Origin of the sequence: Arthrobacter woluwensis, from assembly GCF_030816155.1 — a bacterium.
Classification (GTDB): Bacteria; Actinomycetota; Actinomycetes; order Actinomycetales; family Micrococcaceae; genus Arthrobacter_E; species Arthrobacter_E woluwensis_A.
Genome location: NZ_JAUSXR010000001.1, coordinates 1,717,975 through 1,775,645 on the forward strand (window position 1 = coordinate 1,717,975; position 57,671 = coordinate 1,775,645).

The 57,671-nt window shown below is 67.3% G+C and carries 49 protein-coding genes and 2 pseudogenes (2 of these 51 only partly in view); 24 read left to right on the forward strand and 27 right to left on the reverse strand.

All coding sequences use genetic code 11. The features are described from left to right. The 3 genes in view from QFZ52_RS07780 to QFZ52_RS07790 are tightly spaced (at most 16 nt apart) and all read right to left on the reverse strand, a layout consistent with a single transcriptional unit that may run on beyond the window. Nucleotides 1-339, reverse strand: partial view of a MaoC/PaaZ C-terminal domain-containing protein gene (locus QFZ52_RS07780; protein ID WP_307497046.1) — the 5' portion only. The gene continues 585 nt to the left of window position 1, outside the view; the window shows 339 of its 924 coding nt (coding positions 1-339); the start codon lies at nucleotides 337-339; the stop codon falls past the left edge of the window. Next, nucleotides 336-1,673, reverse strand: a complete 1,338-nt coding sequence (locus tag QFZ52_RS07785) for a 3-oxoacyl-ACP reductase (RefSeq protein WP_307497047.1) — start codon at nucleotides 1,671-1,673, stop codon at nucleotides 336-338. The genes QFZ52_RS07780 and QFZ52_RS07785 overlap by 4 nt, the downstream gene beginning before the upstream one ends. 16 nt (nucleotides 1,674-1,689) lie before the next feature. Next, complete coding sequence (locus QFZ52_RS07790) at nucleotides 1,690-2,991, reverse strand: acetyl-CoA C-acetyltransferase (protein ID WP_307497048.1); 1,302 nt, start codon at nucleotides 2,989-2,991, stop codon at nucleotides 1,690-1,692. Between the two features lie 100 nt (nucleotides 2,992-3,091). On the opposite strand from QFZ52_RS07790, the gene QFZ52_RS07795 reads away from it, so the two are divergent. Further along, nucleotides 3,092-3,895 (forward strand): TetR/AcrR family transcriptional regulator, encoded by an 804-nt coding sequence (locus QFZ52_RS07795; protein ID WP_307497049.1) that lies wholly within the window; start codon nucleotides 3,092-3,094, stop codon nucleotides 3,893-3,895. Beyond that, the gene (locus QFZ52_RS07800; protein ID WP_307497050.1) at nucleotides 3,888-5,963 is read left to right on the forward strand and encodes an acyl-CoA dehydrogenase family protein; all 2,076 of its coding nucleotides are present in this window, start codon (nucleotides 3,888-3,890) and stop codon (nucleotides 5,961-5,963) included. Before QFZ52_RS07795 ends, QFZ52_RS07800 begins: the two co-directional genes overlap by 8 nt. A gap of 55 nt (nucleotides 5,964-6,018) precedes the next feature. Here the strand turns inward: QFZ52_RS07800 and glgA are convergent, their stop codons facing one another. After that, nucleotides 6,019-7,233 (reverse strand): glycogen synthase, encoded by a 1,215-nt coding sequence (gene glgA / locus QFZ52_RS07805; RefSeq protein ID WP_307497051.1) that lies wholly within the window; start codon nucleotides 7,231-7,233, stop codon nucleotides 6,019-6,021. A 101-nt stretch (nucleotides 7,234-7,334) separates the two neighbouring features. On the opposite strand from glgA, the pseudogene glgC reads away from it, so the two are divergent. From glgC to pepN, 3 genes and pseudogenes are all read left to right on the forward strand, one after another. Continuing rightward, nucleotides 7,335-8,787 (forward strand): annotated as a pseudogene (gene glgC, locus QFZ52_RS07810) (glucose-1-phosphate adenylyltransferase). Nucleotides 8,788-8,886: 99 nt separating this feature from the next. Next, nucleotides 8,887-10,339: pseudogene (locus QFZ52_RS07815) on the forward strand (SDR family NAD(P)-dependent oxidoreductase). Nucleotides 10,340-10,426: 87 nt separating this feature from the next. Then, nucleotides 10,427-13,039, forward strand: a complete 2,613-nt coding sequence (gene pepN / locus QFZ52_RS07820) for an aminopeptidase N (RefSeq protein ID WP_307497052.1) — start codon at nucleotides 10,427-10,429, stop codon at nucleotides 13,037-13,039. Between the two features lie 70 nt (nucleotides 13,040-13,109). Here pepN and QFZ52_RS07825 read toward each other — a convergent pair whose 3' ends face one another. The 13 genes from QFZ52_RS07825 to QFZ52_RS07885 all read right to left on the reverse strand — a co-directional run bounded on the left by QFZ52_RS07825 (nucleotide 13,110) and on the right by QFZ52_RS07885 (nucleotide 27,314). Further along, nucleotides 13,110-13,490, reverse strand: coding sequence for a Type 1 glutamine amidotransferase-like domain-containing protein (locus tag QFZ52_RS07825; RefSeq protein WP_307497053.1), 381 nt, complete (start codon nucleotides 13,488-13,490; stop codon nucleotides 13,110-13,112). Then, nucleotides 13,424-13,801, reverse strand: coding sequence for a Type 1 glutamine amidotransferase-like domain-containing protein (locus tag QFZ52_RS07830; protein ID WP_307497055.1), 378 nt, complete (start codon nucleotides 13,799-13,801; stop codon nucleotides 13,424-13,426). The genes QFZ52_RS07825 and QFZ52_RS07830 overlap by 67 nt, the downstream gene beginning before the upstream one ends. Nucleotides 13,802-13,812: 11 nt before the next feature. Beyond that, nucleotides 13,813-14,871, reverse strand: a complete 1,059-nt coding sequence (locus QFZ52_RS07835) for a lipoate--protein ligase family protein (RefSeq protein WP_307497056.1) — start codon at nucleotides 14,869-14,871, stop codon at nucleotides 13,813-13,815. 121 nt (nucleotides 14,872-14,992) lie between these two features. Then, entirely contained in the window at nucleotides 14,993-15,247 is a 255-nt protein-coding gene (locus QFZ52_RS07840) for a type B 50S ribosomal protein L31 (protein ID WP_066213029.1), read from the reverse strand. A 115-nt stretch (nucleotides 15,248-15,362) separates the two neighbouring features. Beyond that, the gene (arr, locus tag QFZ52_RS07845; protein ID WP_307497057.1) at nucleotides 15,363-15,773 is read right to left on the reverse strand and encodes an NAD(+)--rifampin ADP-ribosyltransferase; all 411 of its coding nucleotides are present in this window, start codon (nucleotides 15,771-15,773) and stop codon (nucleotides 15,363-15,365) included. 97 nt (nucleotides 15,774-15,870) lie between these two features. Beyond that, nucleotides 15,871-16,311, reverse strand: a complete 441-nt coding sequence (locus QFZ52_RS07850) for a hypothetical protein (protein WP_307497058.1) — start codon at nucleotides 16,309-16,311, stop codon at nucleotides 15,871-15,873. Nucleotides 16,312-16,574: 263 nt separating this feature from the next. After that, nucleotides 16,575-19,511, reverse strand: coding sequence for a type I restriction endonuclease subunit R (locus QFZ52_RS07855; protein WP_307497059.1), 2,937 nt, complete (start codon nucleotides 19,509-19,511; stop codon nucleotides 16,575-16,577). Nucleotides 19,512-19,513: 2 nt separating this feature from the next. Further along, nucleotides 19,514-20,644 (reverse strand): restriction endonuclease subunit S, encoded by a 1,131-nt coding sequence (locus tag QFZ52_RS07860; RefSeq protein ID WP_307497060.1) that lies wholly within the window; start codon nucleotides 20,642-20,644, stop codon nucleotides 19,514-19,516. A gap of 212 nt (nucleotides 20,645-20,856) precedes the next feature. Further along, complete coding sequence (locus tag QFZ52_RS07865; RefSeq protein ID WP_307497061.1) at nucleotides 20,857-22,530, reverse strand: DUF262 domain-containing protein; 1,674 nt, start codon at nucleotides 22,528-22,530, stop codon at nucleotides 20,857-20,859. 189 nt (nucleotides 22,531-22,719) lie between these two features. Next, the gene (locus QFZ52_RS07870; protein WP_307497062.1) at nucleotides 22,720-24,693 is read right to left on the reverse strand and encodes a type I restriction-modification system subunit M; all 1,974 of its coding nucleotides are present in this window, start codon (nucleotides 24,691-24,693) and stop codon (nucleotides 22,720-22,722) included. A gap of 223 nt (nucleotides 24,694-24,916) precedes the next feature. Further along, the gene (locus tag QFZ52_RS07875) at nucleotides 24,917-25,723 is read right to left on the reverse strand and encodes a TrmH family RNA methyltransferase (RefSeq protein WP_307497063.1); all 807 of its coding nucleotides are present in this window, start codon (nucleotides 25,721-25,723) and stop codon (nucleotides 24,917-24,919) included. Between the two features lie 7 nt (nucleotides 25,724-25,730). Beyond that, entirely contained in the window at nucleotides 25,731-26,516 is a 786-nt protein-coding gene (locus QFZ52_RS07880; RefSeq protein WP_307497064.1) for a sulfite exporter TauE/SafE family protein, read from the reverse strand. 12 nt (nucleotides 26,517-26,528) lie between these two features. After that, complete coding sequence (locus QFZ52_RS07885) at nucleotides 26,529-27,314, reverse strand: ABC transporter ATP-binding protein (protein ID WP_307497066.1); 786 nt, start codon at nucleotides 27,312-27,314, stop codon at nucleotides 26,529-26,531. A 64-nt stretch (nucleotides 27,315-27,378) separates the two neighbouring features. On the opposite strand from QFZ52_RS07885, the gene serB reads away from it, so the two are divergent. Beyond that, nucleotides 27,379-28,299: a phosphoserine phosphatase SerB gene (gene serB / locus QFZ52_RS07890; protein ID WP_307497067.1), complete on the forward strand. Its 921-nt coding sequence runs from the start codon at nucleotides 27,379-27,381 to the stop codon at nucleotides 28,297-28,299. 78 nt (nucleotides 28,300-28,377) lie between these two features. Here the strand turns inward: serB and QFZ52_RS07895 are convergent, their stop codons facing one another. Then, entirely contained in the window at nucleotides 28,378-29,121 is a 744-nt protein-coding gene (locus QFZ52_RS07895; protein WP_307497069.1) for an SDR family oxidoreductase, read from the reverse strand. 65 nt (nucleotides 29,122-29,186) lie between these two features. Next, the gene (locus QFZ52_RS07900) at nucleotides 29,187-29,912 is read right to left on the reverse strand and encodes a beta-ketoacyl-ACP reductase (protein WP_107002614.1); all 726 of its coding nucleotides are present in this window, start codon (nucleotides 29,910-29,912) and stop codon (nucleotides 29,187-29,189) included. 149 nt (nucleotides 29,913-30,061) lie between these two features. On the opposite strand from QFZ52_RS07900, the gene QFZ52_RS07905 reads away from it, so the two are divergent. Genes QFZ52_RS07905 through QFZ52_RS07915 form a run of 3 tightly spaced genes read left to right on the forward strand, consistent with a single transcriptional unit; the run spans nucleotide 30,062 to nucleotide 31,818 of the window. Then, entirely contained in the window at nucleotides 30,062-30,541 is a 480-nt protein-coding gene (locus QFZ52_RS07905) for a DUF3099 domain-containing protein (RefSeq protein ID WP_307497071.1), read from the forward strand. Then, nucleotides 30,538-30,828, forward strand: coding sequence for a hypothetical protein (locus QFZ52_RS07910; protein ID WP_307497073.1), 291 nt, complete (start codon nucleotides 30,538-30,540; stop codon nucleotides 30,826-30,828). Before QFZ52_RS07905 ends, QFZ52_RS07910 begins: the two co-directional genes overlap by 4 nt. Beyond that, nucleotides 30,829-31,818 carry an SURF1 family cytochrome oxidase biogenesis protein gene (locus QFZ52_RS07915; protein ID WP_307497075.1) on the forward strand — a complete coding sequence of 330 codons (990 nt, stop codon included), beginning with the start codon at nucleotides 30,829-30,831 and terminating at the stop codon, nucleotides 31,816-31,818. Between the two features lie 118 nt (nucleotides 31,819-31,936). On the opposite strand, the gene QFZ52_RS07920 is transcribed toward QFZ52_RS07915, so the two are convergent. Next, entirely contained in the window at nucleotides 31,937-33,538 is a 1,602-nt protein-coding gene (locus QFZ52_RS07920) for an ABC-F family ATP-binding cassette domain-containing protein (RefSeq protein WP_307497076.1), read from the reverse strand. Nucleotides 33,539-33,771: 233 nt separating this feature from the next. Here QFZ52_RS07920 and QFZ52_RS07925 point away from each other — a divergent pair, with 233 nt between their 5' ends. The 5 genes from QFZ52_RS07925 (at nucleotide 33,772) to QFZ52_RS07945 (ending at nucleotide 37,762) form a co-directional block, all read left to right on the forward strand. Continuing rightward, nucleotides 33,772-34,449, forward strand: a complete 678-nt coding sequence (locus tag QFZ52_RS07925; protein ID WP_307497077.1) for a biotin transporter BioY — start codon at nucleotides 33,772-33,774, stop codon at nucleotides 34,447-34,449. A gap of 17 nt (nucleotides 34,450-34,466) precedes the next feature. Then, entirely contained in the window at nucleotides 34,467-35,174 is a 708-nt protein-coding gene (locus QFZ52_RS07930) for an energy-coupling factor ABC transporter ATP-binding protein (protein ID WP_307497078.1), read from the forward strand. Continuing rightward, on the forward strand, nucleotides 35,171-35,812 hold the full coding sequence (locus QFZ52_RS07935) for an energy-coupling factor transporter transmembrane component T family protein (protein WP_307497080.1): 642 nt from the start codon (nucleotides 35,171-35,173) through the stop codon (nucleotides 35,810-35,812). Before QFZ52_RS07930 ends, QFZ52_RS07935 begins: the two co-directional genes overlap by 4 nt. A gap of 85 nt (nucleotides 35,813-35,897) precedes the next feature. Further along, nucleotides 35,898-36,365 (forward strand): Lrp/AsnC family transcriptional regulator, encoded by a 468-nt coding sequence (locus tag QFZ52_RS07940; RefSeq protein WP_107002619.1) that lies wholly within the window; start codon nucleotides 35,898-35,900, stop codon nucleotides 36,363-36,365. Continuing rightward, nucleotides 36,362-37,762, forward strand: coding sequence for an aspartate aminotransferase family protein (locus tag QFZ52_RS07945; RefSeq protein ID WP_307497081.1), 1,401 nt, complete (start codon nucleotides 36,362-36,364; stop codon nucleotides 37,760-37,762). The genes QFZ52_RS07940 and QFZ52_RS07945 overlap by 4 nt, the downstream gene beginning before the upstream one ends. Nucleotides 37,763-37,857: 95 nt before the next feature. Here the strand turns inward: QFZ52_RS07945 and QFZ52_RS07950 are convergent, their stop codons facing one another. Then, a complete protein-coding gene (locus tag QFZ52_RS07950; protein ID WP_307497082.1) occupies nucleotides 37,858-39,357 on the reverse strand; it encodes a class I adenylate-forming enzyme family protein in 1,500 nt (499 codons plus the stop codon). A gap of 49 nt (nucleotides 39,358-39,406) precedes the next feature. Here QFZ52_RS07950 and ypfJ point away from each other — a divergent pair, with 49 nt between their 5' ends. From ypfJ to QFZ52_RS07965, 3 genes are all read left to right on the forward strand, one after another. Next, nucleotides 39,407-40,303 (forward strand): KPN_02809 family neutral zinc metallopeptidase, encoded by an 897-nt coding sequence (gene ypfJ / locus QFZ52_RS07955; protein ID WP_307497083.1) that lies wholly within the window; start codon nucleotides 39,407-39,409, stop codon nucleotides 40,301-40,303. A 189-nt stretch (nucleotides 40,304-40,492) separates the two neighbouring features. Further along, nucleotides 40,493-41,857: a hypothetical protein gene (locus QFZ52_RS07960; protein WP_307497084.1), complete on the forward strand. Its 1,365-nt coding sequence runs from the start codon at nucleotides 40,493-40,495 to the stop codon at nucleotides 41,855-41,857. Between the two features lie 98 nt (nucleotides 41,858-41,955). Next, entirely contained in the window at nucleotides 41,956-42,366 is a 411-nt protein-coding gene (locus QFZ52_RS07965; protein ID WP_307497085.1) for a hypothetical protein, read from the forward strand. Nucleotides 42,367-42,458: 92 nt separating this feature from the next. Here the strand turns inward: QFZ52_RS07965 and polA are convergent, their stop codons facing one another. The 5 genes from polA to QFZ52_RS07990 all read right to left on the reverse strand — a co-directional run bounded on the left by polA (nucleotide 42,459) and on the right by QFZ52_RS07990 (nucleotide 47,946). After that, nucleotides 42,459-45,113 (reverse strand): DNA polymerase I, encoded by a 2,655-nt coding sequence (gene polA, locus QFZ52_RS07970; protein WP_373425707.1) that lies wholly within the window; start codon nucleotides 45,111-45,113, stop codon nucleotides 42,459-42,461. A 234-nt stretch (nucleotides 45,114-45,347) separates the two neighbouring features. Beyond that, nucleotides 45,348-45,890 carry a dihydrofolate reductase family protein gene (locus QFZ52_RS07975; RefSeq protein WP_307497086.1) on the reverse strand — a complete coding sequence of 181 codons (543 nt, stop codon included), beginning with the start codon at nucleotides 45,888-45,890 and terminating at the stop codon, nucleotides 45,348-45,350. Between the two features lie 73 nt (nucleotides 45,891-45,963). Beyond that, nucleotides 45,964-46,185, reverse strand: coding sequence for a hypothetical protein (locus QFZ52_RS07980; RefSeq protein WP_307497087.1), 222 nt, complete (start codon nucleotides 46,183-46,185; stop codon nucleotides 45,964-45,966). After that, complete coding sequence (locus QFZ52_RS07985) at nucleotides 46,182-47,393, reverse strand: inorganic phosphate transporter (RefSeq protein WP_208188968.1); 1,212 nt, start codon at nucleotides 47,391-47,393, stop codon at nucleotides 46,182-46,184. The genes QFZ52_RS07980 and QFZ52_RS07985 overlap by 4 nt, the downstream gene beginning before the upstream one ends. A gap of 109 nt (nucleotides 47,394-47,502) precedes the next feature. Then, a complete protein-coding gene (locus QFZ52_RS07990) occupies nucleotides 47,503-47,946 on the reverse strand; it encodes a hypothetical protein (protein WP_307497088.1) in 444 nt (147 codons plus the stop codon). A 353-nt stretch (nucleotides 47,947-48,299) separates the two neighbouring features. Between QFZ52_RS07990 and QFZ52_RS07995 the strand changes: the two genes are divergently transcribed. The 4 genes from QFZ52_RS07995 (at nucleotide 48,300) to QFZ52_RS08010 (ending at nucleotide 53,819) form a co-directional block, all read left to right on the forward strand. Then, complete coding sequence (locus tag QFZ52_RS07995) at nucleotides 48,300-48,920, forward strand: L-threonylcarbamoyladenylate synthase (protein WP_307497089.1); 621 nt, start codon at nucleotides 48,300-48,302, stop codon at nucleotides 48,918-48,920. Nucleotides 48,921-49,066: 146 nt separating this feature from the next. After that, nucleotides 49,067-50,035, forward strand: a complete 969-nt coding sequence (locus tag QFZ52_RS08000; protein ID WP_307497091.1) for a helix-turn-helix domain-containing protein — start codon at nucleotides 49,067-49,069, stop codon at nucleotides 50,033-50,035. A 211-nt stretch (nucleotides 50,036-50,246) separates the two neighbouring features. After that, nucleotides 50,247-52,268: a primary-amine oxidase gene (locus QFZ52_RS08005; RefSeq protein WP_307497092.1), complete on the forward strand. Its 2,022-nt coding sequence runs from the start codon at nucleotides 50,247-50,249 to the stop codon at nucleotides 52,266-52,268. 153 nt (nucleotides 52,269-52,421) lie between these two features. Beyond that, entirely contained in the window at nucleotides 52,422-53,819 is a 1,398-nt protein-coding gene (locus QFZ52_RS08010; RefSeq protein WP_307497093.1) for an aldehyde dehydrogenase family protein, read from the forward strand. 132 nt (nucleotides 53,820-53,951) lie between these two features. Here QFZ52_RS08010 and QFZ52_RS08015 read toward each other — a convergent pair whose 3' ends face one another. Then, nucleotides 53,952-54,797, reverse strand: coding sequence for a molybdenum cofactor biosynthesis F family protein (locus QFZ52_RS08015; protein ID WP_307497094.1), 846 nt, complete (start codon nucleotides 54,795-54,797; stop codon nucleotides 53,952-53,954). Between the two features lie 276 nt (nucleotides 54,798-55,073). Between QFZ52_RS08015 and QFZ52_RS08020 the strand changes: the two genes are divergently transcribed. The 3 genes in view from QFZ52_RS08020 to QFZ52_RS08030 are tightly spaced (at most 55 nt apart) and all read left to right on the forward strand, a layout consistent with a single transcriptional unit that may run on beyond the window. After that, nucleotides 55,074-55,892 carry an SDR family NAD(P)-dependent oxidoreductase gene (locus tag QFZ52_RS08020; RefSeq protein WP_307497095.1) on the forward strand — a complete coding sequence of 273 codons (819 nt, stop codon included), beginning with the start codon at nucleotides 55,074-55,076 and terminating at the stop codon, nucleotides 55,890-55,892. Nucleotides 55,893-55,942: 50 nt separating this feature from the next. Then, nucleotides 55,943-56,770 carry an SDR family NAD(P)-dependent oxidoreductase gene (locus QFZ52_RS08025; RefSeq protein ID WP_307497096.1) on the forward strand — a complete coding sequence of 276 codons (828 nt, stop codon included), beginning with the start codon at nucleotides 55,943-55,945 and terminating at the stop codon, nucleotides 56,768-56,770. Nucleotides 56,771-56,825: 55 nt separating this feature from the next. Continuing rightward, nucleotides 56,826-57,671, forward strand: partial view of an APC family permease gene (locus QFZ52_RS08030; RefSeq protein WP_307497097.1) — the 5' portion only. Its footprint extends 657 nt past the window's final position; 846 of the gene's 1,503 nt are visible here — the first part of the coding sequence; its start codon is at nucleotides 56,826-56,828; its stop codon lies beyond the right edge, outside the window.

The following is a 57,671-nucleotide window of genomic DNA, read 5'->3' on the forward strand; positions in this document are numbered from 1 at the left end:
CGGGGCGTGGTGCTCCACCGTGTTCTCCAGGTGGACCAGGCCGAGCAGCGGCAGCGGGAAGTCGTCACGGGTCAGGACGCTCATCGCCACCGGGAACGCCAGCGTGTGCACATATGCGGACGGCAGCTCGGAGCGGACCGTCCCGTGGACCAGCCGCTGGAAAGCGGTGACGTGCTCGATGTCCACCGTCACCGATTGCACCTCGTGCACGGCACGCGGCACGACGACGGGCTGTTCCTTCTTCAGGAGCCGCTGCTTGGCGGCCGCCCCGGCCGCGTTGAGGTACAGCTTGGCCAGCGACGGCATCTCCTGCAGGATCACCGTCTGCTCGCCGCTCATGCCCCCACCAGGTTCTGGCCGCAGACCCGCAGCACCTCGCCGTTGACACCACCGGCGGCGTCGCTCGCGAGGAAGGCGATCGCCTCCGCCACGTCACCGGGCTGTCCGCCCTGCTGGAGGGAGTTCAGGCGGCGTGCCACCTCGCGGGTGGCGAAGGGGATGCGCGCCGTCATCTCGGTCTCGATGAAGCCGGGGGCCACGGCGTTGATGGTGCCGCCGAGCCGGGCCATACTCGCGGCGGTCGCCTGCACCATGCCGATCACGGCAGCCTTGGACGCGCCGTAGTTGGTCTGGCCACGGTTGCCGGCGATGCCCGAGGTGGAGGCCAGGCTCACGATGCGCGGACGGTCGCTGAACAGCTCCGAGGCGAGGAACGCCTCGTTCATGCGCAGCTGCGAGGCGATGTTGACGGCGACGACGCTGTCCCAGCGGGCGGGATCCATGTTGGCCAGGAGCTTGTCCCGGGTGATGCCCGCGTTGTGCACCACGATGTCCAGGCGGCCGAAGCGCTCCTCGGCCAGGGCCAGGATCTTCGCCGCGGCGTCCGGGGCGGTGATGTCCGCCTGCAGGGCGATGCCGCCCACGCGGTTCGCCACCTGCGCCAGCTGCTCCCCCGCCGCCGGGACGTCCACCAGGATGGTGCGCGCGCCGTCGCGGCTGAGGGTCGTGGCGATCGCGGCGCCGATGCCCCGCGCGGCGCCCGTGACGACGGCGACCCGTCCTTCCAGGGGACGTTCGCCTCCGTCCGGCACGGCCGGCGAGTCGGTGATCTCGAGGAACTGGCCGTCGACGAAGGCCGAGCGCGCCGAGAGGAAGAAGCGGAGCGCGCCGAGCGCTGCCGGGCTGTCCGCGGGGACGTCTTCTTCCAGCACCAGCCCGTTGGCCGTCGCCCCGGCCCGGAGCTCCTTGGCCAGGGACCGGACGAAGCCGTCCACGGCGCGGCGGGCCGCCGACGTCGCCGGGTCACTCGCCGTGCGAGGTTCCCGCGAGAGGGTGACCACGCGTGCCGAGGGGCGGAGCTGACGCAGCAGTTGACCCGCTTCCAGCACGGGCGCCGAGAGGTCTGACGGGTGGGTCAGGGCGTCGAGGACCAGGACGAGCGCGGCGAGCTTCTCCGATCCGCCCACGGAACGCCGGACGTCCAGGCCCCAGCCCAGCAATTCGGAAGCCACTCCGTCGGCGCCGGCGCCACGGCCGAGCACCACCACGGGTCCCTCAAGGAGAGGCTGCCCCGGGGTGTAGCGGCGAAGGACCGCCGGCTGGGGCAGCCCCAGCTTCCGGGCGAGGTCGCGGCCGAAGCCGCGGCTGACGAATTCGGTGTACTTGTCTGCCATATTCCGTTCCTGCCGCTCAGTATGCTTCGAGGATCGCGACGACGCCCTGACCGCCGGCCGCGCACACCGAGACCAGGCCACGAGCCGGACGGCCGTCCACCTGGCCCTTCTCGTGCAGGGCCTTGGCGAGGGTGGCGACGATGCGGCCGCCCGTGGCCGCGAAGGGGTGGCCCGCCGCCAGCGAGGAGCCGTTGACGTTGAGCTTGGCACGGTCGATCGCGCCGAGGGGCGCGTCCAGGCCGAGACGGTCACGGCAGAACTCCGGGTCCTCCCAGGCCGCGAGGGTGCTCAGGACTGTTCCGGCGAAGGCCTCGTGGATCTCGAAGAAGTCGATGTCATCGAAGGTCAGCCCCTGACGAGCGAGCATCCGCGGCACAGCGTACGCCGGGGCCATCAGGAGCCCCTCCTTGCCGTGCACGAAGTCGACGGCCGCGGCCTCCCCGTCCAGCACCGTGGCGAGCTTCGGCAGCTCGTGCTCATCGGCCCATTCTTCGGAGGCCAGGAGCACGGCGGAGGCGCCATCCGTGAGGGGCGTCGAGTTGCCGGCGGTCATGGTCGCCGGGGTGGGCAGGTTCTTGCCGAACACCGGCGAAAGCTTGGCGAGCTTCTCCAGCGAGGTGTCCGCCCGCAGGTTCGAGTCACGGCTGAGGCCGCGGTAGGCGGTGACGAGGTCCTCGAAGAAGCCACGATCGTAGGCGGCCGCCAGGTTCTTGTGGCTGGCCAGGGCGAGCTCGTCCTGCGCTTCGCGGGTGATGCCCCACTCCGCCGTCGTGATGGCCTGGTGTTCGCCCATGGACAGCCCCGTGCGCGGCTCGCCGGTGCCGGGAGCGTTGGGGGCGAGGTCCTTGGGGCGCAGCTTGGAGAGCGCCTTGAGCTTCTGCTGGGCGGTCTTGGCGCGGTTCAGTTCCAGCAGGATCCGGCGGAGGCCTTCGCTCACGGCGATCGGGGCGTCCGACGCCGAGTCGACGCCACCGGCGATGGCCGAGTCGATCTGTCCGAGCTTGATCTTGTTGGCGAGTCCCAGCACGGTCTCCAGTCCGGTGGCGCAGGCCTGCTGAAGATCGTAGGCCGGGGTGTCGGGAGCGAGAGCCGAACCCAGGACCGCTTCGCGGGTCAGATTGAAATCGCGCGAGTGCTTCAGCACGGCCCCGGCCGCCACCTCACCGACGCGCTCACCCTGCAGTCCGAACCGCGCCACGAGCCCGTCCAGAGCCGCGGTCAGCATGTCCTGATTGGAGGCGGTGGCATACGCGCCATTGGCGCGGGCGAAGGGGATGCGATTGCCGCCGACGACGACGGCCTTCCGTACGGTGGTCATGTTCCGCTCCGTTCTGCACGGGCGGCTTTCCGGCGCCCGTGCGGCAGGGTTTCCAATCGAAGAGTTACTGATACCCAGCGTACCTGATACGCTGGGTATCGTGAACCCCGTCACACAGCAGCGCGCCGCGTCCCGGCAGCCATTCCCGGCAGAACCCGAGGCGCCCGGCGACGACGAATCCCCCGCCAGCACGGACGGCCGCGCCGCCCGCTGGCAACACCATCGCCTTCAGCGCCGCGCGGAACTGATCCGCGCTGCCCGGCGAGCAGTGCACCGCCTCGGGCCGGAAGCGTCCATGGAGGACATCGCCTCCTCCGCCGGGACCTCCAAGTCCGTGTTCTACCGCTACTTCGGCGACAAGTCCGGCTTGCAGCAGGCCGTCGGAGAAGTGGTCCTGGACCGCATGCAGGCAAGGATCCGCGAAGCCGTCCAGGAAGCGACCTCCCCTGCTGAAGGTCTGTTCGCGATGGTGAACGCCTATCTGCAGATGGCCGAGACCTCGCCCAACGTCTACGCCTTCGTGACGCAGCGCGGCAGCGGTGAGAGTGATGGGCCCGGGCCTGCACAGGACGCCACGTTCGGCCACTTCCTCAACGCCGTGACGGACATGATCGCCCAGCCCATGGAAGAGCTCCTGGCCGAGCCCGGCGCACTGCTGGACTACTGGCCCCGCGCGGCCATCGGGCTCGTGCGGGCCGCGGGCGAACAGTGGCTCCTGAGCCCGACCGGCCCCCAGCGGCCCAGCCAGGCGGAGATGGCGACCACGCTCACCTCCTGGCTCGTCGACGGCGTGCGGCCCATGGTCGCGGCGCCCGTCACCACAGACCAACCCCTCGAATCCAGGCACGCGGGCTCCGCACCCGGGCCTGCCCCGACCACCGGAAAGGAAGAGCACCATGACTGAAGCACTCCAGAACGTGCGCCGCAGTGAGAAGCAGGACGCCGGTAAGGAACCCCGGGTGGACGTCGCGCTCCTGGGCGAGCGTCTCCTCGGCACCTGGGCGGAGGTCCGCCGCGAAGCGCGGGCCCTGGCCGGCAAGGAGGAGTTCCACAAGATCGAAGGCACCACCCACGTGGAGCACCGCGCACGGGTGTTCGAGCAGCTGAAGGGACTCGTGGATCACGGCGCCGTGCACCGCGCCTTCCCCTCGCGGTTCGGCGGCTCCGATGACCACGGCGGGAACATCGCCGGCTTCGAGGAACTGGTGACCGCCGATCCTTCGCTGCAGATCAAGGCCGGCGTCCAGTGGGGCTTGTTCGGCGCTGCGGTGCTGCACCTCGGCACCGAGAAGCACCACGAGAAGTGGCTGCCGTCCATCATGTCCCTGGAGACGCCCGGCGCCTTCGCCATGACCGAGATGGGCCACGGTTCGGACGTCGCGAGCATCGGCACCACCGCCACGTACGACCCGGCCACGGAAGAGTTCGTGATCAACACGCCGTTCAAGGCGGCCTGGAAGGACTACCTCGGAAACGCCGCCAAGGACGGCATCGCCGCCGTGGTCTTCGCCCAGTTGATCACTCAGGGCGTCAACCATGGGGTGCACGCCTTCTACGTCCCGATCCGTGACGCCGAGACCAAGGAGTTCCTGCCCGGCATCGGTGGCGAGGACGACGGCGTCAAGGGCGGCCTCAACGGCATCGACAACGGCCGGCTGCACTTCAGCCAGGTGCGGATCCCCCGCGAGAACCTGCTCAACCGCTACGGCGACGTCGCCGCCGACGGCACGTACACCTCCCCCATCGCGAGCCCGGGCCGCCGCTTCTTCACGATGCTCGGCACCCTGGTGCAGGGCCGTGTCTCCCTGGACGGCGCGAGCGTGGCCGCCAGTAAGATCGCACTGGCGTCGGCCATCCGCTACGCGAGTCAGCGCCGCCAGTTCAACGCCGGCTCCCCCGTGGACGAAGAGGTGCTCCTGGACTACCAGCGCCACCAGCGCCGGCTCTTCACCCGGCTCGCCACCACCTACGCGGCGAGCTTCGCCCACGAACAGCTGCTCGAGAAGTTCGACGCCGTGTTCTCCGGCAAGCAGGACACCGACGAGGACCGCCAGGACCTGGAGACCCTGGCCGCGGCCCTCAAGCCGCTCAGCACCTGGCACGCCCTGGACACCCTGCAGGAGTGCCGCGAGGCCTGCGGCGGGGCCGGGTTCCTCATCGAGAACCGTTTCGCCTCGCTCCGCGCGGACCTCGACGTCTACGCGACGTTCGAGGGTGACAACACCGTGCTGCTCCAGCTCGTGGCCAAGCGCCTGCTGGCCGATTATGCCAAGGAGTTCCGGAACGTCGACTTCGGCGTCATGGCGCGCTTCGTCGCGGCGCAGGCGTCCGACGTCGCGCTCAACCGCACCGGCCTGCGCCAGGTGGCGCAGTTCGTGGCGGACACCGGCCTGCCGCAGAAGTCCGCCCTGGCGCTCAAGGACGAGGAGAGCCAGCGGAGCCTGCTGACGAGCCGCGTCCAGAGCATGGTCGCCGAGGTCGGCGCCGCGCTCAAGGGTGCGAACAAGCTGCCGCAGGCCAAGGCCGCCGCCCTCTTCAACGAGCACCAGGACCAGCTGATCGAGGCGGCCCGCGCGCATGCCGAGCTCCTGCAGTGGGAGGCCTTCACCGAGGGTCTGCGCGGCATCGAGGACGCCGGCACCCGCGAGGTCCTGACCTGGGTCCGCGATCTGTTCGGTCTCTCGCTGATCGAGAAGCACCTCTCCTGGTACCTGATGAACGGCCGCCTGTCGATGCAGCGCGCCCGCACCGTCGGCGACTACATCAACCGCCTGCTGGTCCGCCTCCGCCCCCACGCCCTGGATCTGGTGGACGCGTTCGGCTACGGCCAGGAGCACATCCGCTCCACCGTGGGCAGCGGCGCCGAGCTGATCCGCCAGGACGAGGCACGCGCCTACTACCGGACGCTCCGGGCTTCCGGAGACGCCCCGGTGGATGAGAAGGTCCTCCTGGAGCGCGCCAAGAGGAAGTAATCCGACACGCGAAAGCCCCCTGCACCGCACGGAGCAGGGGGCTTTCGCGTCACTGTCAGCTCTGGTCGCCGCCCTGGGGCAGCACCGAGCGGTAGACGTCGAGGGTGGTCTGCGCGATCGAGTCCCAGGAGAAGTTCTCCTCGGCACGACGGCGCCCCGCCTGACCCATCGCGTGGGCCCGCTGGGGATCGGAGACCACCTCATTGAGGGCGGCCGCGAAATCATCGACGAACTTCTGCGGGTCCAACGGCGTCCCCGTGCCGTCCGTGACCTGTTCCAGCGGCACCAACAGGCCGGTTTCGCCGTGCGCCACCACCTCGGGGATGCCACCGGTCGCACTCGCGACGACGGCTGCGCCACACGCCATGGCTTCGAGGTTGACGATGCCCAGGGGCTCGTAGATGGACGGGCAGGCGAAGGCCGTCGCGTGGCTGAGCACCTGGATGAGCTCGCGGCGCGGGAGCATGCGTTCAATGAGCACGACGCCGTCCCGCTCGGCCTGGAGGCCGGCGATCAGTTCGGCGGTCTCGGCCGCGAGTTCCGGGGTGTCCGCCGCGCCGAGACACAGGACGAGCTGGACGTCCGCGGGAAGCTGCTGAGCCGCCCGCAGCAGATACGGGACGCCCTTCTGGCGCGTGTTGCGGCCCACGAAGACCACGCTGGGACGGGAAGGGTCGATGCCGAGGGCGCGCACGGCGTCGTCGTTCTCATCGCGTTCCCAGAGGGAGACGTCGATGCCGTTGTGGACCACGTGCACCTTGGCCGGGTCGACGTTCGGGTAGCAGCGCAGGATGTCCTGGCGCATGCCTTCGGAGACGGCGATGATGGCGGCCGCTGCCTCGTACGAGGTCTGCTCCACCCACGAGCTGAGGCGGTAGCCACCGCCCAGCTGCTCAGCCTTCCACGGCCGGAGCGGCTCCAGGCTGTGAGCGCTCAGGACGTGCGGGATGCCATGCAGCAGTGCGGCCAGGTGGCCGGCCATATTGGCATACCAGGTGTGGGAGTGGACCAGATCCGCGCCGGCGACGTCCGGCACGATGCTCAAGTCGACGCCGAGGGTCTGGACCGCGGGATTGGCGTCCTTCAGTTCCACGGGGGTCTCGTAGGTGCTGACCATGGCGCCGTGGAAGTCGGTGTCGCGGGGCGCGCCGAAGGCGTGAACCCGCAGATCGACGTGCGAAGCGAGGACGCGACTCAGCTCGGCAACGTGCACTCCGGCGCCGCCGTAAATATCCGGCGGAAATTCTTTGGAAACAATATCGATTCGCACGTTTACAACGTAGTCCCAAGTGCCCAACTGATCTAGTGTGAAAGCTGTTCGGTGGTCTACATGACGGCCGTCACACTCGGAACGTACGCAGGAGTACCCATATGGCACTGAAAAAAGTCCTTGCAATAGTCCTGGCCGGCGGAGAGGGCAACCGGCTCATGCCGCTCACGGCTGACCGGGCCAAACCCGCGGTGCCGTTCGCCGGAAGTTACCGACTGATTGACTTTGCTTTGTCAAATCTGGTGAACTCCGGTTATTTCAAGATCGTGGTGCTCACGCAGTACAAGTCCCACAGCCTTGACCGGCACATTTCCGAGACGTGGCGTCTGTCCACCCAGTTGCAGAATTATGTGGCCTCGGTGCCGGCCCAGCAGCGTATCGGCAAGAGCTGGTTCCTGGGCAGCGCCAACGCCATCTACCAGTCGCTGAACCTGATCCACGACGCGCAGCCGGACATCGTGGTCGTGGTCGGCGCGGACCACGTGTACCGCATGGACTTCCAGCAGATGGTGGCGCAGCACGTGGCCAGCGGCGCCAAGGCGACGGTCGCCGCCGTCCGCCAGCCCCTCGAGATGGCCAACCAGTTCGGCGTGATCGAGGTGGACCAGGAGGATGCCTCCAAGATCTCCGCCTTCGTGGAGAAGCCCGCCAGCACCCCCGGGCTGGCCGCCGCGCCGGATCAGTTCCTCGCCTCCATGGGCAACTACGTGTTCGACGCGGACGCCCTGGTGGAGGCTCTCACGCTCGACGCCGAACGCACCGACACGAAGCACGACATGGGGCGGGGACATCATCCCCCACTTCGTTTCCCGCGGCGAGGCCGGTGTGTACGACTTCACCACCAATGAGATCCCCGGCGCCACGGAACGCGACCGCACCTACTGGCGTGACGTGGGCACCATCGACTCGTTCTACGACGCCCACATGGACCTGATCTCCCCCGTGCCGGTGTTCAACCTCTACAACCGCGACTGGCCGATCTTCACCCGCCAGACCATCTCCCCGCCCGCCAAGTTCGTCAAGGGCCGCAACAACACGGTCGGCACCGCGCTGGACTCGATCGTCGCCAACGGCGTGGTGGTCTCCGGTGGCATCGTCGAAGGCTCGGTGCTCTCCAACGACGCCTACATCGAGGCCGGCGCCCGCGTGCTGGACTCCGTGCTGATGGACAACGTCTACGTGGGTGAAGGGGCGATCGTGCGCCGGGCCATCCTGGACAAGAACGTCCGTATCCCGAAGGGTGCCACGATCGGCGTCGACCGGGAACTGGACGAAGCCCGTGGTTTCAAGGTCACCGAGTCCGGGATCACGGTGCTGTCCAAGGGGCAGCCGGTTCCGGAGCCGGATGAGGACGAGCTCGCCCTGTCCCGGAGCCTGCGGGGCACCGTCCCGGAGAGCGTGAAGGCCGCCGTCGAGGAGTACGACGAGCTGAAGGCCGCGATCGACAAGGTCTCCCTCGTCCAGACCGAGACCACGGAGACGCCGTCGGACGAGGACGCGGACTCCGCCGACGATGCCGAGGCAGCGGTGACGCTGAACGCGAAGGGCTCATAGCGCCCGGCTGCGCAGATTCACAGAGAGCGACGGCGGTCCGGTGCGGGCCGCCGTCGCTCGCGTTCCGAGCAGTGGGCCGCGCCCACTAAAATAGGGGAAATGACCACCCCCGAACTCACACCGGATGAGATCGAAGCCTGCCTCAAAGTCCTCAACACGATCCACGTCTATGACGAAGAGGATCCGGACTACATCGCCGTCCGCCGGGCCACCGGCAAGATGTTCAAGGCCGTGAAGCGGCACCGGCGCAATGAGAAGCGCGACGCGATCGCCGAGGCCGACCGTTCCGTCATGGCTCTCACCGCCACCGCCGCCCCGGACCGGATCGACGACGAGACCCGCGGCAACAAGCTCTCGAGTTCGGCGACGGGTGAGATCGCGGGGCACCTCATCAGGTCCCGCCCCTGCTACATCTGCAAGCAGCACTACACGCAGGTGGATGCGTTCTACCACCAGCTCTGCCCGGACTGCGCCGCCATGAGCCACGCCAAGCGGGACGCACGCACCGACCTCACGGGACGCCGTGCACTGCTGACGGGCGGCCGAGCGAAGATCGGCATGTACATCGCGCTGCGGCTGCTGCGCGACGGCGCACACACGACGATCACCACCCGGTTCCCCAAGGACGCGGCGCGCCGCTTCGCCGCCATGGAGGACAGCTCCGAGTGGCTGCACCGCCTGCGGATCGTGGGCATCGACCTGCGTGACCCGTCCCAGGTCATGGCCCTCACCGACTCCGTCGCCGCCGCCGGACCGCTCGACATCATCATCAACAACGCGGCCCAGACCGTGCGCCGCTCCGGCAACGCCTACCAGCCGCTCGTGGAGGCCGAGGACGAGCCCCTGCCCGCCGCCCTGCAGGAAGGCAACGGCGGACCGGAGCTGGTGACCTTCGGGCACGCCCATGACAAGCACCCCCTGGCCCTGGCCTCCAGCGTCCTGGAGCATCCCGTGCTGGCGGGCGATGCGATCACGTCGCTCGCGCTGTCGACGGGCTCGGCGTCGCTCGACCGGATCGCGGCCGGCACGGCCATCGACGCCGGCGGTCTGGTCCCGGACCTCGCCACGATCAACTCCTGGACCCAGGTGGTGGACCAGGTGGAACCGCTGGAGATGCTGGAAGTCCAGCTCTGCAACGTGACCGCGCCTTTCCTGCTGGTCAGCCGGCTGCGGGACGCCATGCGGCGGTCCACCGCCCGGCGCAAGTACGTGGTCAACGTGAGCGCACATGGAGGGTCAGTTCTCGCGCGCCTACAAGGGACCGGGTCACCCGCACACCAACATGGCGAAGGCCTCCCTGAACATGATGACCCGGACGAGTGCGGGCGAGATGTTCGAGAGCGATCAGATCCTCATGACCGCCGTGGACACCGGCTGGATCACGGACGAGCGTCCGCATTACACCAAGGTCCGGCTCATGGACGAAGGCTTCCACGCGCCCCTGGACCTGGTGGACGGCGCGGCCCGGGTCTACGATCCGATCGTGATGGGCGAGGCGGGCGAAGACCAGTACGGGGTCTTCCTGAAGGACTACAAGCCCTCCCCCTGGTGACCTGCTCACCGTGACGAAGTGACGGCGGCTGGCCGATGAAGGCGCCACTTCACCGGCCACGACCGCCGTGCATGGTTAAATGTTCGGGTGCAAAACCAGAATCTGAAACGCCTCGAGGCGCAGGACCGCTCCGCCGCGGTGAAGACCCTCAGCTATGACGTGACCCTGGACGTCCGCGACGCCGAGGACCCGGCCGTCGCCTGGTTCCCCAGCGAAAGCGTCATCACTTTCGAGGCGAGCTCCGACGGCTCCACGTTCCTGGACTTCATCGGGGACAGCGTTCAGGCGGTCTTCCTGAACGGCAAGAAGCTGCCCGTGGACGAGGTGGTCGAGGGCAGTCGGATCCGTCTGGACGGCCTCCGGGAGCTCAATCAGGTGACCGTCCTGGCTCGCGCCCTCTACAGCCGTTCCGGCGAGGGACTGCACCGTTACGTGGACCCCGCGGACGGCAAGACCTACCTGTACACCCAGTACGAGCCGGCGGACGCCCGGCGCGTGTTCGCGAACTTCGAGCAGCCCGATCTGAAGGCCCGCTACACCTTCCACGTCACGGCACCGGCACACTGGCACGTCGCGTCGAACGGCGCCGAGATGGTCTGCACTCCCCTGGCGAGCGACGCACGGGCCGCACGCTGGGACTTCGCCGAGACCCTGCCCCTCAGCACCTACATCACCGCCGTGCTCGCCGGCCCGTACTTCACGGCCGAGGACAGCTGGACCGGCACGGATGCCGACGGCGAGCCACTCGTGGTGCCGCTCGCGCTGTACTGCCGCGCCTCCCTGGCGGAGTCCTTCGACACGGAGACGCTGTTCGCCCAGACCAAGCGCGGCCTGGACTTCTTCTCCGAGCTCTTCGACTACCCCTACCCGTGGGGCAAATACGACCAGGCCTTCGTGCCCGAGTACAACCTCGGCGCCATGGAGAACCCGGGCCTCGTGACCTTCACCGAGGAGTACGTCTTCGCGTCGAAGGCCACGCAGGCCCAGTACGAGCAGCGCGCCAACACCCTGCTGCACGAGATGGCGCACATGTGGTTCGGGGATCTCGTCACCATGCAGTGGTGGGACGATCTGTGGCTCAAGGAGTCCTTCGCGGACTTCATGGGCACCCTCGGCGTCGACCGCGCCAGTGACTTCACGACCTCCTGGGTGAACTTCGCCAACCAGCGCAAGGCCTGGGCCTATGTCCAGGATCAGCTGCCCACCACGCATCCGATCGTCGCGGACATCCCCGATCTGGAAGCCGCCAAGCAGAACTTCGACGGCATCACCTATGCCAAGGGCGCCGCGGTGCTCAAGCAGCTGGTGGCGTATGTGGGCTTCGACGCCTTCGTCGAGGGCGCCCGCAGCTACTTCAAGCGCCACGAGTTCGGCAACACCACTCTGTCCGACCTCCTCCACGAACTGGACGCCGCATCCGGCAAGGAACTCGCGTCCTGGTCTCAGGCGTGGCTGGAGACCTCCGGCATCTCGACGCTGCGTCTGGAGATCCAGGACGACGACGGCGTCATCACCGCCGCGGGCATCGTCCAGGACGCCGTGGACCCCGTCACCGGCGCCACCGCCCTGCGCCCGCACCGTTTGCGTCTCGGCCTGTACGAGCCGGATGCACAGGGACGTCTGGTCCGCACCGAGGTGCTGGACCTCGACGTCGACGGCGCCGAAACGGAGGTCGAGGCCCTGACCGGCCGCGCCCGTCCCGCCCTGGCCCTGCTGAACGACGACGACCTGAGCTACGCCAAGATCCGCCTGGACGACGTCTCCTACGAGACCGTCACCGGACAGCTCGATCGCCTGGACGATCCCATGGCACGGGCCCTGGCCTGGAACGCCGTGTGGAGCGCCACCCGGGACGGCCAGCGACCGGCCGAGGAGTACCTCCGCATGGCGATGCGCTTCGCTCACACCGAGAGCACCATCGGCGTCCTCCAGTCGGTGCTGAGCAACGCCGTCTTCGCGGTCAACCACTACGTGCCGGCCGACGGCCGCGACGCGCTGCGGAACGAACTCACGCTGACCGCCGTCGCACGCCTCCAGGACGCTGAGCCCGGCTCGGATGCCCAGCTCGCGTGGGCGCGGTGCGTCATGGCTCTCAGCCTCCACAGTGGCGAGGCACTTCATCTCATCACCGGGCTGCTGGGCGGAGGTCGCCGCGTGGCAGGCCTGGCCCTGGACACCAAGCTCCGCTGGGCTGCCCTGCAGGCCCTGGCAGCCCATGGACGGCTGGACCGGCCCGCGCTCGACGCGGAGCTGGCCCGCGAGGACAACGCGGACGCCCGCGCCGGGCACGCCCTGGCCGTCGCAGCCCGGCCGACCGCGGAGGCCAAGGCCGAAGCCTGGGCCGCGTGCGGTCCGGACACCGAGCTCTCCAACCGCAACTTCAGCGCGACGATCGCCGGCTTCATGACCGGTTCCGGCAAGCTCCTGGCACCGTATGTGGGGCCGTACTTCGAGCGTCTGACGAGCGTGTGGGGTTCGATGAGCATCGGTATGGCGAGCCGCCTGGTCCTCGGGTTCTTCCCGGACGCACAGGATCTCGCCCCCGGCCAGTCGCCGGCCGAGCACCCGGTGGTCGTGCAGTGCGACCAGTGGTTGTCCGCCCACGAGAACGCACCCCGTGCGCTCCGCCGCCTCATCCTCGAGGAGCGGGACAAGCTGGTGCGTTCCCTGAAGGCTCAGGCAGCGGGCTCTCAGGCCTGATCTACTCCAGCTGAGAAGGCAAGGAAGGGCCCGGCGGATGATCCGCCGGGCCCTTCCTGCGTTTCACGGCTCAGCCGAGCAGCTGCAACGGGATCTCGCGCTCGACGGCGGACCCGCCGTTCGACTCCACGCGGAAGGCCTGGCTGCCCGGGCGCTCCGCGAAGCCGCCGCTCAGCTCGCCGTCCCGGAAGAGCAGGGCGGCGTAGTCGTCGACCGCGTAGCCCGCCGGAAGAGAACCGTCGGCGACCCAGCCCAGGTACCGCTCGCGGCGTCCCGGCTCGCCGCGGTAATGCGGGCAGGCACTCCCCCGCAGCAGGCCGAGCCCATCGTTCAGGGGAGCCAAGGGCCCGAAGGAATCCGTCGACGACGCCTCGTACCAGCAGTTCATCCCGGCACTGATGCCCGCCAGCACGGTGCCCTGTGCCGCAGCCTGCTCGACCAGCTGCGCCACCCCGTGCCGTCTCCACAGTTCCAGGAGAGGTTGACGGTGGAGCCGCCGCCCACATAGATCACGTCCTGGTCGAGGAGCATGGCCGGGTCGGTGTATCCCCACGGGTCCCGGCAGAAGAGCGAGAGCACGGACGTCGTCGCGCGCCCGCGGAAGGCGTCCTCGAAGCGCCGGATGTAGCCCTCGGCGTCGCCGCTCGCGGTCGGCACGAAGCAGACTTTCGGCCGGGACGAGCCGCTCAGGGCGAGGATCTGATCATCGATCAGCGAGGCGCCGTCCTCGGACATGGAGAACCCGCCACCGCCGAGCGTCACGATGGTGCCTCTCATGGCACGCGGCGCAGCCACTCGGGAGTGGAGAACTTGCTCGCGGCGAGCTCGCGTGCGGCGGCCAGCTCGGCGTCGCTGAGTTCGGCTCGCACGGCGCCGTAGCGTTCGGCGAAGACCTCCATCATCACGTCGATGATCGCCAGCCGGTCCAGGCCCGCCTGGCGCTTGAGTGGATCGACGCGCTTCTTCGCGCTCCGGGTGCCCTTGTCCGAGAGCTTCTCCTGCCCGATCCGCAGGACCTCCACCATCTTGTCCGCGTCGATGTCGTAGCTCATGGTGACGTGGTGCAGCATGCCGCCATTGGCGAGCCGCTTCTGGGCCGCGCCACCGATCTTGCCCTGATCCGTGGCGATGTCGTTGAGGGGGACGTAGCGGGCCTTCACACCCACCCGTTCGAGGGCCTCGATGACCCAGGCATCCAGGAACGCGTACGACGCTTCGAAGCTCTGGCCGTCCACGAGGCTCTGCGGCAGGTACAGGGAGTAGGTGATGCAGTTGCCGCCCTCCATGAACATCGCCCCACCGCCGCTGATGCGGCGCACCACGTTGACGTGGTGGCGGGCGACGCCCTCGGGGTTCAGCTCATTGCGGTACGACTGGAAGCTGCCGATGACGACGGCGGTCTCCTCCCAGTCCCAGAAGCGCAGCGCGGGACGGCGCTCCCCAGCCCCCACGGCCCGGGTGAGCACCTCATCGAGGGCGACGTTGACCTCAGTGGGCAGGACGCCGGGGCCGATCAGCTCCCACTCGTGATCCCGCCAGGTGCTGGCCAGGCCCAGGGCCCGCCGGACGGCCGTGGCGACGGATTCCGGGCTGAAACCGAAGAGCTGCGCATTGACCGGCAGCGCGTCTTTGATCCGGCCCGCGAGGACGCTGGAGGGAGAATCCGCGGGCGAGCCTTCGATTGCGGCGTTGATGGCGTCCAGGGCCTCATCCGGCTCCAGGAAGAAATCCCCGCTGATGGAGACGCCCGCCAGTTTTCCGTCGCTCACCTCCAGGTCCGCGACGACCAGTTTTCCTCCGGGAACCTTGAACTCACCATGACGCTTCGGCATGTTCTCCAGCCTATCGCCCTGGGCTTGTGGGGTGACGCAGCCTGCCCGTTGACGCGGCTGGCCCGTTAACGCCGGAAGGGGCCACAGCCGAGCTGTGACCCCTTCCGGGAAGGCAAGGAGATTACTTCTTGCCGAAGCCCTTGAAGCGAGCGTTGAAGCGCTCCACGCGGCCGGCGGAGTCCATGATGCGCTGCTTGCCCGTGTAGAACGGGTGCGACTCAGAGGAAACTTCCACGTCGATGACGGGGTAGGTGTTGCCGTCTTCCCACTCGATGGTCTTCGAGGAGGTCGCGGTGGAACGGGTCAGGAACTTGACGCCGGAAGCCAGATCGTTGAAAACGATGGCCTGGTACTTCGGGTGGATATCAGACTTCATCTTGGGGCCTTTGTTCGCGCCACTGGATTTTGCCAGCAGCAGGGATGATTCGGTGGCCATGACGGCCAGCTGTCAACTCTACAGCATCGGCCCCTGCCCGGGCCAACCGGAGAGGTCAGTTGATGATCTCCGCGCGCTCGTCCGCTCGGATCGCCGCGAGCCGGTCGCGCCAGCCCTTCAGCGCCTCCGGGGTCAGGCGCGTCCAGTCGGTCACTTCGCCGAGAATCCGCAGGGGTTCCGTGCTGCGGTAAGACCGGGTGGGGTTGCCGGGGAACTTCTTGTCCGTGACGTTCGGATCGTTCTCGAACTCGCCGGTCGGCTCCACGAGATACACCCGCGGTTCACCCTCCCCTGCGGCGAGTTCGGCGGCCAGCCCGGCCCCGTCCCGCAGCGCAGTGAAGTAGATGTGGTTCATCACGATCTCCGGCTTGTAATTGGACCGGAACCCCGCTGTGAGAAGATCTCCGGCCTTCAGATCGGCCTTGGTGCCGTGGTAGAACGGCCCCTCATCCAGTGCTTCGCTCATGAGACCACGGTAGCAACGCGGACCAGGTCCCGCACCGGCTGTCAGCGCGCCCGCAGCTCCCAGAACGCGACGGCGGATGGCGCCGTGATGCTTGCAGTCATTTCAGTTCCCGGAGTTGAGTATCTGAATCAGATTTGGCCTGTCTCACCTTTCGTGTCCACTCTTCCAGTTCATCCGCGCGCTCCGCTCGCGTCTTCCCACGTTTTCCAGCCTTTGGAACGAACAAGAAAATGGTCAGTACGCAGCTTAAGCTGAAAACGAGCAACGCGAGGTAAGGACCAGCGAGGGGAATCAGCCACAGTGCAAGCGCTAGCAATGTTCCTAGTGCGAGGCATCCGAGAACTTCACTTCCACTGGGAATGGTGAGAAAAATAAAGAACCAAGCTACCGCCACGATAGGGCCTACGGTCGGAATGGACCAGGTAAAAATAGCAACCAGCAACCCCAGCACGAGGAAGCTGAACCACTTACCGAACGTGCCGTATTCTGTATCAACGTCGGGCGACTTTCGATTGATCGAATGAGCATCGGCAGTCAACCGCTGGCAATCAGCGCACCGGCTTACGGTTTCATGGGACCGATGAGCAACTGCGCACAGCCCGTATCGAGATGCGGAATCGAACGAATTCTTAGCAGTGCGAAATGGGTTAAATGCGCGTCGCATCTTGCGTGGAACAAGTAGCCGAGTGACGAAACCCATATTTCCCCCTAAACTGATGCGGACACCGACAGCCCCGCGGGCTTCATTCTTACTCGAAGTTCTAATCGCGTCCAGCTACTTCCCTCACACATCCTCTTCACTCAGGCTGCGCCTCTCTGATAGGTAGCCTTAAATACGACATCTTCGAGCCAGTGCTTGAAGCTCTCGTTGTCCTGGAAGGCTTTGAACAGCTGAGTCTCGTCAGAGATGAGACCGAGCATGGCTCTGCCCAGCGCCCTGTTCATCTCTACACGCGCGTTCACGGGGTCATCGTTGGCCTGCGCGTTACGGTACGCCTCGTCCTCCGCGACGAGGCGCGGGATCTCCTCCGTGATGCGGCGCTGGATCCGGTCCCCGTCCTCCCACTCGATGTTCCCGAAGTAGTCGTTGAAGCTCTTCACAATCTCCGAGAGCCGTTCGAGCTCGGCGTCGGCTCGATGCCCGCCGCCTGCGGCAGGGACGGGCGCGAGCTCGCCGTCTTCGTCGTCGAGTGCGATCTTCATCGCATTCTGTTTCTCGGCCCGGTACGACTCCAGATCGATGTTCTCCAAGATGCCGGCGGCCAGGTCTTCCTCCTTGGGTGCCGGAAGCTTCGGCACGAGATGGTCGAGGAAGATCGAGCGCTTCTCCCACTCGGGGCTGCCGTACGGAAGGACGGTGGATAGGAAGTTGTAGGTGCGCAAGAAGGCCTTGGCGTTGGCCTTGAACGACACCTGGTCATCTTCGTCGGGAAGCTCCACGTACTCGGCCACGCAGACGTCGAGGAGAGGGTCAAGCTTGTCGCGGCTCTCCCCCGCAAGGTATCGAGTGACGAACTTGTCGACCCGCTCGGGCGTATAAATAGGAGCCGCGTCGAGCTCATTGACGAGGTCGTGCAACTTATTCGGGTCGGTTTCCTGCGCCAGCAAGGTGGTCCGGTAGTACGGCTCGAATGAATGCTGGATGTCCTCGGCGTCGTTGGCGAAATCGAGCACGAAGGTGTCGTGCTTCGCGGGATGCGCCCGGTTTAGTCGTGACAGTGTCTGCACGGCAAGTACGCCTGAGAGGGTCTTGTCCACGTACATCGTGTGAAGTAGCGGTTCGTCGTAGCCCGTCTGGAACTTGTTCGCGACGACGAGGATCCGGTAAGGCTCGGTCTTCACGTGCTCCGCGATGGCATTCGAGGGGAATCCGTTCAAGCTCGCCTCGGTGACCTTCTGGCCCTTGTAGTCGTGCTCGCCAGAGAAAGCGACGACTACCTGATACGGGCTCTTGCGATCGATGAGCGCATCCCGCAACGCGTGGAAGTACTCGATGCAGCGCGCGATCGACGCCGTCACGACCATCGCCCTGGCCTCACCGCCGATCTTGCGCTTGGCGACCACTTGGGAGTGGAAGTGCTCGACCATGATGGCGGCCTTCTGCGCGATCGCGTGCTCGTTACCCTCGACGTACGCGCGGAGCTTCTTCGACGCACGCTTCGCATCGAATTCGGGGTCGTCCTCGACGGTCTTCATCAGCTTGTAGTAGCTGCCCACCGGCGCATAGTTACCCAACACGTCGACGATGAAGCCTTCCTGGATCGCCTGCTTCATCGTGTACGAATGGAACGGCCGGTGGCCGACCTCTCCGTCGGGCTGCGCGAATGCTTCGCCGAACATCTCGAGCGTCTTGTTCTTCGGCGTCGCCGTGAACGCGAAATAGCTGGCGTTCGGCAACAGCTTCTTGCTCTCGATGATCCGGTTGATCTGGTCCTCGACCGTGTCCTCGTCGGTGGCGCTCGCACCGGACAGTGCATGCGACACTGCCGCGGACGTCTTGGACCCCTGGGATGAATGCGCCTCGTCGATCACGATGGCGAACGTGCGATCGCGATGATCCGCGCCGATGTCGTCCAGGATATAGGGGAACTTCTGCACCGTGGTGAGGATGATCTTCTTACCCGCAGTGATCGCGCGTCGCAGGTCGCCCGATCGGTCGGCGTGGACGACCGTAGAGCCGACCTGCAGGAACGACTTGATCGTCTGCGTCAGCTGATTGTCAAGGATGACCCGGTCGGTCACGACGATGATCGAATCGAACGCAGTCCGGCCGCCGTGCGCAGCCTCGGTGAGCTGGTGCGTCAACCAGGCGATCGAGTTGGACTTCCCGCTGCCTGCAGAATGCTGGATCAAATAACGGCGGCCCGCGCCATTCGCTTCGACCTCGGCAAGCAGTCGGCGGACGACGTCGAGCTGGTGGAAACGAGGGAAGATCGCCTTCGACTTTTTCTTCCCCGTTTTCTGATTCTTCTCGACGACGACCTGCGCGTAGTTCTCGATGATCCCCGCGAGGCTCTCCGGGGCGAGCACTCGCGTCCAGAGGTAGTCCGTCATAATCCCATCGGGGTTCGGCGGGTTGCCGGCACCGTCGTTGAAACCCTGGTCGAAAGGAAGGAACCACGAGGAAGACCCCTTGAGCTCGGTGCAGAACCTCACTCTCTGGTCGTCAAGCGCGAAGTGAGCGATCGTCCGCCCGAACGCGAACAGCGGCTCGCGCGGATCCCGGTCGCGCTGGTACTGCTGCACCGCATCATCGACCGTCTGTTTCGTGATGTTGTTCTTCAGCTCGAACGTAAACACAGGCAGACCGTTCACGAACGCGACGAGATCGACCGAGTCGCCGGTGTTGCTGACACTGTGGTGCACCTGCCGAGTGATGACAAACCGGTTGGCGTTGAACAGCTCGACGGCCTTCGGGTTACCTGCTGCAGGCGTCGGGTAATACAGATCGACGTGGTGTCCGAGATGGTCGACACCGTTACGGAGCACATGGACGACTCCGCGCTTCGTGATCTCACCTTGGACCCGGGCCAGGAACTTGTGGCGTGTGGGCGAATCATCTGCGAGTCCGAGCGAATCGATAAGCCCTGCCTGCGTGGTCTCGACGAAGGTAGCGAAGTTAACAAGGTCAAGGGCATACGAGGCGGCGTAGTCTCTCGGCGAACCTTCAGCCCAGCCTCCCCCGACCATCTGCTTGACGATGAGCGCCTCCAGGCTCTCCTCATTGAGATACTGCATGCTCACTCCTCCAAATTCTCGCTCAGTGCTTCCTCGAGTTCATCGTCGAGGCTCGTCCCAAGTTCGTCAAACATCTCGGGCAAATCCGGCAGATCCGCAGCAATAGCCCGAACATCAACTTGCCCCGTTACCACATCGGCGACAAGGCGAGTGCGGAACTCCTGCAGTAGTACCAATTCCTGGTTTATCCTGGACACCGTTTCAGAGGTCATCTCTCGAACCTTACGGAGCTTTCCAAGGATCTCGTCCTGCAAAGACAATTCAGGCACACGTACAGGTATCGCGCCCACGTCACCTACGCGCAGGTGCCCTACGGTGCTACCGTTCATTGCGACGCTAATAAATTCCCTCGCTGGCGAATCATAGAGTGCGCGCACCAAGAACTCGGCACGTATCAATGCAGGATCCGGGCGGTACATCATCATTCGTTGACCGAGGCACACGTCGACGCCGCCGGGGACTAGTGCCGCTTCTCCCGCCGGAGCTTCACGCGTAAAGAGAACGTCGCCGACCCCGGGAACACCGCGCTGCGTCCACTCACGAAAGTTCTCCTCGTTGGTAGGGTAACTTCCCTCCATGGAGAACTTCCCGTCCCTGACGCACGTGGTGCGGATGACATGAAATCCTCCCTCCGCGACATATTCGGGGGTTCGGTTTTTACAATCGATGATGCGAATACATACGTCTTTCGCGCGAAGTATCGGCGCGTCCAGCGCAGAGAAAATTGAGCGAACGAGCACTGCTTGTTCCTCTTGTAGCAGCGCGATGATTCGGCGCTTCGCGGCGACGGCTTTGTCGATGCGGGAGTTCGCATGGCCGAGATACTTCACGATCGCGGCCTGCTCACTTGCCGTGGGAACGGGAAGCATCTGAGCGCCGAACATCTCGAAGCGAAAGTCTGTCGACCTCTCCCGCACGCCCTTCGAGAGCGCGAGAATCCAAGAACTTCGAGCCATTTCGCGAACGACAGCAGCGTAGTAGTACGGGTTCGCATTTTGTCTTGGCACACAGACGCTATAGACAGGGGTACCTTTCCCGTCGCTATCTGAGACCCCAACGGCTCCGGCGAACGCGTCCATCGCGTGGATCACCAGGTCGCCCTTTCGGATGCCCTGGTATCCGATCTCTTTCAATGACTCTGTAAAACCCGTTGACCGCCGTCGACTCCTGAGCGTGACCATGCCATCCCGAAAGCACGTGACGACCCCGTCAGACGCCATGGGCTCACGGTGAACGCGCACAAATAGGGATTTTCCCCGTTCAAGACCCCAATGGCGGGGCAACTTGGGTGCCCAGCCCACAGGCGTCTCGGTCATGTCCGCGTACTCCGGCAACTGATGGAACATTAGTTGTCCTCCCCAATCCCCGCAGCGCGAAGCAGGTCTGCAGGGTTCCACACATGGTTGGCGATGGCGCGGTACAACTCGCCACGCTCCGTAATCGACTCAGCGGTGAAGGCCTCGTACGGGCGGAAATCGAGTCCGCTGTCGGCCACGAAATGCAGGAAACCAGGATTCTTCTCGTACGCCTGCGGATCGAGTGATGCGGCGAGCAGATTCTGAGAGTAGTAGCGCGGACGCTTCTGCTCATAGGTGTCGTCGCTGTAGCTGCCGTTGTGCTGCTTGGGGAGCAGCAGCAGGTCGCCGATGCGGTTGCGGTGGCGCGCGAAGTCGGACTCATGCGGGAACTCGTCCGCGAACCGGCTCGGGTGGTTTGCCCAGATGTGCTCGACCTCGTACCGCACGCCGTTGCTTCCGGTCAGCTCGACGTAATTCGATGCTTGTCCAGAGCGCGTCGTGACGTGGTCGGTGATGCGGGCGAGGATCCGATGCAGCTGTGCTCGGTTCTGCTGGTGCACGACGAGGTCGTCGTTCGTGTCGAACTTCTCCCCTTCGTTCGCCAGGTAGCGGTGGAGCTCCCGGGCGAGCTCCCCCACCCTGAGCCCGCGGATGCGGAACATGAGGGTCGTCATCGCATACTGCATCGTGGAGTAGTCGGTGGAGCGCGAGTTCCAGATGCGCCAGGCGAGCAGGATGTCGATGAACCGGGCGACGATCTCCAGCTTCGCGTCGACGGTCGCGGCGTTGTCCTCGACGCGCAGCGGCGCGAGCAGCATCTGATCCTGCAGGGTGAAGCGGTGATCTGCGTTGAACCGGATGAATCGCAGCGGGCTCGCGGCGTCATACGATGCCTCGGCCTGTGAGATGCGCTCGTACTGGCGCGCGTAGAAGTCCAGATCGCGGGTCACGAAGTCGCTGAACGCGTCGGACGACACCAGCCCGATACGCTTGGCGTCGTTGCGCAGCCAGCGATGGAACTCAGTGCCGATCCGATCCCAGTCCTGGGGCTTGGCGTCCTTCTTCCGCTCACGGATCTTGGTGGCGTACTGGCTGCGCAGCCAAGTCTTCAAGAAGTCGGAGCTGAGTCCCTCGCCGAGGTCTTCGAGTCGGCGCATCCAGGACCGCCAGAGGTCGTTGGCCTTCGCGCGCGGTGTCCCGCCATCGATGTTCGCGAGCAGGTATCCCTTGAGCATGTCCGCCGGCGTGAGCTTGAGTCCGCGATCGTTCATCGTCTCGAAGATCGCGTACGCATCGTCGTCGTTGTAAGCGGTGATCTGCACGATCTGGACGCGGTCTTTCAGCCAGTCGATGAAGTAGGGCAATGCCTCGCCCTTGAGCTCGTCCGGGAAGAGCCCCTCGATCTCGGCATACCGCGCGACGAGCGTGCGCACCGACTCGACGGACTCGGCAGGTGCTTCGAACTCGCCGGTCTCGAAGAGCCCGTACATGCAGTCGGTGCGGTCGGGGACGTCAAGGTTGAACGACCTCTCGCCGTACGCCTCGGAGTAGATTAGCTCGTCGATCTTCACCTCTGGGGTTCCGAGCTCTGCCTGCAGACGTCGGAGGTAGGTGAGGAACAGGGTAAGGGTGGTGAGCCGCTGCTGTCCGTCGACGACGAACGGCTGGTTGCCCTTCTGGGAGACGATGATAGAGCCGAGGTAGTAACCCGGGGTAGCCACCGACGGTCGTCCGCTTGTGGTCCGGGCTGTACAGCTGCAGGAACTTCCCCGTGAGGTCGGTGATGAGGTCGGAGAGCTGCTTCGATTCCCACTTGTACTCGCGCTGGTAATAGTCGATCGAGTACTTCTTGTCCTTCAGCACCTCTGCGATCGTCTTCGCGACTCCGTCGATGCTGTTCGCTCTTTCGCTCATGCGAGGTCCCCCGCGATCTCGGAGATCAGGTTGTCGGTCTCCGCCTCCAGTGCACGGATGTCTGCCTGGATCTCGGCCAGGGTGCGCATGGGGGCGGGCTTGTAGAAGTGACGCGTGAAGGAGATCTCGTAGCCGATCTTCGTCTTCGAGTCGTCTATCCAGGCGTCCGGCGCATACGGCCCGACTTCCCGGCGGAAGAACGCCTCGACGCCGTCAACGTAATCTCCGGCTGGCTCGGTCAGCGGCACCTGCTCGGTGTCGCGCAATTCCATGTCGGGCTCGTACTCAACCACTCGAGTGCGACCGTCGATGACCGCTTCATACCGTCCGTGCAGTGGATCGGGCTTCGCCGAGTCTGGGAAGGCCTTCCGGATGACTGGCGGCGCAGTTTCGTCACGCACACCGTCCTCCTTCAGCTGCTTGATTTCTTTCGCGGTGTACACGTGGTTCGGATCAGTTCCGGCGATTCGGAGTGGACGCTCGACGATGATCTTGCGGTAGCCGAAGTCGACTCCGTCGAAGACCTTCGAGTGATCGGTGTCCGCATACTCGTCAAACGCCGCGAAGGCCTCGAGCACCTTGTCGGCGTCGGAGGCGCTGACCTCCACGCCCTTCTCACCAAGGTTCTTGCGCAATGGTGTCGACCATCCCGTCGCATCGATGAGCTGCACTTTGCCGCGCCGGCGCTCCTCCTTGCGGTTCGAAAGCACCCACACGTAGGTGGCGATGCCAGTGTTGTAGAACATCTTCAGCGGAAGCGCGACAATGGCCTCGAGCCAGTCGTTCTCGATGATCCAGCGGCGGATGTTGCTCTCACCCTGGCCGGCGTCACCTGTGAACAGAGAAGAACCGTTGTGAACGGAGGCGATGCGTGACCCACGAGCCGTGTCGTGCTTCATCTTCGAGATGAGGTTCGCCAGGAACATCAGCTGACCATCACTGCTGCGGGTGACGAGCGAGTACTCGGGGTCACCAGCGTGCGTGACGACGAACCGCGGGTCGATGATCTTTTTCGCCCCGCCGAGCCGGTCCCGGTCCGTCTTCCAGCTCTTGCCGTAGGGCGGGTTGGAGAGCATGAAGTCGAACTCCTGCCCTGCGAACGCGTCGTTCGAGAGGGTCGAGAACTCGGGCCCCCCGACGATGTTGTCGGCTTCGGCACCCTCGCCCTTCAAGATCAGATCGGCCTTCGCGATCGCGTAGGTCTCCGCGTTGATTTCCTGGCCGTAGAGGTGCGTGGAGATCTTCTTGCCAGATGGCTCCGTGAGCTGCTTCAGGGTCTCTTCGGCGACGGTGAGCATGCCGCCGGTGCCCATCGCGCCGTCGTAGAGGCGGTAGGTTCCCGAGGGGATTTCGTCGGCGATCGGCTCGAACATCAACCGGGTCATCAGGCGCACGGCATCGCGGGGCGTCCAGTGCTCGCCTGCCTCTTCGTTGTTGTCCTCGTTGAACTTGCGCACAAGCTCCTCGAAGACAGTGCCCATTCCGTGGTTGTCGATCCCGCGCGGGGACAGGTCGAGATCGGGGCTGAGGAACTTCTCGATCAGCGCGCCAAGAGCATCCGCCTTGGTCAGGCGCGGAAGCTGGTGGCGGAACTCGAAGTTGTCGATGATCTCCTGCACGTTCGGGGAGAAGCCGTCGAGGTAGGCCTCGAAGTTCTGCCGGAGTCGTGTCGAGTTCGCGGTGCTGCGAAGGTCCTTCAGCGTGAAGCCGGAATGGTTGTAGAAGTCCTGCTTCGCCGCTTGCCGGAGTGGTCCATCTTGATTGGCGATGCCCGCGGCATCGAGCGTCGCCTTCATCGCCTTGACCGCGTCACGCGTGGGCTCAAGGACGCTGTCCAGGCGTCGCAGCACCGTGAACGGAAGGATCACGTCTCGGTACTTACCTCGCACGTAGAGGTCACGAAGCACGTCATCGGCGATGCCCCAGATCAGAGAGACGATGCGTGCGTGGTCAATGGCGTTATCAGGCAAAGCACTTCCTTCAGGTCTTGCGAGAAGAGCAGTTTCAAGGCATGCATAGCTGTGCTGCGTTCAACCGCATGGACAGGATATCGCTCGCTTCTGGTTGCCGCTGACCGGCCCGGCATTGGTTCTTCGCGTCCAAGCCGAAGGTGCATCCAACGAGCACGTACAGTTGATCGGCTCCGTTCGAATCTCTTCTAGGTCATGACGGGAGACGGTCCCGCACCGCTCGTCAGCGCGCCCGCAGCTCCCAGAACGCGACGGCGGACGCCGCCGCCACATTGAGCGAGTCCACGCCGGGCCGCATGGGGATCTCCACCGCGACGTCGGCCGCCTCCAGCGCCTCGGGCGTGACGCCGGCGCCCTCGGTCCCGAGGATCAGGGCGAGCCGCTCCGGGCTGCGCGCCGCGAGAGCGTCGATGGTCAGGGACTCCGGCGTGAGCTCCATGGCCGCCACCGTGAAGCCCGCCGCCTGCAGCTCCCCGATCCCGTCGGGCCAGGAGTCCAGCCGGGCCCACGGCACCTGGAAGACCGTGCCCATGCTCACGCGGATCGACCGGCGGTACAGCGGGTCGGCGCAGCGCGGCGTCACCAGCACCGCATCGATGCCCAGGCCGGCGGCGCTGCGGAACATGGCCCCGAGGTTCGTGTGGTCCGTGATGTCCTCCAGCACGGCGACCCGCCGCGCGCCGTCGAGCACCTCCTGCAGCGCACGGGGCGCGGGCCGCTCCATGGCGGCCAGGGCGCCCCGGTGGAGGTGGAAGCCGGTGATCTCCTCCAGGACCGCGGACTCCCCCACGTACGCCGGGACGTCGGGGAACTGTTCCAGGACGTCGGCGAGGTCCTTGATCCACTTCTCCGTGAGGAAGAAGGAGCGGGGGCGGTGACCGGCGGCGATGGCCCGCCGCACCACGCGGGACGACTCCGCGATGTACAGGCCGCGCTCGGGTTCGGTCTTCAGGCGCAGCTGAACGTCGGTGAGGTTGCGGTAGTCGGCGATCCGGGGATCGGAGGCGTTCTCAAGGGCGATGAAGGGCACCCAAGGATTATGCCAGCAGCTTGCCCAGCATCACGGCCAGTGCCAGGAGGCCCAGCACCACGATCACGGTGCGGAGCACCACGGGCTTGAGCTTCTGCCCGATCTTCGCGCCCAGCAGGCCGCCGATCAGGGACGAGACGGCGATGAGGGCCACCACGGGCCAGCTGATCCGGTCGAAGGCGAACAGCAGATAGGACACCGCCGCGACGACGTTGACCGCGAGGACCAGGAAGTTCTTCATCGCGTTGGCCTGCTGCATGGTGCCGGCCATGAAAACACCGAGGATGCCCACCAGCAGCACGCCCTGAGCGGCCACGAAGTAGCCTCCGTAGACGCCCGCCAGGAACACCAGGATCAGGAGCAGGACACCGTGGTTCTTGTCCTTGAGGGCGTTGCCCGGCACCTGCTCGCGGTTCCGGACCCAGCGCTGCAGCCGGGGCTGGAAGACCACCAGGAGGAGGGCGCACACGATCAGCACCGGGGCGACGTACTGGAACACCTCCTCCGGGAGGTGCAGCAGGAGATAGGCGCCGGTGACCCCGCCGAGCAGGGAGGCCGGCATGAGGGTGGCCAGCGACCGCCAGCGGCCCTGCAGCTGCTTGCGGTACCCGAGGGCGCCGGAGACGTTGCCCGCGATGAGGCCCATGGCGTTGCTGATGGATGCCGTCACGGGAGCCGTGCCCAGCGCGACCAACACGGGGAACGTCACGAGCGTGCCCGAGCCCACCACCGTGTTGATGGTCCCGGCCCAGATGCCCGCGAGGAAGATCAGCGCGCCGTGCAGCCACTCCATGACGGGCGGCTCCTAGGCGCGGGCGCGGGCGGTGTACCGTCCGGCGTCGTGCGTGACGGTCAGCGGCAGGCCGAAGGTGGTGCTGAGGTGATCCTCGGTCAGCACGTTGGCGATCGGGCCGGCGGTCACCACCTCGCCGTCACGCAGCAGCAGCGCGTGCGTGAACGACGGCGGGACCTCCTCCAGGTGATGCGTCACCAGGATGGTCACCGGGGACATCGGGTCGGCGGCGAGTTTGGACAGCTCGGCGACGAGCTCCTCGCGGCCGCCGAGATCCAGGCCGGCGCCGGGCTCGTCGAGGAGGAGCAGTTCGGGGTCGGTCATGAGGGCACGCGCGATCTGGGTGCGCTTGCGTTCGCCTTCGCTCAGCGTGGCGAACTGCCGGTTGAGGAGGGGGCCCATCCCCCAGGCGTTCAGGAGGCGGAAGGCGCGGCGCTCATCGGCGCGTTCGTAGCCCTCACGCCAGCGGCCGGTCACGCCGTAAGCGGCGGTGACCACCACGTTCAGAACGGTCTCGTCCTCCGGGATGTGGTTGGCCAGAGCGGCCGAGGAGAGCCCGATCCGGGGACGCAGTTCGAAGACGTCCACGCGGCCGAGGCGCTCGTCGAGGATGTCCACGGTGCCGTCGCTCGGGTGCATCCGCGCACCCGCCAGCTGGAGCAGCGTGGTCTTGCCCGCGCCGTTCGGACCGAGCACCACCCACCGCTCGCCGTCGTTGACCTGCCAGGAAACATCGTTCAGAAGTGTTTTCCGGCCCCGGCGCACCGAGACATGGCTCAACTGGAGGACTTCACTCATGACATAAAACCCTAGGGTAAAAGTGGGTTCCATGGATAACCGCAACGCTGGCTACCATGGCTGAATGCAGTCACACTTCTCCGCCCTCGCCTATGCCCCGGAACTCTCCGCCTCAGCCCTGCAGGAGGCGTCCGCCGTCCTCGCGCGGCACGGAGCGGTGGATGGCGAGTGGCGGCCCCTCGGCGCGGAGGGGTTTCAGGCGGCCGAGCTGACCGTGGTGGCCCCGGCCGATGCGGACGCCGCCTCGGTGGTGCCGGAGCAGTGGCTCGTCTCGGCCCGTGAAGCGCTGGCCGAGGCCGGCCTGAGCATCGACGTGGCCGTCGTGCCGTACGCGCTCCGCCAGGCCGAGCGGAAATTCCTCATCATGGACGTCGACTCGACCCTCATCCAGCAGGAGGTCATCGAGCTGATCGCGGCTCATGCCGGCAAGGAGGCCGAAGTGGCCGCGGTGACCGAAGCGGCCATGCGGGGCGAACTCGACTTCGCGGCGAGTCTCCACCAGCGCGTGGCCCAGCTGGCCGGGCTCCCCGAGTCCGTCTTCGACGAGGTCCGTCAGGCCGTCCGGCTCAGCGTGGGGGCGCAGCGTCTCGTGGACGCCTTCCATGCCGCCGGCCACCGGGTGGCCGTGGTCTCGGGCGGCTTCAACCAGATCCTGGAGCCCCTGGCCGAGGAGCTGGGTCTCGACTTCTGGCTGGCCAACGACCTGGAGGTCCAGGACGGCCTGCTGACCGGCCGTGTCGCCGGCGAGGTGGTGGACCGTGCCGCGAAGGCCAGCCGGCTCCGCGAATGGGCGCAGGCCTCCGGCGTGCCGCTCGAGGCCGCGATCGCGGTGGGCGACGGCGCGAACGACCTGGACATGCTCGCGACGGCGGGCCTCGGCGTCGCGTTCAACGCGAAGCCCGCGGTGCAGGCCGCCGCGGACGCCGCCATCAACGTGCCGAACCTGGACGCCGTGGCGGTCCTGGCGGGCGTTCCGCTGGCCTGACCCGGACTCCCGTCAGACGCACGACGGCGGCCGCTCCCCTGAGGGGTGCGGCCGCCGTCGTCGTATCCGGGGTGGGCGCTACTTCTGGAAGTGTCCCGCGCCGCCGGCGTACTCGGTGTGGCCCGTGGGAACGTCGGCCGTCGCCATGCGGGCGACCTCCACGCCGAACTCCTCCACCGTGAACAGCTTGCCGGCCTCGGCGCGGCGCTCGGCGATCGCACCGGGACGGGCACGGTCCAACAGGGTGGCCGTGACGGTGCCCTCGATCATGTCACCGGAGATGACCACGAAGCTGATGCCCTTGGCCTCGAGCGCGGGGATGAACTCGCGCAGCGCGGTCTCGCCCGCACGCTTGCTGCGCGCGACCGGCTCGTACTCCGGCATGGTGGGCACGGTGTCGATGAAGTGGGCCTGGTGGCTCGTGACGAACACCACGCGGGAGCCGGCCGGCATGACGGCCGTGGCGGTCTCGAGCATCTTGACCTGAGCGTCACGGTTCAGGCGCAGCGCGTAGTCCTCACCGAGGCCCGTCTCCATGCCGCCGGAGGCGTTCAGCACGAGGACGTCCAGGCCGCCGAAGTTCTCCTGCGCGGCGGAGACCAGCGCCTGCGCGCCGTCCTCGGTGGTCAGATCGGCGGCGACGGCAACTGCGCGGCCACCGGCCTCGGTGATCTGCTGCACCACCTTGTTGGCGCGGGGCGCCTTCTGACGGTAGTTGACCACGACGGCCGCACCCTCGCCGGCGAGGATCTTGGCGACCTCGGCCCCGATGCCACGGGAAGAGCCCGTGACGATGGCGGTCTTGTTGTCCAGAGTTCCCATAAGTGCTCCTTGGAATCAGGGAAGAAAATTCAGGGGGAATCGCGTGAAGCGGAAGACGTGAGGGGTCAGTGACCCATGCCCAGGCCGCCGTCCACGGGGATGACGGCGCCGGAGATGTAGGCGGCCTCGTCACTGGAGATCCAGCGGACCACGCGCGCCACTTCCTCGGCCTCGGCGAAGCGGCCGGCCGGGATGGTGGAGAGGTAGTTCTTCTGGGTCTCCTCGGGGAGCTCGGCCGTCATGTCCGTGTTGATGAAGCCGGGGGCGACTACGTTCGCCGTGATGCCGCGCGATCCGAGTTCACGGGTCAGCGAGCGGGCCATGCCGACGAGTCCGGACTTGGAGGCCGAGTAGTTGATCTGCCCGGGCGAGCCGTACAGGCCGACCACGGAGGAGATGAACACCACACGGCCCTTGCGCAGGCGGATCATGCCCTTGATGGCGCGCTTGAGCACGCGGAAGGAGCCGGTGAGGTTCGTGTCGAGCACGGAGGTGAAGTCGTCCTCGCTCATACGGAGCAGCAGCGTGTCCTTGGTGATGCCGGCGTTGGCGACCAGGACTTCCACGGGACCGTGAGCCTCTTCCACCTGCTTGAACGCGGCATCGAGGGAGGCCTCGTCGGTGACGTCCGCCTGGACGCCGAGGATCCCCTCGGGAAGTTCCGTGGCGGTCCGGTACGTCACCGCGACCTTGTCACCATTGGCCAGGAACTCCTGGGCGATGGCCAGTCCGATGCCCCGGTTTCCACCGGTGACCAGGACGCTGCGGCCCGTGGTGCTCTGCTCACTCATGCACGCTCTCGCTTCCATACTCATCATTCGATGATTCGACACTCATCCATCGAAACGTCTTTCGATACGGATTGCATCCTATCGGTCCGCTCGTTTTTGGGCTCATGGCACACGGTGCGAGAATGGATGTGAAGCATATTGGAGCGTGAGTGAGAACCGTGACGAACCAGCAAGGCGGAGGCCGGCACCCCCGGTCGGCCCAGAACGCCGAGGTCGTGAGCATCACCGACGCCGGTGCCGCGCATTCCGATGAGATCCGCTCCCGGATGATCAAGTACGCCGTCGCCATGGGCATCCGCATGGTCTGCCTCGGACTCCTGTTCGTGCTGGACGGCTGGTTCAAGCTCATCGCCGTGGCCGGCGCCGTCTTCCTGCCGTGGTTCGCGGTGATCATCGCCAATGGCGGCGACAAGGCGGAAACCCCCAGCGACCACCTGATCGGCACACCGTTGCAGGCCGCCCTTCCGGCCGAAGCCACGGAACCGGGCGACGGCATTTCGGAGGACACCGCCTCGTCCCCGGGCGACGACGGGGACGCAGGCCTGATCATCCAGGGCGAGATCGTCGAGCAGTCTCCGTCGGCTGAACCGTCCGCACACCCCAAGCCACATCCGGGGGACGCCGCATGAGCTTCTTCGACGCGCTGAGCCAGGCCGGCTCGGACCGGGGTACTCAGGCCGCCGCCGAGGCCATCTGCTCCCGCAAAGGCTGCCGAGCTCCCGCCGCGTGGCAGGTGCTCTGGAACAACCCGAAGATCCACACGCCGGAACGCCGGAAGATCTGGCTCGCCTGCCCGGAGCACCGCGACTGGCTGGAGGACTACCTCCGGCAGCGGTCCTTCTGGAAGGAGACCGTGCCGTTCGATCCCAGCCCCGAACCGACCGCGGAACCCGACACGCCAGGAGCACCGGCCTAGATGTACCGTTTCCTCTTCTCCCGCCGCTGGATGGGGTACTTCGTCCTGGCCATCGTCTTCGCGATCGCCTGTGTGCTCCTGGGCCGCTGGCAGATGGACCGCCGGGCCGAGACCCAGGCCAACATCAACCGGATCGTCACCAACTACAACTCCGCTCCGGTCGCCTTCAGCGAGGCGAAGCCGCTGTTCGAGCACATGGACACCGCCCGCGAGTGGTCCCAGGTGAAGCTCCGCGGCAGCTACGTGCCGCAGGACCAGCTGATCGTGCGGAACCGGACCCTCAACGGGCAGCCCGGTTATCAGGTGCTGGTGCCGTTCCGGGTGGATTCCGGCGACACCGTGATCGTGGACCGCGGCTTCCTTCCCATCGGGAACAAGGAGAACGGGCGGCCGGACTCGATTCCGGACGCGCCTCGCGGCGACGTGACCGTCGTGGTGCGGCTGCGGCCGTCGGAGCCGGCCCTGGACCGCGGCGCGCCGTCCGGGCAGATCGCCTCGATCGACCTCAACCAGTACGCAGGACAGGTCAAGTACCCGCTGCTCACGGGCGCCTACGGCCGCATGGCCTCCGAGTCCCCCGCGCCCGCCGTGGCCCCGATGCAGCTGCCGATGCCCGACACGGACGAAGGCACACACCTTTCGTACTCACTCCAGTGGTTCGCCTTCGGCGTGCTCATGATCCTCGGCTTCGGCTATGCGGCCCGTCAGCAGGCCAAGAACGACGCCCTGGATGCGGAGGACGCCGAGCTCGCGCGAGCCGCTGCGGCGGCCGGTGAGACGCCCGACGACGGCGGCCAGGGCACCGGCGAGGCCGGCGCGGAGTCCGCGGCAGGCGCCGCCGCGGTGCTGCCGTCGTCGCACACCGCGGCGAAGTACTGGCGTCAGAACCGCAAGAAGGCTGAGCGCAAGACCGCCGAGCGGCGTGCCGCCGGACGCCGCAGCGCCGAGGACGAGGAAGACGCGATCCTCGACGCGCAGGGCTTCAAGTAAGCGGCGCTTCAGGCCCCATACAGAAAATCCCCGGCCTTCCGGACATTCCCCTGCGCTTCGGCGGAGGGGAAAGTCCGGAGGACCGGGGATTTCGTCATCAAGCAGCCTGCCCAGAAGCTCAGGCGAGCGTAATCAGATCCAGGTAGTCGGCGTTCCAGAGGTCCTCGACACCGTCCGGAAGCAGCACCACGCGCTCCGGATTGAGGGCCTCGACCGCGCCCTCATCGTGGGAGACCAGCACGACGGCGCCCTGGTAGTTGGCGAGGGCGCCGAGGATCTCGGCGCGGCTGGCCGGGTCCAGGTTGTTGGTGGGCTCGTCGAGGAGCAGCACATTGGCGCTGGACGCCACGATGGTCGCCAGGGCCAGACGCGTCTTCTCGCCACCGGAGAGCACGCCGGCCGGCTTGTCGACGTCGTCGCCCACGAACAGGAACGAGCCGAGGATGCTGCGCACCTCGGTGTCGGTCATGTGCTGAGGAGCGGCGGACCGCATGTTCTCCAGGACCGTCCGGTCGTGGTCGAGCGTCTCGTGTTCCTGGGCGTAGTAGCCGATCTTGAGCCCGTGTCCGGCAATGACCTCGCCCGTGTCCGGCGCGTCGACGCCCGCGAGCATGCGCAGGAGCGTCGTCTTGCCGGCGCCGTTGAGGCCGAGCACCACGACGCGTGAGCCGCGGTCGATGGCCAGGTCCACGTCCGTGAAGATCTCGAGCGAGCCGTACGACTTGCTCAGGCCCTCCGCGGTCAGCGGGGTCTTGCCGCAGGGCGCGGGCTCGGGGAAGCGCAGCGCGGCCACGCGATCCGCGGCGCGCACGTCCTCCAGGCCGCCCAGCATCCGCTCGGCGCGCTTGATCATGTTCTGCGCGGCCGTGGCCTTGGAGGCCTTGGCGCGCATCTTGTTGGCCTGGTCGAGCAGGACGGAGGCCTTCTTCTCGGCGTTCGCACGCTCACGACGGCGGGCGCGCTCGTCCGTCTCGCGCTGCTGGAGGTAACGCTTCCAGCCCATGTTGTAGTAGTCGATCGTCGAGCGGTTCGCGTCGAGGTGGTAGACCTTGTTGACGGTCGCCTCGAGGAGCTCCACGTCGTGGCTGATCACGATCAGGCCGCCCTGATGGCTCTTGAGGAAGTCCCGCAGCCAGGCGATCGAGTCGGCGTCGAGGTGGTTGGTGGGCTCGTCGAGCAGCATGGTGTCCGCACCGGAGAACAGGATGCGGGCGAGCTCCACACGACGGCGCTGACCACCGGAGAGCGTCTTGAGCGGCTGGTTGAGGATGCGCTCGGGCAGGGCCAGGTTCGCGGAGATCGTGGCGGCCTCGGACTCGGCGGCGTATCCGCCGCCGGCCAGGAACTCGGCTTCCAGACGGTCGTACCGGTTCATGGCCTTGCGGTGGACGGCCTCGTCCTCGCTGGCCATCTCCTCCTGCGCCTTCTTGAGCTTTCGCGTGATGACGTCCAGGCCACGGGCGGAGAGGATCCGGTCCCGGGCGAACTGCTCCATGTCCGGCGTGCGGGGGTCCTGCGGCAGGTAGCCGATCTCGCCGGCGCTCGTCACAGTGCCACCGGCCGGAACGCCTTCACCTGCGAGGACGCGGGTCAGGGTGGTCTTGCCGGCGCCGTTGCGGCCGACCAGCCCGATCTTGTCACCCTTGTCGATGCGGAACGTCACCTGGTCCATGAGCAGGCGCGCGCCAGCGCGCAATTCGAGGTCTTGGACGCTGATCACGAGAGTGCCTTCCGAAGGGTGCGTGGGAGTGGCCGATTCGGTGTCCACGACGGACACGACACACCAGGAGTGCGGGAGGGGCCTCATCGATTCTACCGGTTCCTGTCTCACGCCCTTCACGCCGGTCTGTCCGGCCTCCCCCGCACGCACTGTGGAATCCCACCACCCGTTCCCGATTCCCTTGGAGGATGCCGACAAAAATGGCCCATTTCCGCGGTTCTAAGGTGGAGCGCATGGCACAGCTGAAAGAGGAAACCGTGACCGAGCAGACGCCCCTCCCCGCAGGAGACACCCGTTCCCCCGAGCGCTGGGGAGCCCGCGATCTGGCCCTCGTGGCCGTCTTCGCCGCCCTGGTCGCCGCATCCGCACTCGTCCCCGGCATCAGCATCGGGGGCGTCGGCGTCCCGATCACCATCCAGACCCTGGCGGTGGTGCTCACGGGCCTGGTGCTCGGCGGTCCACGGGCGATCGCCGCCGTGGGTCTCTACGTGGTGCTGGGCCTGGCAGGTCTGCCGATCTTCTCCCAGGGACGCGCGGGACTCGGCGTCCTCGCCGGCCCCTCGGCCGGTTACATCATCGCGTTCCCGCTCGTCGCGGGTCTGGTCGGCTTCCTGGCCACCCGCGTGCTGCGCAAGCGCCTCAAGCCCCGGACCCTGTGGTTCTTCCTGGCCGCGTTCGGAAGCAGCCTGCTCCTGACGCACACGCTCGGCCCTCTGGGCATCATGATCAACGGGCGCACGTCCCTGTCTGCCGCGTTCCTCGCGGATCTGGCCTTCTACCCGGGTGACATCCTGAAGAACCTGGTGGCAGCTCCCCTGGCCGTCGCCCTGCACCGGGCATTCCCCGACATCCTGCTGCGCCGTGCCGCCGCCCAGGGCTCCCCGGCCCCGGCGTCCGCCGAGCAGCGCTGAGCGGAGGCTGCGGTTCCATGAGCGCCATCGAATTGCGCGACGTCGTCGTCCGGATCGCAGCCGACGACGAGCGCCCCGCCCGCACCATCCTGGACGTGCCGCATCTGGACCTCGATGAGCGCCGCATCGGCGTGCTCGGCGCCAACGGCTCGGGCAAGTCCACGCTGCTCCGCCTGCTGAACGGCCTGCAGGAGACGAGTTCCGGGACGGTGACTGTCCACGGCAAGGACACCCGGCGGGAAGGCCGTGCGGTGCGCGCCGAGGTGGGCTTCGTGTTCACCGATCCCCTCAGCCAGTTGGTGATGCCCACCGGCCGCGAAGATCTGGAGCTCTCCCTGCGCCGCACGGTGCCCCGCAAGGACCGCCGCGCGCGGGCCGAGGAGATCCTCAGTCGCTTCGGCCTGCTCCCTCTCGCGGATCAGAGCGTCTACGAACTCTCCGGCGGCGAACGCCAGCTCATGGCACTGGCGAGCGTCCTCGCAGTGGAGCCCCGCGTCCTGGTCCTCGACGAGCCTTCGACTCTCCTGGACCTGCGAAACCGCGAACTCCTGCGCCGGACACTGACCGGACTGCCGCAGCAGATCGTGCTCGCCACCCACGATCTGGAACTGGTCCTGGACATGGAGCGGGTGCTGGTGGTGGAGAACGCGCGGGTGGTGTTCGACGGCGGCGCCGCGGACGCCGTCGCGCACTACCGCCGCCTCTGCCTGGCCGAGCGCTCATGAGCAGCGCGCGCTATCCCCTGGGCGATTACGTGCCCGGTGACTCGTGGCTGCACCGCTCGCCCCTCGGACTGAAGTTCCTCGGTGTGGTGCTTCTGGGCCTGGGCACGTTCTGGCTCAAGTCCTGGGTGGCGTCGCTCGCCGTCCTGGCGGTCATGGTGCTGCTGTTCGCGTCGGCACGGCTCGGGGGCCGGCGGCTGGTCCGCCTGCTGGCCGGGCCGGCCCCGCTGCTGCTGGCCGTTCTGGCGTTCCAGTGGTGGCAGCTGGGGCCCGCCCAGGCCGTGAGCATCGTGGCGAACGTGTACGCCTGTATCGTGGCCGCCTCGCTCCTCACCCTGACCACCCCCGTTCCCGCGCTGCTGGACGGCGTGGTGTCCGCAGCCCGGCCCTTGAAGCGCTGGGGCGTGGATCCGGAACGGCTCGCGCTGGTCATCGCGATCACGCTGCGCAGCATCCCGTACCTCATCGGCACCTTCTCGACGGTGCGGGACGCGGCACGCGCCCGGGGTCTGGAACGGAATCCGCGGGCACGCGCGATGCCCGTGCTCATCGCCTCCGTGGCGTACGCCCAGAGGACGGGCGACGCCCTCGCGGCCCGCGGACTGGCCGACTCCGAACCTTCGGACACACACCGTTCCTGACCGTCAGCCATGAATTCCATCGTCTGACGAACATTTTTCAACTGATTCCGTTGCCTAATCGACAGATTTGCCACAGAATCGGACTATGAGCCGTGGAAAGAACGCCCTCCAGCTCGATGACACGTCGAAGCGATTGGTGGAACTCCTGCAGGAAGACGGGCGCCGGTCCTATGCGGATCTCGGCAAGGCCGTCGGCCTGAGCGAGGCCGCCGCGCGGCAGCGGGTGCAGAAACTCATGGACGCCGGGGTCATGCAGATCGTGGCCGTCACGGACCCCATGAGTCTGGGATTCCACCGGGTGACCATGATCGGGGTGAAGACCACGGGCGACACCCGCCGCGTGGCCGACACCCTGGCCCAGCTCCCGGCGGTCTCCTATCTGGTGCTCAGCGCAGGGTCGTTCGACATCCTCGCCGAACTGGTGTGCGAGGACGACTCAGACCTGATCGACCTGCTCAACAGCGAGATCAGGACCATCGACGGCGTGGCATCCACGGAGACGTTCGTCTATCTCGAACTCCGGAAACAGAAATACGGTTGGGGAACACGATGAGAACACCTTTCAGCCCTGAGGGCCCGCACGACACCGCAGCACTGCAGGAGAAGGCGGCCAAGCACCTCTGGCCCCACTTCACCTCCCGCAAGGTGCTCAATGACGGCATCCCGATCGTCACGCGCGGCGAAGGGCACCACATCTATGACGCCGACGGACGGAAGTACATCGACGGCCTCTCGGGCCTGTTCGTGGTCAACGCCGGTCACGGTCGTCAGCGGATCGTCGACGCCGCCGCGCGGCAGATGAAGCAACTGGACTTCATGCCCCTCTGGTCCTACGGCCACCCCGCGGCCATCGAACTGTCCGAACGGCTCGCCTCCTACGCGCCCGGCGAGATGAACAAGGTCTTCTACACCACCGGCGGCGGCGAAGCCGTGGAGTCCGCGTTCAAGCTCGCCAAGCACTACTGGAAGCTGCGCGGCAAGCCCATGAAGCACAAGGTGATCTCCCGTGCGGTCGCCTACCACGGCACGCCGCAGGGCGCCCTGGCAATCACGGGCATCCCGGACATGAAGAAGTTCTACGAACCCCTCACCCCCGGCGGCCACCGCGTGCCGAACACCAACTTCTACCGCGCCGGCGAGATGGGCGCCCCGACCGACGACATCGAGGCGTTCGGTCAGTGGGCGGCCAACCGGATCGAGGAGGCCATCCTCTTCGAAGGCCCGGACACCGTCGCCGCCGTGTTCCTCGAGCCCGTCCAGAACTCAGGTGGCTGCTTCCCGCCGCCGCCCGGCTACTTCCAGCGCGTCCGGGAGATCTGCGATCAGTACGACGTGCTCCTGGTCAGCGACGAGGTCATCTGCGCCTACGGCCGGGTGGGCGACTTCTTCGCCTCCAAGGCCCTCGGCTACGAGCCGGACATCATCACCTCCGCCAAGGGCATCACCTCGGGGTACGTCCCGCTGGGCGCCATGATCGTGGCGGACAAGGTGTCCGAGCCATTCAACTCCGTGGAGAACACCTTCTATCACGGCTTCACCTTCGCCGGTCACCCGGCAGCCGCTGCCGCCGCGCTGGAGAACCTCGACATCTTCGAGGAGGAGGACCTCAACGGCCGCGTCCGGGAGAACTCCCCGCTCTTCCGCGCGGAACTCGAGAAGCTGCTGGACCTCGACATCGTGGGCGACGTCCGCGGCGAGGGCTACTTCTTCGGCATCGAGCTGGTCAAAGACAAGGCCACCCGCGAGACGTTCAACGCGGAGGAGTCCGACCGTCTGCTGCGGGACTACCTCTCCCCCGCCCTCTGGGAGGCCGGACTGTACTGCCGTGCCGACGACCGTGGCGACCCCGTCATCCAGCTCGCGCCGCCGCTGACCATCGGACCGGCCGAGTTCCGTGAGATCGAGGGCATCCTGCGCTCGGTGCTCAAGGACGCGTCGGCCAAGATCTGACACGTCACGGCACTCGGTTCCGGGAACACCCTCGGGCCGTGGGCGCCGGCTGAAGAGCCGCCACCCACGGCCCGTGGCGTGTCAGAAACCGCGCCTCAGACGGGAAGCCGCGGCACCCGGGGGTCGCCGTCGAGGATCCAGTCGCGCAGCAAGGCGCGGCTGACCTTTCCCCGGGCGGTCAGCGGCACCTCCCGCAGTTCGTGAAACGCCTCGGGCAGCATGCGCGGATCCACGAGGTCGGCCAGTCCCATCCGGAGCTGGCCCTCGCCGAGACCACAGTGGCCGGTCCTCACCGCAGCGATGAGTCGCTCGCCGCGGAGCGGATCGTCGACGCCGGCGACCAGGGCGAATTCGACGCCGGGCAGCGTGCCGAGTGCCTTCTCGATCTCCTGAGGGTGGATCACAAGCCCCCCGGACTCGATCATGTCCGAAGCCCGGCCCAGGAAGTGCAGCTCCCCGTCGCGGAGGAACCCTTGATCGTGGACGGTCGCCCAGTCGCCGACGCGGACGAAATCCTTCTGGTCGCCCCACAGGTAGCCGTCCCCGACCATGCCACTGCGCACCGCGATCGACCCGGTCTCGCCGTCGGCCACGGGAACGCCGTGAGGGTCGAGGATCGCCACCTCGACGCCCGGGAACGGACGGCCCACGCTCGTGGAGGCCAGGAGGTGTCCCGTCAGCGGATCCTTCGGGGACAGGCACGAACCGCTCACGAAACTCAGCTCCTGGGCGCCGTAGTATTCGTGGATCCGCGCCGACGGCGCCCAGCGGCGGGCCGCTTCAAGGGTCCGCGGGTCCAGTTTGGCGCCGGCCACCACGATGCTGCGCAGCGAAGAGGCGTCGGAGCCACCCAGGATGCCGCGCTCGGCCAGCTCCCGCAGCATCGACGGAACGAGCACGAGCCGCGTCACGCCGTCGTGCTCCACGGCGTCATGCACGGCCTCCACGTCGAAGGACGGGAGGGTCCGGAATTCCGCGCCGGCGTGGAGGCATTCGGACAGCGCGTAGAGCCCGAGGCCCGAGGACAGCGGCCCCGGAGCCAGGGTGATCTCGTCCCGGGTGAGCCCGAAGAATTCCGTGGAGGAGACGAACGACGCCTGCCAGGAGGCCCGTGTCCTGACGATCGCCTTCGGCAGGCTCGCCGTGCCGGACGTCAGGGCGAGCAGGAAGGGAGTGCCCGCCGGGCCGTCCACCAGCTCCCCTCCCGGCAGGGCCGCATGATGCACGACGACGGTCTCCCGGCTCGACGTGCCCGGAACCGCGGCGCCGCTCCGGTCGGCGCGGGTGGCGAGGGCATCCGGCGCACCCCAGCGGCCGGCGACTTCCTCACGAATCCGAGCCGAGAGGTCATCCGGAAGCGCGGCGTCGAGCACCACGCACCGTCGAGAGCCGCTCACCCCTGCGACCCAGCGGAGGATGAACTCCAGGGAATTTGGCTCCTGGAGAAGCGTGTACCCGCCGTCGGGAACATCGGCCAGGAGCAGGGCTGCGCCTGAGCGCAGTTCCTCCCAGCTCAGGGCGTCATGGCCGATGCTCACGGCCCGCCGGTGCGGAGATGCCTGCGCCCAGGCGTCGAGGCGGGAGAGGAAGGGCACGGAAGGATTTTACCGGGCTGCGGCTCCGTCCGCGCGCTACTCTGGGGGCATGAGTTTCAACGAAGGCAGTCAGCTCGATTCCTCCCAGGTGGAGGACCGCCGCGGCATGAGCACCGGGGTGAAGGTGGGCGGCGGCATCGGTGGCGGTCTGCTGGTCCTGGTGCTGAGTCTGTTGGGCTTCAATCCCTCGCTCCTCGATGACCTCACAGGTGGCGCCGAGCAGCCGCCCGCCCAGAGCCAGTCCGCCGGCCAGAGCGGCGTCTCGCAGTGCCACACCGGCGCGCAGGCGAACCAGCAGCTGGCCTGCCGGATCACCGGCACGGTGAACAGCCTCAATGACTTCTGGCCCGACTATCTCCGGCAGTACGGGAAGCAGTACCCGCGCCCCAAGACGGTCCTCTTCACGCAGCGGACTCAGAGCGGCTGCGGCCCCGCGACCACCGAGGTGGGACCGTTCTACTGTCCTGCCGACCGGACCGCGTACTTCGACCCCGGGTTCTTCCAGGAACTCGTGACCCAGTTCGGATCCTCCGGTGGTCCCCTGGCGCAGGAGTACGTGGTCGCCCACGAGTTCGGACACCACGTCCAGAACATCCTGGGAACCATCGACTACGCCCAACGGGATCCGCAGGGTCCGCAGTCCGGCGGCGTCCGGGTGGAACTCCAGGCCGATTGCTTCGCCGGCATCTGGGCTCACTATGCCAGCACGCAGCCCTCGGCCTCGGGCGGTCAGCCTTTCCTCAAGCCCCTCACGCAGACCGACATCCGCGATGCGCTCTCCGCCGCGTCGTCCGTCGGCGATGACCGGATCCAGAAAGCCGCCACGGGCCGGGTCAGCCCCGAATCCTGGACGCACGGCTCGAGCGCACAGCGCCAGAAGTGGTTCCTCGCGGGGTACCAGTCCGGCGAGCTGAACAAGTGCGACACCTTCTCCGGGCGGGTCTGACAGAACGTGGGGGCCGCTGACCTTCAGCGGTTCCCTTCGGTGGCGCCCCTCGGCGGAGAGATGGGCAGCACTCCCCATGGACCACCTGTATCCCTGAATCTATAGTCAGTGGAGAAACCCGGACATCGCTCCGGGACGGAGGATCGTCAGGGCACCAGGCCCCGGCCATCAGCAGGCGAGCACAGGGGGATGACGATGAGCGGTGGCTTCTACGGAGCCGATGTCCAGGAGCTGAGGAAGCTGGCCACCAAGGTCCAGACCTCGGGGAAGGCACTGGAGTCACAGGCCCGCATGCTGTCCTCGGCGGTCAGCTCCGTGACCTGGCCAGGCCCGGACGGCAAGAGGTTCCGTCAGCTGTGGGACTCGGAGCACTCACAGGCCATGAACCGGGCGGCAGGCTTTCTCGCCACCGCGGCCAAATCCCTCCAGCTCAATGCCGACGAACAGGAACGCAGCAGCGCCGCGTCGGGAGGCACCGGTGGCGGCGCGCCCGGCGGGCCCTCCGGAGGCACTCAGGGCACGCCCTCGGTCAGCGACCTGACCGGGAAGTCCCCCGCCGAGATCCAGACGTGGTGGAAGGGCTTGAGCGAGACGCAGCAGCAGGACTTCATCCGTCAGCACCCCGTGGAAGCCGGAAACACGAACGGCATTCCCTTCGACGCCCGTGTCAAGGCCAACGAGATCAACGCTCAGAACCGGCTCGACTGGCTGAAGAACCACGATCCTGAGCCCAAGATCAACCCATGGCTGACCATCGGAGGACAGCCCTACATCGATCAGGTCGCCAAGGACCATGAAGCCTGGGCGCTGCGCCAGAGCGGGCTCGACTACCTGCAATCGGTCGTCGACGGGAAGGTCCATCTGGCGGCCTACGACCCGGCCCACTCTTCGATCGTGGAGATGATCGGTGACTACGACGCGGACACCAAACACGTGCTCACCTACGTTCCCGGCACCACCACCAACGAGTCGTCCTTCTACAACGGCGGCGTCCAGGACATGGCCAAGTACCTGGTTCAGACCGACTCCAGCAAGTCCACCGTTGCCTTCGTGTATAAGGGCACGGAGTTCCCCGACGGCGGCTTCGTCGAAGCCTTCCTGCAGGAGGCCAAGAGCGATGAGTTCGTCGCGAAGACCGCGCCCACACTGGCCGCCTTCCAGAACGCAGTGGACCTCGAAAAACCGAGTGGCGCGGAGACCGTGGGCATGGGGCACAGCTGGGGCCTGCGAAACGTCACCGGTTCGGAGATGAGTGGCGCACACTACGACAAGGTGATTGCACTCTCGGGCGCCGCCATGCCGCCTGGGTGGTCGAACGACCGGAATACCGAATACTCGAGCTACACCTACCCGGACGTTCTCCAGATCGCCGAACGCGCGGGTGTGGTCGGGGACAATTACCCCATGAAGGACCCCGCCTTCGACCGCCACGTGTATTCATCCCCGGGAGGTACCACCGGTATGGACATCATCAACGATCACAGCCTCATCGCCACGACCGGCGCGGACAACCAGAGCGCGCTGCGTGACATCCAGAAGAAGATCTACGGATGACCCGGCACCACCCCGTGGCCCGAGCCCGGCTTCTCCTGCCGGGCATCACCCTTGCCCTCATTCTCACCGCCTGCGGAACACCTGGAGGAAATCCGACCATGGACAAGCCGACCCTCGAAGAAGCCAAGAAGACCGTGCTCACCCTCGAACGGACGGTCCTGGACTTCGTGCCCAGCGACTCTCAGGGGACGCGGTTCCTCAACGAGAAGTCCAGCCTCATGGCGTGTCAGGGCGAACAGAAGCTCTGGTCCGGAGCGGGCGAGGTCACACTGATCGGCCAGCCTGACAAGGCGGCGATCCTGGCCAAGGTGAAGTCCGAGTTCGGCGGCAAGGATGGCTGGACGCTGACGGACAAGACCGATGAGGACGGGCAGTCCGCCGTGGACCTGCTCCACCGCGACGGGACCCATCTGATCGTTGGCTTCTCCTCGAACCCCGACCGGCTGCGGGTCGACGCCTTCAGCACCTGCTTCGACTTCCCGGAGTACAAGTACGGCGAGGAATACTGAGCGTCGAGTGACCGCAAAACGACGGCGGCCGTCCCGGAGTCCGGGACGGCCGCCGCGGCGCTGTGTCGGTCGCCGGTGACAGTAGCGCTGTGTCAGTGGCCGGCGTCGTGCCAGCTGTGGCCTTCGCCCACCTGGACGTCGAGCGGCACGGTCAGTTCGGCCGCGTTGCCCATCTCCCGGATGACCAGCTTCTCGACCTGTTCGCGCTCACCTTCGGCCACTTCCAGGACGAGTTCGTCATGGACCTGGAGCAGCAGGCGGGACTTGAGCCCCTCTTCCTGAAGGGCGCGGGCGACGCCGAGCATGGCCCGCTTGATGATGTCCGCGGCGGAGCCCTGGATCGGTGAGTTGAGGGCCACGCGCTCCGCGATCTCCCGCAGGTGCCGGTCCGTGCTGGTCAGGTCCGGGAGGTACCGGCGCCGGCCCTCGATGGTGGCCGTGTAGCCGTCCTGACGGGCCTGCTCGACGACGCCCCGCAGGTAGTCACGCACGGCGCCGAAGCGGTCGAAGTAGTCCTTCATGAGGGTCCGTGCCTCATCCACCGAGATCTCCAGCTGCTTGGAGAGCCCGAAGCTCGTGAGCCCGTACGCGAGGCCGTAGGACATGGCCTTCACCTTGGACCGCATGGCGCTCGTGACATCCTCCGGAGCCACGCCGAAGATGTGCGAGCCGACGTAGCGGTGCAGGTCCTCGCCGTCGCGGTACGCCTGAATGAGCCCGGCGTCCTCGGAGAGGTGCGCCATGATGCGCATCTCGATCTGCGAGTAGTCGGCGGCCAGAAGGCATTCGTACCCCTCGGAGACCTCGAAGAGATCACGGACCCGCCGGCCTTCCTCGCTGCGGACCGGGATGTTCTGCAGGTTCGGATTGTTGCTGGAGATACGTCCCGTGGCCGCGACGTTCTGGGCGTACGTGGTGTGGATGCGGCCGTCCTCCGCCACGGACTTGTACAGGGTCTCCACCATCTGGCGCAGCTTGGAGGCCTCCCGGTGGGCCATGAGCTGCACCAGGAACTCGTGGCCGGTCTTCTCCAGCAGGTTCTTCAGGCTGGCGGCGTCGGTGGTGTAGCCGGACTTGATCTTCTTGGTCTTCGGCAGGGCCAGTTCTTCGAAGAGCACGGTCTGCAGCTGCTTGGGCGAGCCGAGGTTCACCTCGTGGCCGATCGCGGCGTAGGCGCCCTGCTGGGCGATCTCCACCTGGCGGGCCAGATCGTCGAGCTGATCCTGCATCTTCTCCCGGGAGACCGAGATGCCCGCGATCTCCATGTCGGCCAGCACGCGGGCCACGGGGAGCTCGAGCGTGAGGAGCAGCTGATCCGCCTGGCGCTCCACGAGCAGCGGGGCGAGGTGGTCGCTCAGAGCGCGCACCGCCGCGGCTTCCCGCACCAGCGCCTCGGCGCGGGCCTGCGCGGCGGTGCCGTCGACGTCGAGACCCAGATCGAGCTGCCCGGCGGGGACGGCAGGGGCCGACTCCAGGGTGACCTTGAGGTGGTGCTGCACCAGCTCCGCCAGCTCGTAGTTCCGGCGGTCGGGCTGGATCAGGTAACCGGAGATCGACGTGTCATCCACGACGCCTTCCAGCGTCAGGCCACGGGCATGCAGCGCCTTGAAGGCTTCCTTGTACTCGTGGATCGCCTTCTCCTGGCCGCTGTCCGCGAGCCACGCGGCGAGCACACTCTCCGTGGCGGCGTCGAGCTCGGTCAGATCCAGGTACCGCGCCGATTCGCCGCGCAGAATCGCGACGGCGCTGGCCTCCTGGCCGATCCCACCGCTCACCGAGGCGACGGCCAGGGCGGCCGGGACGCCGCCCGTGTCGCCGGCCAGGAACGTGGTCAGAGACTCCGCGTCAGCCCCGATCTCGAAGGGCGGCAGTTCGACGCCCTCGTGCTGGACGCCCTCGGTGTCCTCGCCGTACAGCGCGAACAGGCGGGTGCGCAGCGTCCGGAACTCGAGCGCGTCGAAGAGCTCCTCCACCGCGTCCTGGTCGGGACGCGGTGCGGCCAGCTCGTCCAGGGCGACACCCAGATCCAGATCCGTCAGGAGCCGGTTGAGCCGGCGGTTGCGCTTGACGTCCTCGATGTGGGCGCGGAGCGAATCGCCGACCTTGCCACCGATGCTGTCCAGGTTCTCCAGGATGCCCGGAAGCCCGCCGTAGAGGTTGATCCACTTCGCCGCGGTCTTGGGGCCGACCCCGGGAACGCCGGGGAGGTTGTCCGCCGTCTCCCCCACGAGCGCCGCCAGATCCGAATACTGCTCGGGGCCCACGAAGTACTTCTCCCGGACGGCGTCCGCGTCCATGCGGGGGATGTCCGAGACGCCCTTCTTCGGGTACAGGACGAAGACGTTGTCCGTGATCAGCTGGAAGGCGTCACGGTCACCGGAGACCAGGAGGACCTCCCAGCCCGCTTCCTCACCCTGCGCGGCGAGGGTCGCGAGGATGTCATCCGCCTCGTACCCGGGCATGCGCAGGGTCTTGATGCCCCAGGCGCCCATGACCTGGTCGATCAGATCGATCTGACCGCGGAACTCCTCGGGGGTGGCGTTGCGTCCGCCCTTGTACCCGTCGTATTCCTTCTTGCGGAAGGTGGTGTCATCCGAGACGTCGAAGGCGACCGCCACGTGAGTGGGCTGCTGGTCCTTGATCAGGTTGATGAGCATGGACGTGAAACCGTGCACCGCATTGGTGTGCTGGCCGGTCGACGTGGCGAAGTTGTCCGCGGGAAGGGCGAAGAACGCCCGGAAGGCCATGGAATGCCCGTCCAGCACGAGGAGCCGGTTCCGGGTCCCCTGGGAGGCCTGCTCCGCAGGTGCCGGAGCAGTGGACTCGGGGGCCTCGGACGGACCGGTGGACGTGGTTGCGGCTACCGCGCTCTGGGATGTTTCACTCACCCTGCCAGCGTAGTGGCACGCCCGGACATTTTCACCCGGGCTGAGGTGAGGCCGGAGGTCAGGCCCGTGGCGAGACGCAAGGCACGCGGCGGCTCAGGTGGCGGGTTTGAGCGCGTACCGGACCTCGAGGACGTTTCCCACGGCGGCGCTCTCCAGCAGCTCGAGGTGCCGCAGGCCGCCGGTGAGCGGCAGGATGCGCTTCCCGGAACCCAGGATGACCGGCATGACCGTGAGGATGAGCTCGTCGAGATGCCCTGCCGCCGCGAACTGCGCCGCCAGCTCACCGCCGCCCATGACCCACACGTCCTTGTCTCCGGCGTCGCGCAGGAAATCCGGAACGAACTCTTCGACGTCCCCGCGGATGAGCGTGACGTCCCCGCCCGGGTACACCGGCATCTCGTGGTGGGTGAACACCCAGACGGGCGTGCCGCTGTAAGGCCATTCGCCCTCGAAGTGATCGAGGATCCACTGGTAGGTGGTGCCGCCCATGACGAGGCATCCGACGCCGGCGTAGAACTCCTCGATCCGGCCTTCGGTCCCGGTCTCCTCGGCGTTCAGAAGCCAGTCGAGCGAGTCGGACTCCGTGGCGATGAAGCCGTCCAGGGACACTGCGGTGAAGTACTGGAATTTCCCCATACCTCACCCTAGCCCGACGACGCCGGGCCCGTCGCGGGCGCCTGCCCGCTGAACTGCCTACTTGCTCACGTGCCTACTTACTGAAGTACGGGACGATCAGGTAGATCCCGAACAGGACCGCGACGCCGCAGGCGCAGAAGCACAGGTACGCCAGGGACCGCGCGAGGCGGGGCGATTTCTGCTCGGCGTCGGCCGCGATGGCGGTCAGGCGCACGCCCAGCGAGTACAGCACCACCAGGATGACGGCGGAGACGAGCGTGGCGCCCGCGACCTGCAGCAGTTCCAACCACTTCATTCCTGGACCTCGTTGTTCGTCGCCTTGGAGGCCTTGGAAGCCTTCTTCTTTTTCTGGAAGCGGACGGCCGTGCCGGCCTCTTCGACCTCCACCGCGTTCGCGTGGCTCACATGCGACTTGCGGGAGTAGACGAACATGGCAACGATCGTGCCGATGCCGACCGCGATCGCGATGGCCGTGCCGACCGGGCCGGTGCCGACCAGCAGCGCGGTGAGGGCGCCGACGACGGCGGCCGCGGGAAGCGTGAAGAGCCAGCCGGTGGCGATCTTGCCCACCATGCCCCAGCGGACCGTGGTGCCCTTGCGGCCCAGACCGGAGCCGATCACCGAGCCGGACGCCACCTGCGTGGTGGACAGCGCGAAGCCGAGGTGCGAGGACGCCAGGATGGCGGCGGCCGTGCTGGTCTCCGCGGAGAAGCCCTGGGCGGGCTTCACTTCGGTCAGGCCGGAGCCCATGGTCCGGATGATGCGCCAGCCGCCGGAGTACGTGCCGATGGCGATGGCGAGAGCACAGGCCGCGATGACCCAGAACTCCGGACCGGAACCGGCCGGCTGCGTGCCGCTCGCGATCAGGACGAGGGTGATGATGCCCATGGTCTTCTGCGCGTCGTTGGTGCCGTGCGCCAGGGCGACCAGGCTGGACGTGAAGATCTGTCCGGTGCGGAAGCCGCCGCGCTTCTGGGTGAGCTTGTCACCGGTCTCGGGATCATGCCGCGAGGTCAGCGCATACGCCAGACGGGTGCAGATGTACGCGACGCCACCGGCGATGACCGGGGCGAAGACCGCCGGGAGGATGACCTTGAGCATCACCGTGTCGAAATTGACCGAGTACACGCCGATGCCGACCACGGCCGCGCCGATGAGGCCGCCGAACAGGGCGTGTGAGGAACTGGACGGCAGGCCCTTGAGCCAAGTGAACATGTTCCAGAGGATCGCGCCCATCAGACCGGCGAAGATGATCTCCGGAGTGATGTGCACTCCATCCGAGCCTTCCCGGATGATCCCGCCGGAGACGGTCTTGGCGACCTCGGTGGAGAGGAAGGCTCCCACCAGGTTCAGCGCCGCGGCGAGGGCGACGGCCGTCTTGGGTTTGATGGCGCCGGTGGCGATGGGGGTCGCCATGGCGTTCGCGGTGTCGTGGAAACCATTTGTGAAATCGAAGAACAGAGCCAGCACAATAACCAGCGCTGCCATGAAGGTGACGTCCACCCGGGCCCAATCTGTATGTCGTGAGTCAGCCGCAGCGCGCAGGGACGCCACATCGCTATGTTAAGGGCAGTTGACGGAAGCATGAAAATCCGGTGAACCACCGGCGCGCTCAGCCCGGGTGTTCCTCCGCGGCCGGCCGGCGGGACGGGTCCAGCGCTGCCGCGATCTGACGCTCCAGCGCCGAGAACGCGGTCTGCGGGACGGCGAGAAGACCGTCGAGTTCCTTGCGGACCCGGCGGTAGGCGGCCTGCCGCTCCGGCGCCGTGGATCCGGGGTCGACGGCGATATTGAGCAGCTGCCGTGCGCGGGACAGGCGTTCGCGCTCCTCCGGCGAGAACGCGGAGTCCTTGAGCCTGTGCGCGTTGCGCTCCGCGACGTCGAACGCATGACCGTAGGCGAGCACGGCGTCGCGGTAGGCGTCGAGGTCCTCGCGGCTCAGTTGCTCCTGCCCCACCGGCCGCAGGGAGTCCGCGCGGCGCTTGGCCTTGAGGTACTCCACGGTCAGCGGCTCCCGGACATCGCTCATGCCGGGGAAGTCGATCATCTTGGCCACGTCCAGCTCGTATTCGAGCCAGCGGGCATTGATGGCGTCGTGATCGGCCAGGAGGCGCGAGGCGTCCTGGACCGGCGACGGCGCGGCCTTCCCGTCCTCGTTCGCGGGCTCGGGCGCACCGGACTCCGCCGGCTGCGGTTCGCCGCCTCCGCTCGGCTCAGGAGGGAGGCCGGCCCTGAGCCGCTCCAGTTCCAGGCGGCGCCGATGACGGATTTCGCCCTCCTTGGAGAAACGGTGCCACCATCCGCCGGCGACTGCGCTGGGCGGGAAGATCAGCCATCAGAAGGCGACGATGAAGTCGAGGAATGATTGCACCTCTCACACGCTACCGGAGCCGACGTATGCTCAGAAGCATGGCCCGCTATTTCGACATTCACCCCCTGGACCCTCAGCCCCGCCTCGTGCAGCAGGTGGTGCAGATCATCCGCGACGGCGGCCTGGTGGCCTACCCGACCGACTCCTGCTACGCGCTCGGTGCCGCCCTCGGCAATCAGGAGGCGCTCAACCGCATCCGCCAGATCCGGCATCTGGATGACAAGCACCACTTCACCCTGGTCTGCAGCAGCTTCGCCCAGATGGGCCAGCTCGTGAACATCGGCAACGATGCCTTCCGCGACATCAAGGCGGTGACCCCGGGCAGCTACACGTTCATCCTCCCGGCCACCAAGGAGGTGCCGCGACGCCTCCTGCAGCCCAAGAAGAAGACCGTGGGCGTGCGCATCCCGGACCATCGCGTGACGCAGGCGATTCTGGACGAGCTCGGCGAACCGCTCCTGTCCTCCACCCTGCTGCTGCCCGGTCAGGAGACCCCCATGGTCGAGGGCTGGGAGATCAAGGAAGAGCTGGACCACCAGGTGGATGCCGTGATCGACGCCGGTGAATGTGGCGCGGAGCCCACCACGGTGATCGACTACTCGAGCGGCTATCCAGAGATCGCCCGCTACGGCATGGGCGATCCGTCCCGGTTCGAATAACCGCGGCACGCGCCGGCGCTACCTTCATATACCTCGCCGCAAGACCGCGGGGCTTCTCATCCCCATCCTGGATCATATACAATCCTGGGCAACCGAACTGAGATCTCCATCACACGATGGACGCCTCTGATCAACGGATGGGAATCATGATGCACGCTCCCGCACACGGCGCCGCCGGACAGCCTGTCAGCTTCCAGCGCAGCCACGACTTCGAAGCCTTCCGGGAGAGTGTCTCCTCCTCCTTCGTCCCGTTGAAGGTGTCCGGCCCGGAGCACGGGGTGTTCTTCAGCAGCATCCGGTCGGCCTCCGCCCTGGACTTCCACCTGACCGAGCTCACGGCCGGCGGGCATCAGGTGGAGCGGACGCCCGAACTGATCCGGCAGGGCGGCGAGGACTACTACAAGGTCAGCCTCGTGCTGGCGGGGTCGAGCCTCCTGATCCAGGACTCGCGCGAGGTGTTCCTCCAGCCCGGCGATCTGGCGGTCTACGACACCTCCCGGCCGTACTCCGTGATCTCCGAGGAGCAGACCCGCGTGCTCGTGGCCATGTTCCCGAAGTCCACCTTCGAGCTGCCCGAATCCCAGATCCACCAGATCTCCGCCGTCAACCTCGCCGCTCCGGGCCAGCTCGGCAGCCTCGCCGCCGCGCTCCTGGCCAAAGTGTCCACGAGTCTCGACCAGCTCTCGGGCCCCTTCGGCGTGCGGATCGCCAACTCCTGTCTGGACGTCCTCGCCACCGCGTTCGCCGGGTCGCTCGGCGCCCAGCGCCCCGTCGTGGACCCGCGGGAGAAACTGCTGGCCGACATCCACGCGTACATCGAGCGCAACCTCGCCTCACCGGACCTGACCCCGGGCTCCATCGCGGCGGCCCACTACATCTCCACGCGGCATCTGCACGGGCTCTTCCACTCCCAGGGCGTGACGGTGTCCGCCTGGATCCGTCAGCAGCGCCTTGCCCGGTGCCAGCGCGAACTCTCCGATCCGTTCCTCGTGAACCGCTCGGTGGCCTCCATCGCGGCGTCGTGGGGCTTCCCGGACCCGGCTCACTTCAGCCGCACCTTCAAGTCGACGTTCGGCGAGAGCCCGCGCGACTTCCGGATGCGCTTCGCCGCCTGACGCCGGACGACGGCGGGCGCGCCGCCGCCGTCGTGCGCTGTGGTCTTTGCCGGGACTGCACAGTGCTGGGCGGGAAGGCACGGTGTTGGCCGGGAGAGCACAGGCCTTGACCATGCCTGAAGCCTTCCCTCCCCTGCCGGCCCGATACGCCTAGCGTGGGAGGGACAGTGGGCGCCGGCCGGACCGGCGCCCGGCATCGCGGAAGGACCACATGATGGCGCACGGGCACACGGACACCACTCTTCACACCCACGGGGAACGGACCACGGAGCCACGCGAGGTGGCGCATCCGCTGGACCCGCTCACGGCGGAGGAGATCGCGCGGACCCGGGCCGTGCTGGATGATGCCGGGCTGCTGGGAGCCACGGTCCGCGTTCCGCAGCTTCTGCCGCTGGCGCCCGAGGCCGAGTGGCTGGATCGCTGGCAGGTGGGCGCGCCCCTGGAACGCCGTGTCGAGATCGTCCTCCTGGATGTCGCCACGGGCGAGGCCACGCGGGCCGTCGTCCTGCTCGGCGAACCGGAGACGGATGACGCCGGGGCCGTGGAGTCGGTCCGCACCATCGACACGGACACCGAAGGCCAGCCGCAGTACCTCTTCGAGGAGTACGACCGCGTGGAACGGATCGTCAAGGACGACCCTGCCTGGCAGGCCGCCATGGAACGCCGCGGACTCGAAGACCGACGAGAGCTCGCGTTCTGCGCGCCCCTGGCCCCGGGACACTTCGGCCGCGAGGATGAGAGCGGCACGCGGGTCATCCGGTCCCTCACCTTCCTCCGCGACCACGAAGGCGACAGCCCCTGGGCTCACCCCGTCGAGGGACTCGTGGTCCACATCGACCTCACCCGCGAGCGCGTCATCCGTGTGGACGACGAGGGGGACGTGCCCGTGCCTGAGGCCTCCGGCGACTACTCGCTCTCCGCCCGGGGTCCGGCCCGCGAGAGCCTCAAGCCGATCGAGATCACCCAGCCGGAGGGTCCGAGCTTCCAGGTGGACGGCTCGAAGGTCACGTGGGAGAACTGGTCCTTCCGGGTGGGGTTCAACGCCCGGGAGGGTCTGGTGCTCAATAGCTTGAGTTTCCGGGACGGTCAGCGGGAGCGCAGCGTCCTGCGCCGGGCCAGCGTCCCCGAGATGGTGGTGCCGTACGGTGACACGGCGATCGGGCGTTACTGGATCAGCTACTTCGACGCCGGCGAGTACCTCCTGGGGAAGAACGCCAACGCGCTCACCCTCGGCTGCGATTGTCTCGGCGTGATCCACTACTTCGATCAGTTCGTGGCGGACGACCACGGGCACCCCGTGAAGATCCCGCACGCCGTCTGCATGCACGAGGAGGACTACGGGATCCTCTGGAAGCACACGGACACCGAGGGCAACACGGAGGTCCGCCGCTCCCGCCGTCTGGTCATCTCCTACTTCTCCACCATCGGCAACTACGACTACGGCTTCTTCTGGTACCTGTACCTGGACGGGACGATCCAGCTGGAGGCGAAGGCCACCGGGATCGTGTTCGCGGGCGCGGGCCATCCCGGCGCCGAGAACCCGCACGCCCCCGAGGTGGCCCCGGGTGTCTTCGCCCCGGTGCATCAGCACCTGTTCTGCGCCCGTCTGGAGACCGCCGTGGACACGCCGGAGAACTCGCTCTACGAAGTCGAGGTGCGAGGCGTCCCCACCGGTCCGTCCAACCCCTACGGGAACGCCTTCACCTGGGAGGAACGACTCCTGCCCACGGAGTCGGCCGCCCGCAGGAAGGCGGATTCCTCGGTCGGACGCGTCTGGGAGGTCCGGAGCGGCTTGGCCACGAACGCCGTGGGCCGTCCCACCGCGTACCGGCTCCACCCGCACACGGGGCCGGTCCTCATGGCTCAGCCGGAGGCGACCGTGTTCCAGCGGGCGACCTTCGCCACGGAGCACCTGTGGGCGACACCGCTCCGCAGCGACGAGCGGTTCCCGGCGGGTGACTTCCCGAACGCCCACCCGGGCGGTGCGGGTCTCCCGGCCTGGACGGCGGCCGACCGGCCCCTGGAGGACGAACGGCTGGTCCTGTGGCACGTCTTCGGTCCCACCCATGTTCCGCGCACCGAGGACTGGCCGATCATGCCCGTGGACTACTCGGGCTTCAGCCTCAAGCCGCACGGCTTCCTGGACCGGAACCCGGCCCTCGATCTCGCGGACGGCGCCAAGAGCGCCGGCGCCGGGTGCTGCGGCGGCGCGCAGGCCTGCACCTGCCACTGACCGTGGCGCGCGAGGACGGCGGAGGCCCGGCCGCCGTCGTCGTCCGTCCGGTGATCATGCGCTGCCGGACAAGCCGCGCACGCTGGGAGCCGATGACCGGCAGGTCGCCCGGTCCTAACGTGAGGGAAGCACCGTCCATCAGGAGGAGGAACCATGGAACAGTACGAGGAACTGCTGAACGCCGTCCAGGCCGGTGACGGCGGGCGGGAGATCCGCGACGTCGCCACCGGAGAGGTCATCGGTCGTGCGCCGGTGGAGGGCGTGGAGGACCTCGAGGCGGCGATCGCCCGCGCGACGGCGGCGCAGCCGGCCTGGGCCGCGCTCGGCCACGAGGAGCGGAGCCGGTTGCTCCACGCCGCCGCCGACGCGGTCGAAGCCCACGGCGAGGCCCTGGCCCGCCTCCTCTCCCGCGAACAGGGCAAGCCCCTGGACGGCCCGAACGCCCGCTTCGAGGTGGGCGCCTGCTCCGCCTGGCTGCGCGCTGCGGCGGACACCGTGCTCGAACCGCAGGTTCTGGTGGACGACGAGAGCGGACGGGCGGAGCTGCACTATCGCGCGCTCGGGCTCGTCGCGGCGATCGGACCGTGGAACTGGCCGCTCATGATCGCGGTCTGGCAGTTCGCCCCGGCGCTGCGCATGGGCAACGCGGTGATCGTCAAGCCGTCCGAGTACACGCCGCTGAGCGTCCTGGCGCTCGTGCACGTCGTGAACTCGGTGCTTCCCGCCGGGGTCCTGGAGGCCATCAGCGGCGACCGTGAAGTCAGTGCCGCCCTCGCGGAGCACCCCGCCATCAGCAAGGTCATGTTCACAGGTTCCACCAAGACCGGCAGCTCGATCATCCGCAGCTCGGCGGACACCATCAAACGCCTCACCCTGGAGCTCGGCGGGAACGACGCCGGGATCGTCCTCGACGATGTCGATCCGGCCGCCATCGCGGAGGACCTCTTCTGGGGCGCGTTCATCAACACCGGCCAGACCTGTGCGGCCCTCAAGCGGCTCTACGTCCACTCCTCCGTCCACGACGCGGTGGTCCGCGAGCTGGCCGCCGTCGCCGCCCGCACGCCGATGGGTCCGGGGCTGGAAGAGGGCAATCTGCTCGGTCCGGTGCAGAACGAGGCGCAGTTCCGCATCGTCCAGCGGCTGGTGGACTCCGCGAAGGCCGCCGGGGCGACGCTCGCCACCGGCGGGACTCCCCTGGGCGGGACGTTCTTCCCCATCACGATCGTCACGGACATCGCCGACGACGCCGACCTGGTCCAGGAGGAACAGTTCGGTCCGGCGCTGCCCGTGATCCGCTTCGACGATGTGGAAGACGCCATCGCGATGGCGAACGCCGCGTCCGTGGGGCTCGGAGCGTCCGTGTGGTCTTCGGACCGCGACCGTGCTCTGGAGCTGGCGTCACGGCTCCAGGCCGGGACCGTCTGGGTCAACAGCCACGGCGGCCTGCACCCGATGGTGCCGTTCGGCGGCGTGAAGCAGTCCGGCTACGGCCTGGAGTTCGGCGTCGAGGGCCTCAAGGCGGTCGCAGCGAGTCAGGTCATCAGGAGCTGACACCCGACGCCGGATCTATCCCGAGCATGCGAAAGCCCCCGGAAGATTCCTTCCGGGGGTTTTTCGCGTGCGGCTCGCGCCGCGGGGTCAGGCTGGGCCGGACACCCTCGGACGACGCCGGGCGGAGCCGGCTCACACGAAGTTGAGGTTCTCCGGGTGGACCGTCATGGACACCAGGCGGCCGTGGGCGCCGAACGTGAAGTGGGTGGGGACCTCGCCGGTCTCGTCAAGGCCGAAGAGCACGCCGTGTGAGCGGATGGCGGAGGCGTCCCGGTGGTCGGCGATGGTCACCGAGGCGCAAGGAATGACCTTCTCCCGCCACGCGAAGACGTAGATGCCGGGCCGCACCTCCCAGACGGAGTTCTCGTCCGTGTCCGCCAGGCCCTTCTCCGGTCCGGCCAGGCACTGCCAGGTGTACCACTGCTCGGAGAGGTAGATGTGCTCGTAGGCATGCTCGGGGCTGTAGTCCCACACCACGCGACGGCCGATCAGGGACGACGTCGGGGCGGGCGCCGCGCCGCTCACCTCGGCGCCCGCGATCACCGCGGGGCCGAAGTCGTGCCGCACGCGGGTGGCACCGGCCGGGCGGTCCTCATCCAGGATGGTGCTGAGCACGCTCAGCGCGCGCCCGTCGCGCAGATCCAGCACCAGCGACACGGCCTGATCAGGACGGAAGCGGTGGTGGAACTGGACGAAGTAGAGCCCGTCGTCCACCAGGAAGGCCTCGTAGGCGTCCGTGCCCTGATGAGCCTCCAGGGAGTCGTCCGGGCCGGGCTGGTAGTCCCAGGTCACCTCGCTGTCGGTGAACTCGTGGGTGACGCTCGTCCCGCGCTCATCGGTCACCACGACCACCTGGCCGGCCAGCCCGGCGTCATGCGGGGCCTTGTTGGCGTCGAACCCCGGGGCGAGACCGTCCAGGGGAAGCCAGGTCGAGGTGTCGGAGAGCGAGGTGCCCGGAATCGTGCCGTGTTCCGTCATGATGCTCCTTGAAACTGCCGTGCTGAAAACAGCGTGTCCACGCCCGGCGGGCTGCCGGGCCTGCTTTCAGTCTGCTCCCGTGGCCCGCGCATTCCCATGGGTGTCCGCGCCCTGCACTTGCCCAGGGGTGAAGAGCCTCGCGTCCACTTGCCCGGGCGGGCAAGGCAGTAGCCGTTCCGCGCAGGCCCTGGCGCTCTCGTCGCGCACAGAGTTCAGGATGAGAGCCATGAACTCGACGACTTCGCCCTCCGCGGCCCGCTCCCCCGAGGCGCACCCGTGAACGCCGGGCTGAGCGGCCGGATCGCGGTGGTGACCGGCGCGGCGAGCGGCATCGGCCGCGCGGTGTGTGCCGCGCTCCTGGACGAGGGCTGCTCGGTGGCGGGGCTCGACCGCGACCAGGCCGCCCTGGACCGTGTTGCCCAGGAGTTCTCGGCGTCGCCGCTGTCACCGGACGGCTCGCGCCTCCCGGCGTCCGACGACGGCCCTCCCGCACCCAGGGCCGGCTTCGTGCCGCTGTGCCTGGATCTCTGCGATGAGACCGCGGTCCAGACGGCGTTCGCTTCCCTGGCCGGACGCTTCGGCTCAGTGGATCTCCTGGTCTCGTGTGCCGGGGTCTCCGGGCCGGTCGGCACACCCCTGGAGGACACGGACCTACGGGAGTGGCGGATGGTGCTCGACGTCAACCTGCTCGCCCCGTTCCTGGTGCTCAAGCACGCCCTGCCGCTGCTGCGCGAGGGGCGGCAGCCCGCCGTCGTGCTTCTGGCGAGTGACTCGGCCGTCGTCGCGGCGCCCGGCATGGCACCCTACTGCGCGTCCAAGGCCGGACTGGTCCAGCTGGGGCGAGCGGTCGCCGTCGAGTGGGCCGGGCACGGCATCCGGGTCAACTCCCTCTGTCCCTCCGTGGTGGACACCCCCATGAGCCGGACCGATCTGGAGAAACCCGGCGGCTTCGCGGACGCCGCCTTCCCGGTGCAGAGCCCCGCGCAGGTGGCACAGCAGGTGCTGTTCCTCCTGTCTCCGCGGTCGGGGCCCGTCAACGGAACCACCCTGCTCAGCGACTTCGCGTACAGCGCCCGCAGCGCCTTCCCGGCCTGACACGGCCTTCCCCACCTGACTTTGGAGGACACCTTGCTTTGGACGACATCATGACCACCGCTCCCGAGACGAACACAGCCTCTGAGACCCCGTCGCAGGTCGTCCTGATCACGGGCGGAGGCACCGGCATCGGCGCCGCGATCGCCCGCGCTTTCGCCGCGGCGGGTGCAACCGTGATCGTGGCGGGCCGCCGCGCGGAACCTTTGCAGGCGATCGCCGAGGACATCAACGGCACGGCCCTCGTCCTGGACGCCTCCGACGCGGCATCCGCCCAGGAGGCCGTCGCCGAGATCGTCCGCCGACACGGACGGCTGGACGTCCTGGTCGCGAACGCGGGAGGCCACGGCTTCTCCTCCGCTCTCGACACCGACGACGCCGCCTGGGACGCCGCCCTGCGCGCCAATCTGAACACGGCCTTCGTCGCGGCCCGCGCCTGCCTCCCGGAGCTCATCCGCAGCTCGGGCCGGATCGTGGTAATGTCCTCCCTCGCCGGGCTCTTCGCCGGGCCGTCCGTGGTCGGCTACACGACGGGTAAGCACGCTCTGATCGGCCTGACCCGGAGCCTCGCCCGCGACTACGGCCCCCACGGCGTCCGCGTCAACGCGATCTGCCCCGGCTGGGTGCGGACCCCCATGGCCGACGCCGAAATGGACGAATTCGCAGCGCAGGCCGGGATCGCCTCCCGGGAGGACGCCTACCGGACCGTGACCCGCAACGTCCCCCTCGGCCGTCCCGCGGAACCCGAGGAGATCGCCTCGATCGCGCTGTTCCTCGGGTCCCCTGCCTCCTCGTACATCACCGGCGCCGTGCTCGTGGCCGACGGCGGCGCTCACGTGGTGGACGTGCCCACGATCGCTTTCGCCGACGCCGGTCTCTGACCAGCCGCCCCTCCCCCATCCCCTCGCATCCGCTTCACCGTCAAGGAGACACAGCGTGGAAAAACTCCCAGCTTCAGCGAGCCCGGCGTCACCCGGCTCGGCCTCCGGCCTCAAACGCGGCACGCTCGGCACCCCCGGCGTCGTGTTCCTGGTGCTCGCCGCCGTCGCTCCGCTCACCGGCACGGTGGTGGTGGCCTCCCTCGCGATCGCCCTCGGCAACGGCGGAGGCACGCCCTTCGCGTTCCTCGTGATCGCCGCTCTCTTCCTGATCTTCGCGGTCGGCTACGCCCAGATGTCCCGCGTGCTGGTCAACGCCGGAGGCTTCTACGCCTTCGTGCTCAAGGGCCTCGGCCGGACCGGCGGTCTCGTGGCCGGACTCATCGCGACTCTCGGTTATAACTTCTTCGTGGTCGGCACCATCGGGACCAGCGGCTTCTTCATGCAGACCGTCATCGCCCAGCTGACCGGTCTCGACGTGCACTGGTACGTGTGGGGTCTGCTGTCCATCGTGGCGTCCTTCCTACTGGCCCGGCGAGGGATCGACATCAGCTCCGCGGTGCTCGGCATCGCCCTGGTGCTGGAGACCCTGGTGCTCGTGGTGTTCGACATCTCCGTCCTGGTCCGCACCGGCTTCAGCGTGGAGGCCTTCTCCCCGGACGCCATCTTCTCCGGCTCGCTGCCCATCGGGCTTCTGCTCGCGGCGACGGCGTTCCTCGGATTCGAGGCGACCAGCCTCTTCGGCGAAGAGGCCAAGAACCCCTCCCGCACGGTGCCCCGTGCCACGTACATCGCCGTGAGCATCATCGGCGTGGTCTTCGCCCTGACCAGCTGGGCCGTGGTGAGCGCCACGGGGGTCGCGCAGGCTCAGAGCGCCGCGCAGGAACACCTTGAATCCGGCGAT

Coding starts and splice junctions, on each gene's coding strand:
- QFZ52_RS07930 (WP_307497078.1), top strand. CDS start 34,467: ATGAGCGCCATCGAATTGCGCGACGTCGTCGTCCGGATCGCAGCCGAC.
- polA (WP_373425707.1), bottom strand. CDS start 45,113: ATGGCCTTCCGGGCGTTCTTCGCCCTTCCCGCGGACAACTTCGCCACG.
- QFZ52_RS07910 (WP_307497073.1), top strand. CDS start 30,538: ATGAGCTTCTTCGACGCGCTGAGCCAGGCCGGCTCGGACCGGGGTACT.
- QFZ52_RS07925 (WP_307497077.1), top strand. CDS start 33,772: ATGGCACAGCTGAAAGAGGAAACCGTGACCGAGCAGACGCCCCTCCCC.
- QFZ52_RS07895 (WP_307497069.1), bottom strand. CDS start 29,121: ATGGGAACTCTGGACAACAAGACCGCCATCGTCACGGGCTCTTCCCGT.
- QFZ52_RS07855 (WP_307497059.1), bottom strand. CDS start 19,511: ATGCAGTATCTCAATGAGGAGAGCCTGGAGGCGCTCATCGTCAAGCAG.
- serB (WP_307497067.1), top strand. CDS start 27,379: ATGCAGTCACACTTCTCCGCCCTCGCCTATGCCCCGGAACTCTCCGCC.
- QFZ52_RS07960 (WP_307497084.1), top strand. CDS start 40,493: ATGACGATGAGCGGTGGCTTCTACGGAGCCGATGTCCAGGAGCTGAGG.
- QFZ52_RS07900 (WP_107002614.1), bottom strand. CDS start 29,912: ATGAGTGAGCAGAGCACCACGGGCCGCAGCGTCCTGGTCACCGGTGGA.
- QFZ52_RS07885 (WP_307497066.1), bottom strand. CDS start 27,314: ATGAGTGAAGTCCTCCAGTTGAGCCATGTCTCGGTGCGCCGGGGCCGG.
- QFZ52_RS07835 (WP_307497056.1), bottom strand. CDS start 14,871: ATGCCGAAGCGTCATGGTGAGTTCAAGGTTCCCGGAGGAAAACTGGTC.
- QFZ52_RS07800 (WP_307497050.1), top strand. CDS start 3,888: ATGACTGAAGCACTCCAGAACGTGCGCCGCAGTGAGAAGCAGGACGCC.
- QFZ52_RS07980 (WP_307497087.1), bottom strand. CDS start 46,185: ATGAAGTGGTTGGAACTGCTGCAGGTCGCGGGCGCCACGCTCGTCTCC.
- QFZ52_RS07975 (WP_307497086.1), bottom strand. CDS start 45,890: ATGGGGAAATTCCAGTACTTCACCGCAGTGTCCCTGGACGGCTTCATC.
- QFZ52_RS07790 (WP_307497048.1), bottom strand. CDS start 2,991: ATGACCACCGTACGGAAGGCCGTCGTCGTCGGCGGCAATCGCATCCCC.
- QFZ52_RS08025 (WP_307497096.1), top strand. CDS start 55,943: ATGACCACCGCTCCCGAGACGAACACAGCCTCTGAGACCCCGTCGCAG.
- QFZ52_RS07880 (WP_307497064.1), bottom strand. CDS start 26,516: ATGGAGTGGCTGCACGGCGCGCTGATCTTCCTCGCGGGCATCTGGGCC.
- QFZ52_RS07995 (WP_307497089.1), top strand. CDS start 48,300: ATGGCCCGCTATTTCGACATTCACCCCCTGGACCCTCAGCCCCGCCTC.
- QFZ52_RS08015 (WP_307497094.1), bottom strand. CDS start 54,797: ATGACGGAACACGGCACGATTCCGGGCACCTCGCTCTCCGACACCTCG.
- QFZ52_RS07785 (WP_307497047.1), bottom strand. CDS start 1,673: ATGGCAGACAAGTACACCGAATTCGTCAGCCGCGGCTTCGGCCGCGAC.
- ypfJ (WP_307497083.1), top strand. CDS start 39,407: ATGAGTTTCAACGAAGGCAGTCAGCTCGATTCCTCCCAGGTGGAGGAC.
- QFZ52_RS07945 (WP_307497081.1), top strand. CDS start 36,362: ATGAGAACACCTTTCAGCCCTGAGGGCCCGCACGACACCGCAGCACTG.
- QFZ52_RS07965 (WP_307497085.1), top strand. CDS start 41,956: ATGGACAAGCCGACCCTCGAAGAAGCCAAGAAGACCGTGCTCACCCTC.
- QFZ52_RS07935 (WP_307497080.1), top strand. CDS start 35,171: ATGAGCAGCGCGCGCTATCCCCTGGGCGATTACGTGCCCGGTGACTCG.
- QFZ52_RS08005 (WP_307497092.1), top strand. CDS start 50,247: ATGATGGCGCACGGGCACACGGACACCACTCTTCACACCCACGGGGAA.
- QFZ52_RS07915 (WP_307497075.1), top strand. CDS start 30,829: ATGTACCGTTTCCTCTTCTCCCGCCGCTGGATGGGGTACTTCGTCCTG.
- QFZ52_RS08000 (WP_307497091.1), top strand. CDS start 49,067: ATGATGCACGCTCCCGCACACGGCGCCGCCGGACAGCCTGTCAGCTTC.
- QFZ52_RS07840 (WP_066213029.1), bottom strand. CDS start 15,247: ATGAAGTCTGATATCCACCCGAAGTACCAGGCCATCGTTTTCAACGAT.
- QFZ52_RS07940 (WP_107002619.1), top strand. CDS start 35,898: ATGAGCCGTGGAAAGAACGCCCTCCAGCTCGATGACACGTCGAAGCGA.
- arr (WP_307497057.1), bottom strand. CDS start 15,773: ATGAGCGAAGCACTGGATGAGGGGCCGTTCTACCACGGCACCAAGGCC.
- QFZ52_RS08010 (WP_307497093.1), top strand. CDS start 52,422: ATGGAACAGTACGAGGAACTGCTGAACGCCGTCCAGGCCGGTGACGGC.